Annotated in this window: 54 protein-coding genes (2 of these 54 cut by a window edge); 20 read left to right on the top strand and 34 right to left on the bottom strand. The window is 44.3% G+C overall.

What is annotated here, in order from left to right; genetic code table 11:
- From FTU87_RS06065 to FTU87_RS06035, 7 genes are all read right to left on the bottom strand, one after another.
- Nucleotides 1-322, bottom strand: partial view of a bacteriohemerythrin gene (locus FTU87_RS06065; protein WP_005096048.1) — the 5' portion only. 134 nt of this gene lie to the left of the window's left edge; the window shows 322 of its 456 coding nt (coding positions 1-322); its start codon is at nt 320-322; its stop codon lies off the left edge, out of view.
- Between the two features lie 281 nt (nt 323-603).
- Nucleotides 604-1,452, bottom strand: coding sequence for a class II glutamine amidotransferase (locus FTU87_RS06060; RefSeq protein WP_005096047.1), 849 nt, complete (start codon nt 1,450-1,452; stop codon nt 604-606).
- Between the two features lie 132 nt (nt 1,453-1,584).
- Nucleotides 1,585-2,493: an acetylglutamate kinase gene (argB, locus tag FTU87_RS06055; RefSeq protein ID WP_005096046.1), complete on the bottom strand. Its 909-nt coding sequence runs from the start codon at nt 2,491-2,493 to the stop codon at nt 1,585-1,587.
- 10 nt (nt 2,494-2,503) lie between these two features.
- Nucleotides 2,504-3,922, bottom strand: coding sequence for a phosphomannomutase/phosphoglucomutase (locus tag FTU87_RS06050; RefSeq protein ID WP_180096816.1), 1,419 nt, complete (start codon nt 3,920-3,922; stop codon nt 2,504-2,506).
- 380 nt (nt 3,923-4,302) lie between these two features.
- Nucleotides 4,303-4,755: a dUTP diphosphatase gene (dut, locus tag FTU87_RS06045; RefSeq protein WP_005172331.1), complete on the bottom strand. Its 453-nt coding sequence runs from the start codon at nt 4,753-4,755 to the stop codon at nt 4,303-4,305.
- Between the two features lie 47 nt (nt 4,756-4,802).
- Entirely contained in the window at nt 4,803-6,842 is a 2,040-nt protein-coding gene (locus FTU87_RS06040) for a UvrD-helicase domain-containing protein (protein WP_005096042.1), read from the bottom strand.
- Between the two features lie 137 nt (nt 6,843-6,979).
- Nucleotides 6,980-7,633 (bottom strand): OmpA family protein, encoded by a 654-nt coding sequence (locus tag FTU87_RS06035; RefSeq protein WP_074384135.1) that lies wholly within the window; start codon nt 7,631-7,633, stop codon nt 6,980-6,982.
- Nucleotides 7,634-7,886: 253 nt separating this feature from the next.
- Here FTU87_RS06035 and FTU87_RS06030 point away from each other — a divergent pair, with 253 nt between their 5' ends.
- From FTU87_RS06030 to FTU87_RS06005, 6 genes are all read left to right on the top strand, one after another.
- The gene (locus FTU87_RS06030; protein WP_005172334.1) at nt 7,887-8,813 is read left to right on the top strand and encodes an acyltransferase; all 927 of its coding nucleotides are present in this window, start codon (nt 7,887-7,889) and stop codon (nt 8,811-8,813) included.
- 18 nt (nt 8,814-8,831) lie between these two features.
- A complete protein-coding gene (locus tag FTU87_RS06025) occupies nt 8,832-9,896 on the top strand; it encodes a hypothetical protein (RefSeq protein WP_005172337.1) in 1,065 nt (354 codons plus the stop codon).
- A 159-nt stretch (nt 9,897-10,055) separates the two neighbouring features.
- Nucleotides 10,056-10,766, top strand: coding sequence for a septum site-determining protein MinC (gene minC / locus FTU87_RS06020; protein WP_005096035.1), 711 nt, complete (start codon nt 10,056-10,058; stop codon nt 10,764-10,766).
- A 66-nt stretch (nt 10,767-10,832) separates the two neighbouring features.
- Complete coding sequence (gene minD / locus FTU87_RS06015; RefSeq protein WP_005096033.1) at nt 10,833-11,645, top strand: septum site-determining protein MinD; 813 nt, start codon at nt 10,833-10,835, stop codon at nt 11,643-11,645.
- A gap of 2 nt (nt 11,646-11,647) precedes the next feature.
- Complete coding sequence (minE, locus tag FTU87_RS06010) at nt 11,648-11,920, top strand: cell division topological specificity factor MinE (RefSeq protein ID WP_005096032.1); 273 nt, start codon at nt 11,648-11,650, stop codon at nt 11,918-11,920.
- Nucleotides 11,921-12,363: 443 nt separating this feature from the next.
- Entirely contained in the window at nt 12,364-12,651 is a 288-nt protein-coding gene (locus FTU87_RS06005) for a PA4642 family protein (RefSeq protein WP_005096030.1), read from the top strand.
- 64 nt (nt 12,652-12,715) lie between these two features.
- Here FTU87_RS06005 and FTU87_RS06000 read toward each other — a convergent pair whose 3' ends face one another.
- Nucleotides 12,716-15,775, bottom strand: a complete 3,060-nt coding sequence (locus tag FTU87_RS06000; protein ID WP_180096815.1) for a DNA translocase FtsK — start codon at nt 15,773-15,775, stop codon at nt 12,716-12,718.
- Between the two features lie 250 nt (nt 15,776-16,025).
- Between FTU87_RS06000 and trxB the strand changes: the two genes are divergently transcribed.
- The 3 genes from trxB to FTU87_RS05985 all read left to right on the top strand — a co-directional run bounded on the left by trxB (nt 16,026) and on the right by FTU87_RS05985 (nt 18,649).
- A complete protein-coding gene (trxB, locus tag FTU87_RS05995; RefSeq protein WP_005172342.1) occupies nt 16,026-16,988 on the top strand; it encodes a thioredoxin-disulfide reductase in 963 nt (320 codons plus the stop codon).
- Between the two features lie 92 nt (nt 16,989-17,080).
- On the top strand, nt 17,081-17,812 hold the full coding sequence (aat, locus tag FTU87_RS05990; protein ID WP_180096814.1) for a leucyl/phenylalanyl-tRNA--protein transferase: 732 nt from the start codon (nt 17,081-17,083) through the stop codon (nt 17,810-17,812).
- Between the two features lie 21 nt (nt 17,813-17,833).
- A complete protein-coding gene (locus FTU87_RS05985; RefSeq protein ID WP_005096022.1) occupies nt 17,834-18,649 on the top strand; it encodes an arginyltransferase in 816 nt (271 codons plus the stop codon).
- Between the two features lie 12 nt (nt 18,650-18,661).
- Here the strand turns inward: FTU87_RS05985 and rimI are convergent, their stop codons facing one another.
- From rimI to FTU87_RS05950, 7 genes are all read right to left on the bottom strand, one after another.
- Nucleotides 18,662-19,120: a ribosomal protein S18-alanine N-acetyltransferase gene (gene rimI / locus FTU87_RS05980; protein ID WP_005096020.1), complete on the bottom strand. Its 459-nt coding sequence runs from the start codon at nt 19,118-19,120 to the stop codon at nt 18,662-18,664.
- Nucleotides 19,121-19,222: 102 nt separating this feature from the next.
- Nucleotides 19,223-20,107, bottom strand: coding sequence for a metal-dependent hydrolase (locus tag FTU87_RS05975; RefSeq protein ID WP_180096813.1), 885 nt, complete (start codon nt 20,105-20,107; stop codon nt 19,223-19,225).
- A gap of 196 nt (nt 20,108-20,303) precedes the next feature.
- Nucleotides 20,304-21,494 (bottom strand): elongation factor Tu, encoded by a 1,191-nt coding sequence (gene tuf / locus FTU87_RS05970; RefSeq protein ID WP_180040287.1) that lies wholly within the window; start codon nt 21,492-21,494, stop codon nt 20,304-20,306.
- 92 nt (nt 21,495-21,586) lie between these two features.
- The gene (fusA, locus tag FTU87_RS05965; RefSeq protein ID WP_180040288.1) at nt 21,587-23,722 is read right to left on the bottom strand and encodes an elongation factor G; all 2,136 of its coding nucleotides are present in this window, start codon (nt 23,720-23,722) and stop codon (nt 21,587-21,589) included.
- 128 nt (nt 23,723-23,850) lie between these two features.
- On the bottom strand, nt 23,851-24,321 hold the full coding sequence (gene rpsG, locus FTU87_RS05960; RefSeq protein ID WP_004279240.1) for a 30S ribosomal protein S7: 471 nt from the start codon (nt 24,319-24,321) through the stop codon (nt 23,851-23,853).
- Nucleotides 24,322-24,499: 178 nt separating this feature from the next.
- Nucleotides 24,500-24,874, bottom strand: coding sequence for a 30S ribosomal protein S12 (gene rpsL / locus FTU87_RS05955; RefSeq protein ID WP_002050319.1), 375 nt, complete (start codon nt 24,872-24,874; stop codon nt 24,500-24,502).
- A 154-nt stretch (nt 24,875-25,028) separates the two neighbouring features.
- Complete coding sequence (locus tag FTU87_RS05950) at nt 25,029-26,531, bottom strand: EcsC family protein (RefSeq protein ID WP_180096812.1); 1,503 nt, start codon at nt 26,529-26,531, stop codon at nt 25,029-25,031.
- 275 nt (nt 26,532-26,806) lie between these two features.
- On the opposite strand from FTU87_RS05950, the gene FTU87_RS05945 reads away from it, so the two are divergent.
- The 3 genes from FTU87_RS05945 (at nt 26,807) to FTU87_RS05935 (ending at nt 29,986) form a co-directional block, all read left to right on the top strand.
- Nucleotides 26,807-28,036, top strand: coding sequence for a beta-ketoacyl synthase N-terminal-like domain-containing protein (locus FTU87_RS05945; protein ID WP_005096011.1), 1,230 nt, complete (start codon nt 26,807-26,809; stop codon nt 28,034-28,036).
- Nucleotides 28,037-28,059: 23 nt separating this feature from the next.
- On the top strand, nt 28,060-28,512 hold the full coding sequence (locus FTU87_RS05940; protein ID WP_100357334.1) for a CopD family protein: 453 nt from the start codon (nt 28,060-28,062) through the stop codon (nt 28,510-28,512).
- A 349-nt stretch (nt 28,513-28,861) separates the two neighbouring features.
- Nucleotides 28,862-29,986, top strand: coding sequence for a hypothetical protein (locus FTU87_RS05935; RefSeq protein WP_074384130.1), 1,125 nt, complete (start codon nt 28,862-28,864; stop codon nt 29,984-29,986).
- A 111-nt stretch (nt 29,987-30,097) separates the two neighbouring features.
- Here the strand turns inward: FTU87_RS05935 and FTU87_RS05930 are convergent, their stop codons facing one another.
- The 4 genes from FTU87_RS05930 to FTU87_RS05915 all read right to left on the bottom strand — a co-directional run bounded on the left by FTU87_RS05930 (nt 30,098) and on the right by FTU87_RS05915 (nt 34,492).
- Nucleotides 30,098-31,537 (bottom strand): amino acid permease, encoded by a 1,440-nt coding sequence (locus FTU87_RS05930; RefSeq protein ID WP_074384173.1) that lies wholly within the window; start codon nt 31,535-31,537, stop codon nt 30,098-30,100.
- Nucleotides 31,538-31,688: 151 nt separating this feature from the next.
- On the bottom strand, nt 31,689-32,051 hold the full coding sequence (locus FTU87_RS05925) for a RidA family protein (protein WP_159138579.1): 363 nt from the start codon (nt 32,049-32,051) through the stop codon (nt 31,689-31,691).
- A gap of 45 nt (nt 32,052-32,096) precedes the next feature.
- Nucleotides 32,097-33,209, bottom strand: coding sequence for an alanine racemase (alr, locus tag FTU87_RS05920; protein WP_180096811.1), 1,113 nt, complete (start codon nt 33,207-33,209; stop codon nt 32,097-32,099).
- Between the two features lie 23 nt (nt 33,210-33,232).
- On the bottom strand, nt 33,233-34,492 hold the full coding sequence (locus FTU87_RS05915; protein WP_005172382.1) for a D-amino acid dehydrogenase: 1,260 nt from the start codon (nt 34,490-34,492) through the stop codon (nt 33,233-33,235).
- A 138-nt stretch (nt 34,493-34,630) separates the two neighbouring features.
- Here FTU87_RS05915 and FTU87_RS05910 point away from each other — a divergent pair, with 138 nt between their 5' ends.
- Nucleotides 34,631-35,098, top strand: a complete 468-nt coding sequence (locus tag FTU87_RS05910; protein ID WP_005095994.1) for an Lrp/AsnC ligand binding domain-containing protein — start codon at nt 34,631-34,633, stop codon at nt 35,096-35,098.
- A gap of 110 nt (nt 35,099-35,208) precedes the next feature.
- On the opposite strand, the gene lysM is transcribed toward FTU87_RS05910, so the two are convergent.
- The 6 genes from lysM to FTU87_RS05880 all read right to left on the bottom strand — a co-directional run bounded on the left by lysM (nt 35,209) and on the right by FTU87_RS05880 (nt 38,970).
- A complete protein-coding gene (gene lysM, locus FTU87_RS05905) occupies nt 35,209-35,706 on the bottom strand; it encodes a peptidoglycan-binding protein LysM (protein ID WP_005095992.1) in 498 nt (165 codons plus the stop codon).
- 186 nt (nt 35,707-35,892) lie between these two features.
- Nucleotides 35,893-36,129, bottom strand: coding sequence for an acyl carrier protein (gene acpP, locus FTU87_RS05900; RefSeq protein ID WP_004646101.1), 237 nt, complete (start codon nt 36,127-36,129; stop codon nt 35,893-35,895).
- Nucleotides 36,130-36,212: 83 nt separating this feature from the next.
- A complete protein-coding gene (gene fabG, locus FTU87_RS05895; protein WP_005095990.1) occupies nt 36,213-36,947 on the bottom strand; it encodes a 3-oxoacyl-ACP reductase FabG in 735 nt (244 codons plus the stop codon).
- Nucleotides 36,944-37,930 (bottom strand): ACP S-malonyltransferase, encoded by a 987-nt coding sequence (gene fabD / locus FTU87_RS05890; protein WP_005095987.1) that lies wholly within the window; start codon nt 37,928-37,930, stop codon nt 36,944-36,946. The genes fabG and fabD overlap by 4 nt, the downstream gene beginning before the upstream one ends.
- A gap of 222 nt (nt 37,931-38,152) precedes the next feature.
- On the bottom strand, nt 38,153-38,335 hold the full coding sequence (gene rpmF / locus FTU87_RS05885) for a 50S ribosomal protein L32 (RefSeq protein WP_004279227.1): 183 nt from the start codon (nt 38,333-38,335) through the stop codon (nt 38,153-38,155).
- A 77-nt stretch (nt 38,336-38,412) separates the two neighbouring features.
- Nucleotides 38,413-38,970, bottom strand: a complete 558-nt coding sequence (locus FTU87_RS05880) for a DUF177 domain-containing protein (protein WP_180096810.1) — start codon at nt 38,968-38,970, stop codon at nt 38,413-38,415.
- Between the two features lie 97 nt (nt 38,971-39,067).
- Here FTU87_RS05880 and FTU87_RS05875 point away from each other — a divergent pair, with 97 nt between their 5' ends.
- The 6 genes from FTU87_RS05875 (at nt 39,068) to rluB (ending at nt 43,599) form a co-directional block, all read left to right on the top strand.
- Nucleotides 39,068-39,730, top strand: a complete 663-nt coding sequence (locus FTU87_RS05875) for an elongation factor P hydroxylase (RefSeq protein WP_005095983.1) — start codon at nt 39,068-39,070, stop codon at nt 39,728-39,730.
- 87 nt (nt 39,731-39,817) lie between these two features.
- Nucleotides 39,818-40,435 carry an L-threonylcarbamoyladenylate synthase gene (locus FTU87_RS05870; RefSeq protein ID WP_005095982.1) on the top strand — a complete coding sequence of 206 codons (618 nt, stop codon included), beginning with the start codon at nt 39,818-39,820 and terminating at the stop codon, nt 40,433-40,435.
- Nucleotides 40,436-40,476: 41 nt separating this feature from the next.
- Nucleotides 40,477-40,761, top strand: a complete 285-nt coding sequence (locus tag FTU87_RS05865) for a hypothetical protein (RefSeq protein WP_005095980.1) — start codon at nt 40,477-40,479, stop codon at nt 40,759-40,761.
- A gap of 323 nt (nt 40,762-41,084) precedes the next feature.
- Entirely contained in the window at nt 41,085-41,879 is a 795-nt protein-coding gene (locus FTU87_RS05860) for a ScpA family protein (protein ID WP_159516623.1), read from the top strand.
- The gene (scpB, locus tag FTU87_RS05855; RefSeq protein WP_159516622.1) at nt 41,876-42,466 is read left to right on the top strand and encodes an SMC-Scp complex subunit ScpB; all 591 of its coding nucleotides are present in this window, start codon (nt 41,876-41,878) and stop codon (nt 42,464-42,466) included. The genes FTU87_RS05860 and scpB overlap by 4 nt, the downstream gene beginning before the upstream one ends.
- Nucleotides 42,467-42,507: 41 nt before the next feature.
- Nucleotides 42,508-43,599 (top strand): 23S rRNA pseudouridine(2605) synthase RluB, encoded by a 1,092-nt coding sequence (rluB, locus tag FTU87_RS05850; protein ID WP_074384125.1) that lies wholly within the window; start codon nt 42,508-42,510, stop codon nt 43,597-43,599.
- Between the two features lie 54 nt (nt 43,600-43,653).
- Here rluB and FTU87_RS05845 read toward each other — a convergent pair whose 3' ends face one another.
- The 7 genes from FTU87_RS05845 to bfr all read right to left on the bottom strand — a co-directional run bounded on the left by FTU87_RS05845 (nt 43,654) and on the right by bfr (nt 54,101).
- Nucleotides 43,654-45,390 carry an ABC transporter ATP-binding protein gene (locus FTU87_RS05845; RefSeq protein WP_180096809.1) on the bottom strand — a complete coding sequence of 579 codons (1,737 nt, stop codon included), beginning with the start codon at nt 45,388-45,390 and terminating at the stop codon, nt 43,654-43,656.
- A 10-nt stretch (nt 45,391-45,400) separates the two neighbouring features.
- Complete coding sequence (locus FTU87_RS05840; protein WP_180096808.1) at nt 45,401-46,552, bottom strand: ABC transporter permease; 1,152 nt, start codon at nt 46,550-46,552, stop codon at nt 45,401-45,403.
- A 7-nt stretch (nt 46,553-46,559) separates the two neighbouring features.
- Nucleotides 46,560-47,498 carry an ABC transporter permease gene (locus FTU87_RS05835; RefSeq protein WP_005172401.1) on the bottom strand — a complete coding sequence of 313 codons (939 nt, stop codon included), beginning with the start codon at nt 47,496-47,498 and terminating at the stop codon, nt 46,560-46,562.
- Between the two features lie 12 nt (nt 47,499-47,510).
- Nucleotides 47,511-49,517 (bottom strand): M3 family metallopeptidase, encoded by a 2,007-nt coding sequence (locus FTU87_RS05830; protein WP_180000224.1) that lies wholly within the window; start codon nt 49,515-49,517, stop codon nt 47,511-47,513.
- Between the two features lie 19 nt (nt 49,518-49,536).
- Nucleotides 49,537-51,339: an ABC transporter substrate-binding protein gene (locus FTU87_RS05825; RefSeq protein ID WP_180096807.1), complete on the bottom strand. Its 1,803-nt coding sequence runs from the start codon at nt 51,337-51,339 to the stop codon at nt 49,537-49,539.
- A 22-nt stretch (nt 51,340-51,361) separates the two neighbouring features.
- Nucleotides 51,362-53,119: an ABC transporter substrate-binding protein gene (locus FTU87_RS05820; RefSeq protein ID WP_180096806.1), complete on the bottom strand. Its 1,758-nt coding sequence runs from the start codon at nt 53,117-53,119 to the stop codon at nt 51,362-51,364.
- A gap of 517 nt (nt 53,120-53,636) precedes the next feature.
- Nucleotides 53,637-54,101 carry a bacterioferritin gene (gene bfr, locus FTU87_RS05815; RefSeq protein WP_005095949.1) on the bottom strand — a complete coding sequence of 155 codons (465 nt, stop codon included), beginning with the start codon at nt 54,099-54,101 and terminating at the stop codon, nt 53,637-53,639.
- Between the two features lie 341 nt (nt 54,102-54,442).
- On the opposite strand from bfr, the gene FTU87_RS05810 reads away from it, so the two are divergent.
- Complete coding sequence (locus tag FTU87_RS05810; RefSeq protein WP_180096805.1) at nt 54,443-55,510, top strand: aldehyde reductase; 1,068 nt, start codon at nt 54,443-54,445, stop codon at nt 55,508-55,510.
- 122 nt (nt 55,511-55,632) lie between these two features.
- On the opposite strand, the gene rlmF is transcribed toward FTU87_RS05810, so the two are convergent.
- On the bottom strand, nt 55,633-56,607 hold the full coding sequence (gene rlmF / locus FTU87_RS05805; RefSeq protein ID WP_100357348.1) for a 23S rRNA (adenine(1618)-N(6))-methyltransferase RlmF: 975 nt from the start codon (nt 56,605-56,607) through the stop codon (nt 55,633-55,635).
- A 226-nt stretch (nt 56,608-56,833) separates the two neighbouring features.
- Nucleotides 56,834-57,671, bottom strand: the 3' end of a protein-coding gene (gene ligA / locus FTU87_RS05800) for an NAD-dependent DNA ligase LigA (RefSeq protein ID WP_180096804.1). The gene runs 1,202 nt beyond the window's last position; only the last 838 of its 2,040 coding nucleotides appear in the window; its start codon lies beyond the right edge, outside the window; it ends in the stop codon at nt 56,834-56,836.

Below are 57,671 nucleotides of genomic sequence, written 5' to 3'. Positions count from 1 at the left end.
ATAATACTTCATGCAGTTCTGATTCAATCGACTGCCCCAGTTCAAAACGATCACGATAAGACTCGATTTTCTTGATAAACAGGTCATGTACACGTTTATGTGGAACTCGGTATTTATAACCCGCTTCCTCCTGAAGAGATTCTTCAAAAGTAAAATGCGACTGGGTATAATCGATAATATTTTCGAGGATCTGTTTAATACGGGCACGGTCGGTATTTACATTGATCTCATCAATTTCATTGATATAATCGAGAATTCGTTTGTGCTGATCGTCAATCACATCGATACCAGTATTATAGTCTGGAACCCATTTCATTTTCATTACGACCACCTATAAATATTAAGGACTTATCACATAAAAATCATCATATAACGTATTGATTTGAATAAAAATGAAGTAAATTAGTCGGCTTTCGGCTTAATTTAAGAGAAACCTTGCAATTAACTGTTTTCATTAGGAATATATTTTAAACCCGAGTATAAGAATCAGATATTTTTTAATCAATCTACTATTTCTAATAATATGGTTTCTCTTTAATTTAAATAAAAAAGATATTAAAAAATAGGAATTAAATCCCATCTTTAAAATAAAAAAATCTATTTTTAATATAAATCTGCTTTGGTCACACGTTTTAAGGACGGATCTAGACGTTCCCGTTCCAACCGATCTACCCGAGTCAGTTGCGAACGGAACTTGGCACCCTCTTTAAACAGAATCATTTCACCCGGCTGAAAAGCGGTCCATTCCTCATTTTGTGTCAATGGCTCGGTGGTAATAACCGCAACCCTGTCCTTCGGCGTAGTGACCTGACTAAAGTCCACCTCGACATCAATATCAATCAGCTGTGCCGGTCTAAATGGGTATTCACGCACCAGCCAGTGCAATTTGGTAATGGCATAGCTAAACAGCGCCTGCCCATTGGAAAGGCAGAAATTAAAAGTGCCGTGCTCTGCAATCGCAGGTGAAACCTCAGCAAGCAGTTCAAAGACCTGATCCAGACTCGGTTCATCATAACCAAAGCGTTTGACCAGCTGATCGAGCAAATAGCAAAAAGCGCGCTCACTATCAGTATTGCCGACTGGGGTAAAACGGCCACTCAGCACTGGAAAATACTCATGCAAATCGCCATTATGGGCAAAAATCCACTGCCGGCCCCACAGTTCGCGGCTAAATGGATGCGAATTTTCCAGATTGATTTTGCCTTGGGTGGCTTTACGGATATGCGCAATCACATTACGGGATTTGATCGGATAGTTACGCACCAGCTCGGCAATCGGAGATTCAACCGCAGACTGGTTATCGACAAATAGGCGACAGGCTTTATCCTCAAAAAAAGCAATCCCAAAACCGTCGGCATGATCCGAGGTAATTCCGGCCCGCTGGGAAAACCCACGAAATGAAAAAGTAATATCCGTCGGGGTGGCACAATTCATTCCAAGCAGTTGGCACATGGTCTGGTTTCAGCTTTCTATTTTCTTAGATGCTTATTGTGCATGACTACCCGAGTCATTTCAAATAGCTATCAGTTATAAATAGAGATAAAAAAGAGCCTCAATTGAGGCTCTTTTCCGCAAAAAAACAACTTATGGACGAGGTGGATGGGCACGGTTGGTAATCAGTGTACCAACGCCATGATCGGTAAAAATTTCCAATAAGCTGGCATGTGGCACACGACCATCTACAATATGCGCGCTCACTACGCCACCTTTGACCGCATCCAGTGCACAGCCGACTTTAGGAATCATGCCACCATAGATCACACCTGTTTCAATCAGACGGTCAACTTCCTGAGTGCTTAAACCCGTCAGCAGGTTTTTATTTTCATCCAGAACACCTGTAATATTGGTCAGCAGAATCAGCTTCTCTGCACCTAGGGCTTCTGCGACTTTACCTGCCACCAAGTCTGCATTGATGTTATAGGTATTGCCTTCTTCATCCACACCCAGCGGTGCAATCACGGGAATGAAATCGCTGTTGGTGAACATTTCCAGCACATCGGTTTTTACGCCAACGACTTCACCGACCAGACCCAAATCAATTTGCTGAACCGAACCATCTTCAGCCACTTTTTCCATCAGCAGTTTTTGTGCACGAATCAGGTTGCCGTCTTTACCGGTCAAGCCAATGGCACGACCACCATGCTGGTTGATCAGGTTCACAATCGATTTATTGACACTACCGCCAAGTACCATTTCCACGACTTCCATCGTGGCAGGATCAGTCACGCGCATCCCGTCGATACGGTCTGATTCACGGCCCAACTGTTTCAGCATGGAATCGACTTGTGGCCCCCCACCATGCACCACAATCGGATTAATACCAACCGTTTTTAATAATACGATATCACGTGCAAATGAACTTTCCAGCTCAGGATCGGTCATCGCATTACCGCCGTATTTTACTACCAGGGTTTTACCCGCAAAGCGTTGAATATACGGCAAAGCTTCTGTCAAAATCTGTGCTTTGTCGATGCCTGTTTGTTGATTTGGCATTCGCCTCTCCTTATTGAGCATCTAAAATATCTTGAGCGATCTGTGGATAACGTTCACGCAACATGGCTACAAACAGCTGACGAATTTCATTCAGGCCCTGAGCATCATTGGCATCAAAGCGCACTGTGAAATACTCACCTGTATTGGATGCTCGAATGATGCCAAAACCATCCTCAAAATCAAGACGTATCCCATCAATTTTACTGATTTGCGCAAGAATTCTTTCAGATTGCTGTTCAACAAAGTCTAAAAGTTCAACCGGATGCACATGATGCGTTGCAATATAAAGATCTTCGGTCCCATGCCGTTTCGGATAAGCCGCTAAAGCTTGTGCAAGACTTTGACCAGTTTGATCCAGATATTCCATGACTCTGAGCGCTGCATAGAGTCCATCATCATAGCCCCAGCCACGGCCATCATTAAAGACATAATGCCCGGCATATTCTCCACCAAAAATCGCCTGCTGCTGAGATTGTGCCAGATAAGTTCTCAGAAATGAGCTTCCGGTACGAATCATCACCGGCTCACCGCCCAAACGTTGCACGGTGTCTCGCACCAGGGTTGAACATTTGACATCATAAACAAACTTGCGTGGTGCTGAGTCAGTGAGGCAAATTTCGGCAAACAGGCACAGTAACTGATCCGCCGTGATAATCTGGCCCTGTGCATCAATCAAGACCACGCGATCGCCATCGCCATCCAGGGCAATGCCCAGATCAGCCTGCTGTTGCATGATGCTTTGGCGTAAAGTCTCCAGATGTTTGTCTTGCGAAGGATCTGGTGCATGGTCTGGAAAATGCCCATTGGCATCACAACGCAAAGCCATCACCGCACAACCCATTTTTTGAAGCACCAGATTGGCACAGCGCCCGGCTGAACCATTCAGACCATCCAGAACCACTTTAAATGAGCGCTTCAACTGGATATCTTTTAATATACCATGCTGATATTTTAGACAAAATTCTGGAATAACTTGATGAGTCTGTTCGTCTAGGCAAAGCTGCTGATTGCTATAATGTGGTTTGGCCAGATGAGCCACCTGCTGGATCATCTCTGGGCAAGGCGGCTCACCAGAGACAATCCATTTAATACCATTATCTTCTTTGGGATTGTGACTGGCCGTGACCATGATGCCATTGCCATCAAATTGCCGTGCGGTGAAATACAGCATCGGACTGGAACAACAACCGACAATGGTGGCTTCAATCGAATAAACTTGAAAAATACGGCGAATGGTTTCTGCAAAAGCCGGACTGCTAAGCCGTGCATCATAGCCAATTGCGACACGTGTCTGTCGCGCAGCCTGATATTGCTGTGCTAAACCGTGAGCAATTGCATCGATAATCCCAGCACCCAGTACACTGACTTTACCGCGTATGTCATAGGCTCGAAAAATGTGCATAGGGAATAGATGATTCATAGATCCCATAAAACTGTTCTTTTCACTAAATATAAGGAGGTATAAAATGACTTATTTCATCATCATGACTTTAAACATTTGTTTTTGTTTTAAGACCCGCTACTTTTAAACCATTTCAATGTAACAATCAATTATAAAAATATTACCGTTAACTGAATAATCAGAAAATTTCTGTGATGAAATAGTCCTTATTTAATTATATTTATTTTTAATTTCCCCGGCTAAAATTAAAATAAAGATATAAATTTCAATTTTGAATAACTCTATTTATATAGAAAATAAATTTTTATTTTTAACTCCATTTTAAGCGTCACATTATGTTTAGGATTTACTTTGTTGTATTTAAGAAATGACCTACATCCATTCATTGTTTGCAGGTCATCTTCTCTTTAGTTTTTACCGGTATGGCCAAAGCCACCAGCACCACGCTCAGTGGCTTCAAATTCACTGACCAGATCAAATTCAGCTTGTACTACCGGTACCAGCACATATTGCGCCAAACGTTCACCCGGCTCCAGACTGAAAGCAGTCTGACTCCGGTTCCAGACCGATACCATCAATTCACCCTGATAATCTGAATCGATAAGACCTACCAGATTACCCAGCACAATCCCGTGCTTATGACCTAAACCTGAACGTGGCAAGATCAGACCTGCAAAAGCAGGATCTTCGATATAAATCGCCAAGCCTGTTTTCACTAAAACGGTTTGACCCGGTTCAATCACTGTCGTTTCATGGACGCAGGCACGCAAGTCCAATCCTGCTGAACCTGTGGTGGCATAAGTCGGTAATGGCCATTCCTGACCGAGACGCGAGTCAAGGACTTTCACCTGAACTTTCATGTGTTCATTCCTGTTGTTGCATTTAAAATATGTATAAGCGTTGAAGTTTATCGTTTGATAAGATTGCGCAAATTATCCAGATAATGCTGCGCCTGTAATTTCGGATCGATATTACCCGCCAGCTTTTTCTTGCGACCTAACCATTCCAGTTCATCTTCCGGTAATTCATCCAGAAAACGGCTTGGAGTCATTTGCTTCATCTGTCCGCCGGCCTTGCGCTGTTCGGCCAAGGTAATGGTCAGCCCCTGACGTGCACGGGTAATCCCGACATACATCAGGCGACGTTCCTCTTCAACCGTCTCTGCAGCAATCGAGTTTTTATGCGGCAGAATTTCTTCTTCCAGCCCAATCAGATAGACATATGGGAACTCAAGCCCTTTAGAAGCATGTAAGGTTAACAAGTTGACTTTGTCAGTATCTTCTTCTTCCTGTTGCTGCTCCAGCATATCCAGCAGCACCATTTTACGAATCACGCTTTCAATATTTTTTTCATCGACATCTTCAGCGCGGTTAATCAGGCTTTGGATGCTGCTGTAAAGCACTTCAATATTGTCGAGCTTGGTTTTTTCCTGTGCCGGCGTGGCTGCAGTTTCCTTGATGTAATCGATATAACCTGCTTCAATCATCATCTGACGGATGATCGGTACCGGTTCATCATCATCAAGTAAATTGCGGGTAAAGCCCTCAATGAAGTCGGCAAACTCTGCCAACTGTGTGGTGGCCTTTTTCGGAATCGCCATGGTCAAACGCTGATCCGCTGCCGCAGCCAGCAGTGACAGGTTATTTTCCTGAGCAAAGAGACCCAGTTTTTCCAGTGTCACCGGCCCAATGGCACGTTTTGGCGTATTGATAATCCGTAGGAAAGCGCTGTCATCTTCAGGGTTAATGATCAGGCGTAAATAACTCATCATGTCCTTGATTTCGGCACGCGCGAAAAAAGATTGACCGCCAGACAATTTATACGGAATCTGCATCTGACGGAGATGGGTTTCTAAAATACGCGCCTGAAAATTGCCGCGATATAATACCGCATAATCTTTCCAGCTTTTCCCATTCATCAATTTATGCGTGATCAGGTCTTTGACCACGCGTTCTGCTTCATCATCATCATTACGGCAAGTAATCACCCGGATCACTTCACCATGGCCTTTGTCTGACCAGAGTTTTTTATCAAAAATATGCGGGTTATTGCCAATCACGGTGTTGGCTGCTTTAAGAATACGACTGGTCGAACGATAGTTCTGTTCCAGTTTAATCACTTTTAAATTCGGGAAATCTTGTTGCAGCAAGGCCATATTTTCCGGTTTGGCGCCACGCCAAGCATAGATGGACTGGTCATCGTCGCCTACGGCGGTGAACTGCCCCATTACGCCAACCAGCAATTTCACCAGAATATACTGTGCAGTGTTGGTGTCCTGATATTCATCGACCAGCAAATAACGCACCCGGTTTTGCCATTTATCCCGTACTTCGGCATTTTCCTGTAGCAGACGTGTCGGCATCACGATCAGGTCATCAAAATCTACGGCATTATAGGCACGCAGATTACGTTCATAAAGCTGATATAAATGCGCAAACTGGACATCTTCGGCAGTTTCACAAGTGGTATGCGCCTGCTCGGGTGGAATCAGATCATTTTTCCAGTCCGAGATCATTTTCATGGCTTTGGCAATCAGTTCTTTGCTTTCTGCACCGGATAAATTGTCACGATGCATCAAATCCATCAGAATACGTTTGCAGTCGTCAGCATCCAGAATCGAAAAATTATTTTTAAGGGGGGTATGTTTCAGCTCCAGACGCAGCATATTCAGGCCAAAGGTATGGAAAGTCGAAACTGAAACGCCTTTACTTTCTTCACGGGTTAACAATTTGCTGACACGCTCTTTCATCTCACGTGCCGCTTTGTTGGTAAAGGTCATTGCAGTAATACGATGCGCAGGAATCCCGCAATGCTTGACAAGATATGCGATTTTTCGCGTGATCACTGAAGTCTTGCCTGAACCCGCTCCTGCAAGTACTAACAAGGGTCCTTGAGTGTATTTCATGGCTTCAAGTTGCTTGTCATTTAACTGACTGGCGAGTGACATATGGCTTCCTCTTCTAGATTCGGCTCCGATTATAGTCATCTCTGCCTCAGTTGCCTAATTTAAAATACGATTAATCAGGTCAATGTCCAGATATAAAAAAACCACCCGAAGGTGGTTTTTTTATATGCGTTTAAAGATTATTGAACAGCATATACCGCGATTTCTACACGACGGTTTTGTTCTTTACCCGCCGCAGTTGTATTGTCTGCGATCGGGTTGGCTGAACCTAAACCTTGAGCATTAATACGTGTACGTGAAACACCTTGACCTGATAAATAAGTTGCTACAGAGTTAGCACGTGCTTGAGACAACGGGATGTTGATTGAGTCATTACCGGTACTGTCTGTATAGCCAGTGACCAAAATACCGCTCTGGTTATCTTCGGTTAATACTTGAGCCACTTTATTCAAAGTGCCATAGAAGTTTGGTTTGATGTTCGATTTGTTGGTATCAAATGTAATGCTACCTGGCATTACAAGGTTAATCGAACCATCTGCATTACGGTTAACATCTACGCCAGTTCCGGCTGTTGCTTGACGTAATTTTTTCTCTTTGTTATCAAGATAAACACCTGCTGCACCACCAACAACAGCACCAATCGCTGCTGCACGGTTGTTTTGACGGCTGGTATTCGCATTACTCTTAGAAACACCGTAACCTGCTGCAGCACCAATTAAAGTACCTAAAGCAGCTTTATCATATTCCACACCACCGAGGTTATTACCAGTTGATTGACAACCTGTAAGTGCTACGGCCCCTGCTACAGCTGCTGAAATTACTAGTGCACGCATCGCATGACTCCTTATTGTATGCTTTGTTGTATAAGCGAAATAATGATTTAAATTGAACGGGATAACCATTGAATTTTTGTTAATAATAAATCGTTTCGCAATATTTTGTAATGTTTATATGTAACTAAAACAATGGACTTCATCACAATATCTTCATAGTTAGGCCTTTAGGCTTTTTTATTTGCCTCACTCTCATTATATTATTCAAAATATGAAAAAATTTAAGCGACTAATCTCTGGGGACTGTTTTGATATGTCATCGAATAGCAATAAACAAGCAACTTTAAAAAAACTTACACGTGGCTTGGCTGTCACCTCAGTGATGACAGGCAGTACTTTTTTTCATGGCCCTCCGGTTCTGGCGCTGGGTTTTACCAAGTTTTTTAAAAAATCTGCAAAAGTTGATGAAACCAATATCAAGATTACCAACAGCTGGTTAGGCGTCAATAACTGGCTGATTGACAATGTGCTCAACAATACCGAATGGCAAATAACAGTAGATGAATCACTTGATTTAAATATGCAGGGCCGTTATTTAATGACCTGTAATCATCAAAGCTGGGTCGATACCACCGTCAATCAGTACTTCGGCTTGACCCGTATGCCGCTGACGCGTTTTTTTACAAAATGGGAACTTATTTTTATTCCTTTTGTCGGTCAAGCCTTTAAAATCTTAGGTTTTCCGATGATGAAACGGCATAGCAAGGAACAGATTGCTAAAAATCCTGCGCTAAAATACCGCGATATGGAAGAAGCACGTAAATCCTGTGAGCAGCTGATCAGTCAGCCCTTTACCCTGTTAAATTATCTGGAAGGCACCCGCTTCACCCAAGACAAACATGATCAGCAGCAGTCTCCTTACAAATACTTACTTAAACCTAAGGCCGGTGGTCTGGCCTTGGCGCTGAGTATTCTCGGCGATAAAATTGATGCGCTGGTCGATATGACCATCGTTTATCCGGACGGTATTCCGGGTTATGGTGAATTTTGGTTAGGTGAAGTGCCACGAATTGCGGTAAATTTAAGAAAAATTGAGATTCCTGACTGGGTACTCGGCGGCAATTATGAAGATGATGCTGAATACCGTGCACGTTTCCAGAAATGGATTGATCAAATCTGGACTGAAAAAGATCAACTAATAGCGCAAATGCAGCAGAACTTCGACCAAAGCGCTGTCTGATTTTTTGCCTGAGTAACTATGAAGAACGACAACCCCGACATCACCTCTAGCTCATTTAAGTTTATTCGTAAAGGCACCTGGGGCTGGAAAGTTGCGCTGATTTACGACATTTTTATGATGGTCTTAATCATCATTAATCTATTTTGTCTCAGTGCCAACGCCATTTTAATGAGCGATTTTGGTCAATGGTTGTTTGACTTCATTCGTTTGCCGGAAATTTTGCAGTTTTATAAAAGTGATTTACGCCCTTGGGTCGTTATTACTGAGGGCTGGTTTACCACCTTCCTGATCTGTGAATTACTGGCACGTTGGGGCATTGCCATTGTTCAGCGCCATCATCGGCGCTGGTGGTTTTTTCCATTTGTACATTGGTATGAAATTCTCTCCATTATTCCACAACTGCGCTTCCTGCGCCTGTTACGTGCGGTCGCGATTGGCTATAACTTGCATAGTCACGGTTATAAAGTCATTCCCGAGCGCTGGTATCGTCAAGGCAATTTTTATTACAACATGCTGATGGAAGAGCTTTCCAGCCGTGTGGTGCTGACTGTACTGGACGGTATTAAGCGTGAACTCAGCACCAGTACATCACATAAAAAATTGATTGATGATTTGGTAGAACATCATCGTAAATTACTGGCAGTTGCCTTGGCAGACATCTTGCAGGAATCTTTGGGTAAAGAGTTGCAGGCACAACGTTCCATGATTGCTAAAAATGTCGGGCAAGTGGTCAATCAAGCCATTGAAGACACCCCGGAACTGACCCAGTTATTGCGATTAATTCCACTTGTCGGTAGCCGGATTGAACAGCAAATTCAAAGTATTGGCCAACGTCTAGGGGAAAATATCACCCAAGGTCTGATTGATCCCTTTACTCATACCGGCCAAAAAGAAAATCCGACTTTTACCCTAATTTCAGATAAAATCAGCCAGATTCAGATTGAACATAATCCACATATTGATAAGTTGGTCGAATCGGCTGTTTTTGAAACACTTGAAGCGATCCAAAAACAGGTGAAAGTCAAACAGTGGCAACAGATTTTAGAAGAACATGAGCAAAATCAGCGCTCAATAGATAGATAACATTTAAAGTGCAGAACCAGATAAAATCATCCGGTTCTGTTGGCATAAAAAAATAACTGAGATCGCTAGAGAATTACGCCAATTTGTTCTAGGATTTGCACTATTTACAACATTGCTTCGACATAAAACCAGCAAGTCAGAAGTATTTAAGGAAGAATTATGGCTGATATACGGATAAAAGGCAGAATGGTCAATGCAATACGCATTAGCTTAGATACCAATGATCATGATGCCATCCGCCAGCAACTTAGCCCAAAATTACAAGCTGCATTCCCATCTGGCACTTTGGCCGTCATTGAAAGTTCAGTTGAACAGGAACTGATTGCCCTGATTCAGCTGTTAATCGACTTAGATGTACAGCCAATGGCCGTGACTGAGGGTTTACTGGGTGATCAGGCGCGTTCCATTCAGTTCCCGGTTCTGCCACCCGATCGCCAGTTAGAAGAAGTGAAAGCCACGAAAGAACAGGTGGTAGAAGTTAAGCCAGAAGCAGCGACAAGTGATGATCAGGCAGCTGCTGCCCCGATCGTTGCGCATGTGACCTCATATCATGATGAAATTCTGCGGACGGGCCAATGTATTGTGCAGCATAATGGCGACATTATTATCAATGCCGGCATCAACAGTGGTTCAGAACTGATTGCTTCAGGCAATATCCATGTGTATGGCAGCGCACGTGGTCGTGTCATTGCAGGTGTCGGGGGGAATACGGCAGCCCGTATTTTCTGTCACAGCCTTGAAGCAGAACTGATCTCGATTGCGGGAACCTATTGCGTAGCGGATGATATTCCCCCGCATGTCGTTAAGAAATCAGTGCATATTTACTTGAATGATCAACAAGAGCTTGTATTTGAAGCTCTACAATTTTAATGTATAAATAAATACCAAAAACCCCATTTTAAACAGGGGATTTGAACCATAACAGGAGTGGATTCGGTGGCGAAAATTGTTGTCGTAACGTCAGGCAAAGGTGGTGTAGGTAAAACTACAACAAGTGCATCTTTTGCAACAGGTTTAGCCCTACGCGGTCACAAAACTGTTGTGATCGATTTCGATGTAGGTTTACGTAACCTTGATTTGATTATGGGCTGTGAACGCCGTGTAGTTTATGATTTTGTGAATGTTTTAAATAACGAAGCACGATTACAGCAAGCACTGATTCGCGATAAAGATATTGAAAATTTATATATTTTGCCTGCATCACAAACACGTGATAAAGATGCCTTAACAGATGAAGGTGTTGCTCGTGTAATGGATGAACTTTCGCAGGAATTTGATTACATTATCTGTGATTCACCTGCCGGTATTGAACGTGGTGCTATTTTGGCCATGTACCATGCTGATGAAGCCATCATTGTCACCAATCCTGAGATTTCATCAGTACGTGACTCTGACCGTATCATTGGCATGCTTGACAGTAAAACTAAAAAAGTAGAACAAAACGAAGGTCGCATTCGTAAGCATCTGTGTATTACCCGTTTCAACCCGGAACGTGCCGATAAACAGGAAATGCTGACGATTGACGATATTTCTAAAGATATTTTACGTGTACCGACCTTGGGCGTTATTCCTGAGTGTCCAAGTGTTTTACAGGCATCGAACGAAGGTAAGCCGGTGATTCTTTTTACTGAGGCTGCAGCAGGTCAGGCTTATGATGACCTCGTGGCACGTTTCCTTGGCGAAGAACGTCCTTACCGTCATATCGAGGTAAAACCTAAGGGCTGGTTAGCACGACTATTTGGAGCGTAGACATGGCAGGATTCTGGAGTAAACTTTTTAGTGGCGAGGATAAACCATCAAGCGCACGGACTGCTAAAGACCGTTTGAAGGTTATCGTTGCTTCCGAACAAGGCTTGGGTCGTCGCTTGAGCCAGGACAAAATTGATCAGATGAAGACAGAAATCATGCAAGTGGTCAATCGCTATGTACGTGGTGTCGATGAGCAGCATATTCAAATGTCAGTACGTTCTGAAGCCAATATTGAAATGCTTGAGATGAATATCAATTTACCTGAAGAACGATAATCTGATTTTTGATTGGTCAAGCAAATTGATTCAAGGCAAAATATGAGGCCGGATTAGTAAAGCACGGCTTTACCCGGCCGCAAGACGAGAAGCTAGGCTTCGAGTGGGCTGGTCGTAAATACTGCTTTACCCAGCCGCAAGACGAGAAGCTAAGCTTCGAGTGGGCTGGTCGTAAATACTGCTTTACCCGGCCGCAAGACGAGAAGCTATGCTTCGAGTGGGCTGGTCGTAAATACTGCTTTACCCGGCCGCAAGTCGAGAAGCTAGGCTTTGAGTGGACTGGATCAGTAAATTAAAGCACGGCTTTTAAGGATTTACTCAATCCCAAGACTAGAAACAATGTTTCTAGTAGACAGAGTCAGCTCAAAAGACACTGTCTCTTGCTCATACAAATTTTGCCTTTTTTCATGCCGAAAAAACTACATTAGATTAAGGAAATTGCGATGGCATTATCTCAACCAGCGACCTTTAACGAAGAATGGTCAGATGAGCGTGTATTTGCCTACCTGAATCAGCTTCCTCCTGCAGGTGTAAATGCTGACTTTCACGTGCTTTATCATGCTTTCAAGCATATGCGTCCATTTGATTATGAACGCCTGTTGACGAAATTTGTCGCTGATGGCCGTGATGTCAATGCAACCAATCCTGAAGGGCAACGCATTCATGACGTGATTGCCACCTTCCCGCGTCAAAGTGCCGAGTTCTTGGCGGTATTGGCAAAGTTTGCCTGATTTTAGCTACCGTATTAAAAAAGCCTGCAATTGCAGGCTTTTTTATGGTTCAGTATAAAGAAACTTAAACTAGAATCTCGCGTTTACCATTGGCCCCCATGCCACTGACAATACCATTCTCTTCCATCTGGTCAATGATCCGCGCAGCACGGTTATACCCCAGACTAAATTTACGCTGTAGCGAAGACGTTGAAGCCTTACGGGTTTCGAGTACAAATGCTACGCACTGATCATACAGTGCATCTCGATCTGGGCCACCCTCTCCACCCTCTTCAAAACCGCGACTTGATGGTTCCTCATCATACGGCGTCAGGATTTCATCGACATAATTGGGCGCACCACGTTCACGCCATGCATCACAAATCCGGTTCACTTCATCATCGGCAATAAAGGCGCCATGCACACGCTCAGGCTCAATTTTACCAGGCCCCAGGAAGAGCATATCACCATGACCGAGCAAGTCTTCTGCACCGCCTGCATCCAGAATAGTACGTGAGTCAATTTTTGAGTTGACACGCAGTGCCACACGGGTCGGAATATTGGCTTTGATTAAACCGGTGATCACATCCACCGATGGACGCTGAGTGGCAAGCAGCAAGTGAATACCGGCCGCACGGGATTTTTGTGCCAGACGCGTAATCATTTCTTCAGCTTTTTTACCGACCTGCATGATCATGTCAGCAAATTCATCCGCGACAATCACAATCGAAGGCAACGGCGTTAAACGCGGTGCACGCTCACCCACCACTGAATCACTGGCCTTCCAGGTTGGATCGATCAGGTCTTCACCATTGGCAATCGCTTCTTCGACCTTGCGGTTATAGTCACTGAGTTTACGAATTTTCAGGAAAGACATCAGTTTATAGCGACGTTCCATTTCATTGACACACCAATTTAATGCGTTGACTGCATCTTTCATATCAGTGACGACAGGCGTCAATAAATGTGGAATATCATTATAGTTGGCCAGTTCCAGCTGCTTTGGATCGATCAGAATCAAACGCAACTGTTCAGGGCTGTATTTGAGCAACATCGATAGAATCATCGAGTTGACTGCCACCGATTTACCTGAACCCGTGGTACCCGCCACCAGCATATGCGGTGCCTTGCCCAAGTCAGCAATTACCGGATTACCGGAAATATCCTTACCCATTGCCATGGAAAGAATACTGTTCGGATCAGTGAAGGCTGGAATGGTCAGAAGCTCGATCAAACGTACCATTTCACGGCTGCTGTTCGGCACTTCAATCCCGATATACGGTTTACCGGGAATCACTTCAACCACACGTACCGATGCCATCGACATCGAGCGTGCCAAATCTCGGGAAATATTAGTGACTTTAGAGGCCTTCACACCCGGCGCCAGATCCAATTCAAAACGTGTCACCACTGGGCCCGGCTGTGCTTCAACCACCTTGGCTTTGACATTGAATTCCTGCAGTTTGATTTCAAGCAGTTCAGATAAACGCGACAATTGCTCTTCAGTGAAATTCACTTTTTTATTCGGATCGACTTCATCCAGCAGGTCCAGACCCGGAAGAGGCGATAGATCTTTACGGCGCTCAGCCACTTGCATCGCACGTGACATCGGACGGCCTGAAGCATCAGTTAAAGGTGCATCAAAATCAAACTCGTCTTCATCTTGTGGTTTGCCAGCCGTTTCTTGCCAGGCTTCTACAAATTCTTCTTTAGATAAAGCCTCGCGTACTGCGGCATGAGTTGCAGAAGAATCAGATACCGGTTGTGCTATAACTTGATGCTGAATCGGGGCCTGTACAAAAGCAGAAGATTGCGCATAGCTAGAGCTGCGTACCGGTTGGCTTGGTCTTGGCTCATCTTCTTCAATCAGCAAATCACCCAGGTCATCCAGATCGGCTTGCAATGCACTATTTTTGACTACATGTGCTGTTGCGACAGATGCCAGAACCGGCGCCGCGCTTGTAACTTCTTCGGAAAAGTTCTGGGGGTTTGCAGCAGGCGCAGCATTAAATGGACTATGCACATCTGTCGCCGTTTTCCCTTGTGGAACGGCAGCCAGAAGTTCATCAAAGATTTCATCATCATCCCAGTCCAGCCCAGTATGCGTAGCAGGCGCTGTTCTGGCTTGAACATGTTGAGACGGCGCAGCTTGAGAAACCGCCAAGTGTGAGGCTGGAGCACTATGCTGCTCTTCTTCGGCAGCTTTAAGTAATGCATCAATATCCTGTTTATGGCGCTGATCTTCACTGGAATGTAAGGCACGCCATACTTCGCCTGTTGCCACGACGCGGTCTGGCTGTTGCGGCACTTGCGGTGCTTGCTTCAATGTCTCGACTGGCTCAGGAGCCTGCTGTACAGCCTCAGGAATATCGTCATGTAACTGTGGCTGCTGCGATTCTTTATCAGCAAAATCATCAAATAAGCGTTCAGCAACCTGATCACGCACTACCGGATCGATGTCTACCAGTTCATGCTCAGGTGCAGGGGTTACTGCGACCATTTTCTTCGCAGCATTCACTGGCTCTTTTTTAACCACAGGCGCAGTCCGGTCAAAATCGGACATACCTTCAGGGATATTGCGATAGAACAGATCCTGTAAATAAGCCGGTGTTGCTTTGAGACTGCTCCAGGTCTTGTTCCACTTCACCCCAAAGGCCAGTGTAAATAACATCACCCAAAATACCAACAGGAAGAATGCAGCACCATATACCGTCAGCAACTGTTCTAAACTCTGGCCTAATTCATAGCCAATAATACCGCCGGAAGAGTTATCCAGCGTATCGGCAGGCACTTGCCAGAATAAAAACAGCAGTGCTGACGTGGTCAATAACAGGAAGAATTGCGCAGCATAGCGGAATGGCCGGTTCAGGAAGCTACGTGGCCACCAGACCTGAACCGCTTCCATAAACAGATAGACAGGAATCAGCAGGCTTGCCCAACCGAGAAAGCCAAACAAAAGGTCTGCAATCCAGGCACCCGCAACCCCACTGGCATTCGAAACGGTCTGCGTATCACTAGAGATATGCATCCATCCCGGATCAAATGGCGTATAGGTCACTGTTGCAAGAAACAGATAAATCCCAAATGAGACTAAAAATAATGTCATTACTAAGCGCTGTGCATAGGCACTCGACACCGCTGTCATATACTGTCCTGTAACCAATTCTTCATGAATATTCTTTTGCTTCAATGCTTGAAAAAAGCGACGCAATAAAAGGCATATTATGCACCTGTTCTGTGAAAAAAGATGCACTATTGTGCAAGCACACTGTGTACTTATTATATATAGCCCAAATCGATTTCAATGATCAATAATATCGACTTTAATCTCACCCCACTGTTATACAGTTTCACGTATAATTCAATAAATTTCTAAATAAAAAAGGATACAGCTGATGAGCGCACGTCACTCACGACTGATTATTTTAGGTTCTGGCCCCGCAGGCTACAGCGCAGCAGTCTATGCAGCGCGTGCAAACCTAAAACCAACCCTCATTGCCGGTTTGCAACTGGGCGGCCAATTGACCACGACCACGGACGTGGATAACTGGCCTGGTGATCCTGAAGGCTTAACCGGTCCAGCATTGATGGAGCGTATGCAGGCGCATGCAGAGCGCTTTGGCACTGAAATCGTGTATGACCATATCAATGAAGTAGATCTAAACCAGCGCCCTTTCGTATTGAAAGGTGATATGGACGAATTTACCTGTGATGCTTTAATCATCTGTACCGGTGCAACAGCTCAATATTTAGGTCTTGAATCTGAAGCTGCCTTTATGGGTCAAGGCGTCAGCGCTTGCGCCACTTGTGATGGTTTCTTCTACAAAAACCAGAAAGTCATGGTTGTGGGTGGTGGTAACACCGCTGTTGAAGAAGCCTTATACTTATCCAATATCGCTTCGCATGTGACTCTGGTTCATCGCCGTGATTCATTACGTTCTGAAAAAATCTTGCAAGATCATTTATTTGCCAAAGAAAAAGAAGGCAAGATCAGCATTATCTGGAACCATCAGGTCGATGAAGTTTTAGGGGATGCACAATCTGGTGTGACCTCAGTACGTATCAAGTCGACCCAGGATGACTCTACTCAAAACGTCGATGTAACGGGTATGTTTGTTGCCATTGGCCATAAGCCAAACAGTTCAATGTTTGACGGTCAGTTGCAGCTGCGCGACGGTTATATTCAGGTGCAAAGTGGTACTGCGGGTAATGCAACCCAAACTTCGGTACCGGGCGTATTTGCTGCGGGCGATATTGCTGACAGCATTTACCGTCAGGCCATTACTTCTGCGGGTTCAGGCTGTATGGCTGCACTCGATGCAGAAAAATATCTTGATGCGATGGGCAAACTAGACTAAGCAGCAAGAATAAAAATGCCGTCCATTATGGGCGGCTTTTTTATTGCTAGAATTAGCTTATGATTCATCTATAGTTTTATTTCAGGTTTGCCATGCATCTACTTTCTCCCTCACAATTTATCTTCCCTGACCCGATGCAGGTTGACCCTGAAGGCGAAGGACTGATTTGTATTGGTGCTGACCTCTCCCCTTCCACACTTTTTGAAGCCTATACCCATGGCTTATTTCCCTGGTTTTCAGAAGGGGAACCTATTTGCTGGTGGAGTCCGGAACCGCGCTGCATTATTCGGCCCCATGATTATCATCCAAGTAAATCCCTGATCCGCAATATGAAAAAATGGGATTATCAAATCACGGTCAATCATGCTTTTGAAAGGGTGATTCGTTCCTGCTCATTGCCGCGTGCTTATGCAGAAGATACCTGGATCAGTGAAGATATTATCGCAGGATACTGCGACATGTTCGATGCCGGATATGGCTATAGTATTGAGGTCTGGGATGAAAATCGCATTGTAGGTGGGCTTTATGGTGTAACGATTGGACAGGGTTGTTTTGGTGAGTCCATGTTTAGTACGCAGACCGATGTTTCTAAAATGGCTTTTTATACTTTAATGCTGATTGGGCAGGAAAATAAGCTGCCCTGGATTGACTGCCAGTTGGTCAATGACCATCTTTTAAGCCTCGGCGCCTGTACACTTTCTCGCCAAGACTATCTTAATTCGTTACAAGATGTTGTAAAACAGCCTGCTATCGATTGGAAAAAGTATCAAGAGGGTGTATTTTCAAGTAAAACAATAGCGCAAAACGCGCGACTCAGTGAATGAAAATAACAGAGGGTACTTGTTATGAACTCTTATCAGCCAAAGTCCCTACTGAACGATTTACAGTATTATATTACGCCGCCGCACGATTGCAGCTACTTGCCCAATAAGTCGGCACGTATGGTTTTTCTGGATCCTGCGCATCGCATTGATGTACTGACCCTGTCAGAACTGTCGCGCACCGGTTTCCGGCGCAGTGGCGATTTTGTTTATCGTCCGGAATGTCATCTGTGTCGTCAATGCTTATCTTCACGCGTGCCAGTGGCTGAATTTTCCATGAACAGTTCACAAAAAAAAGCCTGGAAACGCAATCAGGATCTTCGGGTGAAAATTACCAGTCCAGAGCAGGCCGGTGATACGCATTATGCGCTGTATGAACGCTATATCAATGAACGCCACGCAGATGGGGACATGTTCCCCCCGAGTCGCGATCAGTTCGAAAAGTTTTTATTGCAAAGCTGTACGGATAGCTTCTTTTTAGAATTATGGCTGGATGATCGCTTGATCAGTGTTTCCACCTGCGACTTGCTAGATGATGGCATCTCGGCTGTATATACCTTCTTCGATCCGGATGAAAATCGCCGCTCTCTCGGTGCATTTGCAATCTTGAAGCAGATTGAACATGCGCAAAAACTTGGCTTGCAATTCATCTACCTCGGTTATTGGGTGCCACATTCCAACAAGATGAATTATAAATCTCAGTATCTGCCGCTAGAACTCTTGATTGATGGTCAATGGCGACGTTTAAACCGTGCGCTGAGTGAGCTGGAGATTCAGCACCTGGGAAACTCATTGATGACGACCTTACCCAGCGGATGGAATCACCAGATTATTAAATAAGGTCGTCAGTTTCTATTTGAACAGGCTAGCAAAGTCATCCGTACATGCCTTGACCATAATGATGGCATGTTCGCGTGTTCCGTTTGAACCCGGATAATAATTTTTGCGTAAATCAATCTGATGAAAGCCTGACTTTTCATAAAGCTTGATGGCAGCAATATTAGTTTCGCGCACTTCCAGGAAAATCTGCACCGGATTATTTTTCAGCATGGCGACTGAGGCATCCAATAATTGATAACCCAAGCCCTGACCTTGCTGAGCCGGATCAATTGCCATAAGCAGTAAATTGGCTTCATCCAGCACCGGTTGTAAAATACAAAATCCCAGCACCTGCCCTTGCTGCTCGATCACGGTACTTTGATAAGCAGTCACTGCATCTTCAAACTGTTTTAAAGTCCAGGGATGTGATTGAACAGATTTTTCAATCTTTGCAACGGCTGCTACATCCGCTGCTTGCATTAAACGAATCATCTTCGTTCATCTTATATAGAATTAACTTCCGCATTATAGAAACTTCATCCAAAAAATCGAGTAAAAAAAAGAGCAATTTCAATCGCTCTTTAATTTTCAATCCTATTCAAGTCCGAGTTTGGCTTTCCAGACTGTTAACAGGCCATGTGTATCATGATCATTTGGATGAAAGCCAGGTTTAAAGTACATTAACATTTCACGACCCATGCCCGTAATTACCCCTTTTGATGGGCTATACGCGTAGGTATATATCGATTTCAGCGATTCCAAATTCAATTGATTGTCCTGCTTGAGTAAACGGGCCAGAAAATAGCTTTGTACAACAGCTAAGGTTGCCATCGAAATGACCAAAGATGAGGTCCGTAGCGCATAGGCTTTTAAACCGTTACCAAAGACAGCTTCAAACACATCATAGGCCACCGCTTTATGTTCATTTTCTTCAATCGCATGCCACATCCACATATTTTTCATGGTTTCATCAGTCATCAGTTCCTGGATATGAGCGTTACTTAACAACTGCGTTGCGATGGTCGCGGTAAAATGTTCCAGTGCTGTGGTTGCAGTCAAATCCACCATTTCTTGGCTAATGTCAACTGGCTTCAGCAGTTTGGCCATGACTTTACGCGTGGTCTGAATCACCTGATCGGTATAATGATCCAGTGTCTCGACATCATGTCCATAGCGCTGTGCGGAGGCATTAAAACCGACATGTTCATGCGTGTGCATAGCTTCTTGACCAATAAAGGCAGAAATTTCTTTTTGCAATTCTGCATTATCTTTGATCGCTGGATGCTGACGCACGGCCCGAACGCTATCGATAAAGAACTTTTCACCTGCCGGAAACAGTGCAGATAAGGCGGTCATAAAATGCGTTAAACCGGCTGATCCATGCATCCAGTATTCCGGGACATGATCAAAATCAAAATTCATACGACGAACAGGAAAGCTTGCACCAGCACGCTCTGAAATTTTTACTTTTACGTTCATTGTAGGCTCCTTTCAAGCACAGCTGCCTGAATCTATTATTTGTTTTATTGAGCCTAGTTTTATTGATTTTTATCGTATAAATAAGTGCAGTTTAGGTCATCACACTATCAGTTAAGGACACTCATGAGTGATTGTCTGACAAAAATCCAGACAAAAAAAACGCCTCAAAGAGGCGCTTTTTTTACACAATCAGCGATTATGCAGTTACTTTAGCAACTACACCAGCACCCACTGTACGACCACCTTCACGGATCGCAAAACGTAGACCTGGGTCCATTGCGATTGGGTGGATTAGCTCTACTGACATCTCAACGTTGTCACCAGGCATAACCATTTCCACGCCTTCTTTAAGCGCGATCGCACCAGTTACGTCCGTAGTACGGAAGTAGAACTGTGGACGGTAACCGTTAAGGAATGGAGTGTGACGACCACCTTCTTCTTTAGAAAGTACGTATACTTCCGCATCGAATTTAGTGTGTGGCTTGATCGCACCTGGTTTAGTCAATACTTGACCACGTTGTACGTCTTCACGCTTAGTACCACGTAGAAGAACACCACAGTTCTCGCCTGCACGACCTTCGTCAAGCAATTTACGGAACATTTCAACACCAGTAACTGTAGTTACTTGAGTATCACGGATACCAACGATTTCAACTGATTCGCCTACTTTAACAATACCAGTCTCTACACGGCCAGTTACTACTGTACCACGACCAGAGATTGAGAATACGTCTTCAATTGGCATAAGGAATGGAAGGTCGATTGCACGTTCTGGCTCTGGAATGTAAGAGTCAAGCGCTTCAACAAGAGCAACAACTGCATCTTCACCATACTGACCAGATTCACCGTTCAGTGCAGCAAGTGCTGAACCACGGATTACTGGAGTGTCGTCGCCTGGGAAGTCATAAGTAGAAAGAAGTTCACGAACTTCCATTTCTACTAATTCGATCAGCTCTTCGTCATCAACGATGTCGCATTTGTTCAGGAACACAACGATGTAAGGTACACCTACCTGACGAGAAAGCAGGATGTGTTCACGAGTTTGTGGCATAGGACCATCAGTCGCTGAACAAACTAGGATCGCACCATCCATCTGAGCCGCACCAGTGATCATGTTTTTAACATAGTCGGCGTGGCCTGGGCAGTCTACGTGCGCGTAGTGACGAGTTGGAGAATCGTATTCTACGTGAGAAGTGTTAATTGTAATACCACGTGCTTTTTCTTCTGGTGCAGAGTCGATTGCAGCGTAATCACGCGCTTCGCCACCGAATTTTTTCGCACATACAGTTGCAATCGCAGCTGTTAAAGTTGTTTTACCATGGTCGACGTGACCAATTGTGCCCACGTTAACGTGTGGCTTATTACGTTCAAACTTAGCCTTAGCCATGAGATCTTCCTTTTTAAACTACTCATGCAGGATCACTGCATGAGCACTTGGGTTTAACTATGAATTAGTTTGGGCTTATAGTAATCGAAAGATTACTCGTCGTCACCTTTTTTACCGCCAGACTGGAACTTAGAAATGATGCCTTCAGCCACGTTACGTGGAGTTTCAGCATATTTAGCAAATTCCATAGAGTAAGTCGCACGACCTTGAGACATAGAACGCATATGAGTTGCGTAACCAAACATCTCAGCCAATGGAACTTCAGCACGAATGGCTTTAGTACCACCAGGAAGATCGTCCATACCTTGAACCATACCACGACGACGGTTTAAGTCACCCATGATATCGCCCATGTAGTCTTCTGGAGTTTCTACTTCAACTTTCATGATTGGTTCAAGCAAGATTGGATCTGCTTTCATGAAACCATCACGGAATGCGTAAGAACCTGCCATTTTGAACGATAATTCGTCAGAATCGACATCATGGTAAGAACCGTCGAACAATGTCGCTTTGATGCCCACTACTGGATAACCAGCAAGTACACCATTCTTCATACGTTCTTGGATACCCTTGTCAACCGCGCCGAAGAATTCTTTAGGTACTACACCACCTACAACTTCTTCAACGAATTCGTAGTCTTTACCAGCATCTTCAGCAAGCGGTTCTAGACGTACGTATACGTGACCGAACTTACCTTTACCACCAGTTTGACGTACGAATTTACCTTCTTGCTCAACCGATTTTTTGATCGTTTCGCGGTAAGATACCATTGGTTTACCAATGTTCGCTTCAACACCGAATTCACGCTTCATACGGTCAACAATGATGTCAAGGTGAAGTTCACCCATACCAGCAATAATTGTTTGACCTGATTCTTCATCAGTACGTACACGGAATGATGGATCTTCTTTTGCCAAACGACCTAAAGCTACTGACATTTTTTCTTGGTCAGCTTTAGTCTTAGGTTCAACTGCAAGTGCAATTACTGGCTCAGGGAATTCCATACGCTCTAGTGTAATTACGTGGTTTTCATCACATAATGTATCACCAGTCGTTGTGTCTTTCAGACCTACACACGCCGCGATGTCGCCCGCACGAATCTCTTCGATATCTTTACGGTCATTCGCATGCATCTGTACGATACGGCCTACACGCTCACGCTTCATTTTCACTGGGTTATAACACGGGCTACCCGCTTTAAGAACACCAGAGTAAACACGTACGAAGGTTAAGTTACCTACGAATTTGTCGTTCATGATTTTGAACGCAAGTGCAGAGAACGGAGCTTCGTCAGACGCTTCACGAGAACCTTCAGATTCGTCTTTGTCGTCAAGGATACCCTTGATCGCTTCAACGTCAGTCGGTGCTGGCAAGAATTCAATTACAGCATCCAACATACGTTGAACACCTTTGTTTTTGAATGCCGAACCACAAAGCATCGGTTGAATTTCGTTTGCCAATGTACGCTTACGGATACCAGCAACGATTTCTTCTTTAGTCAGCTCTTCGCCTTCTAGGTACTTGTCCATGAGTTCTTCTGATGCTTCCGCAGCAGCTTCAACCATATTAGTACGCCATTCTTCAGCAGTAGCAACTATGTCAGCAGGGATGTCGCCATATTCGAATTGCATACCTTGAGATGCTTCATCCCAAATGATTGCTTTCATTTCGATCAGGTCAACAACACCCTGGAAGTTTTCTTCTGCGCCGATTGGAACAACGATTGGCACTGGATTACCGCCAAGACGTGTTTTAACTTGTTCAACTGCACGGAAGAAGTTCGCGCCAGTACGGTCCATTTTATTAACGAACGCAATACGTGGAACTTTATATTTATTTGCTTGACGCCATACCGTTTCTGACTGAGGCTGAACACCACCTACAGCACAGTAAACCATGCACGCACCGTCAAGAACACGCATAGAACGCTCAACTTCAATCGTGAAGTCAACGTGTCCCGGGGTGTCAATTACGTTAATACGGTGTTGTTCGAACTGGTTCGCCATACCTTTCCAGAAGCATGTTACAGCTGCTGAGGTAATGGTAATACCGCGTTCTTGCTCTTGTTCCATCCAGTCCGTAGTTGCCGAACCTTCGTGAGTTTCACCAAGTTTATGGCTCTCACCTGTGTAGAACAAAATACGTTCAGAAGTGGTTGTCTTACCTGCGTCAATGTGCGCAGAAATACCAATGTTACGGTAACGAGAAATTGGGGTTTGACGTGCCATGATTTCTAGCATTCCTAAATTTTGTTGTTTAAAACAGGACGCTTTAAGCTGCATAGCAACTTAAAGCGCTTTGGTGACAAAACCATGACGGTTTTAGCACTTTCCTGAATAGGGCCTGTTTTATCTGCTTAGAAACGGTAGTGAGAGAATGCTTTGTTGGCTTCAGCCATACGGTGCACATCTTCACGTTTCTTAACCGCAGCGCCTTTGCCTTCAGATGCATCAAGCAACTCGCCAGCAAGACGTAAAGCCATAGTTTTTTCAGAACGCTTAGCAGCAGCATCTACTAACCAACGCATAGCTAGGGCAGTACGACGGGATGGGCGTACTTCCATAGGTACTTGGTATGTAGCACCACCAACACGGCGTGCTTTTACTTCGACCATAGGACGAACTTTTTCAAGAGTAGTCTCGAAAAATTCAACTGGGTCTACTTTAGATTTTTCTTGAACGCGGTCTAAAGCACCGTAAACGATACTTTCAGCAATAGATTTTTTACCATCTTGCATTACGTGGTTCATGAATTTAGCGATTGTTTGGCTGCTGAACTTAGGATCCGGAAGGATTTCACGAGCAGCGACTACGCGACGTCTTGGCATTTTAAACTACCTATAAAGATGACACTTCAGGTTTATCCAGCATGAGCACAAAGTGTCATGTGCATTCGCTGGCCTTACTACACGTCGCTTGAATTTCACAAAATTAAATGCAGAAATCAGACAAGCGAGACGATAAAGGATTGCGGTTCTACGTTCTTAAAATTTAATTCTTGACGAATTATTTCTTAGGACGTTTAGTACCGTATTTAGAACGAGACTGGTTACGATCTTTAACACCAGCACAGTCTAAAGAACCACGAACGGTATGGTAACGTACACCTGGTAAGTCTTTAACACGACCACCACGGATAAGAACAACACTGTGCTCTTGCAGGTTATGGCCTTCACCACCGATGTAGCTAGAAACTTCAAAACCTGAAGTTAAGCGAACACGGCAAACTTTACGCATTGCTGAGTTAGGTTTTTTAGGTGTAGTTGTGTAAACACGTGTACAAACACCACGGCGCTGTGGACAAGCCTTCAACGCAGGAACTTTAGATTTTTCAACTAAAGTCGTACGACCCTTACGGATCAACTGATTTGTTGTTGCCATTTGGCAATTCTCCCGTTAATAAAAAGCCCCAAAAACATACTGCTTTTTGAGGGCATGCAATTGTAATTCAAGATGTAAAATTGGTCAACCTGCTCAGGTCGACCAAATATAATAACAACTATACGCTATGCTGCTATTTTCTCTCAGAATTCATTTACTTTTTCGCATTCTTCGCAGTTTTTTTTGTAACATCTTGAGCTTTAGATGTTGTTGAGGCTGTTTCAGATGCAGAATCTGGATCCTCCTGCCCCTCTAGCCCCTCATTTTCCACGGTCTCCGATTCATTTTCAGCAGTATTATCTGCTTGTATCTCTGCTTCCACGTCAGGATCAAAAGAAGTTTTGGTTAAAGCAGGCTGTTGCGATTGTTTATCTGCCACAGGTTCAACCAATTCATCACTGAGGGCATCTAGACCTTCACTGACTTTTTCATCTTTTTTCACTTCAGCTTCTTCAGAACTGAGATCATTCTTTTCTTTCTTAACCAGTTTGACCTGAGTAATTGTATCATTGCCTTCAATTGCAATATCCTGATCCAGAATTGGCTCGTCTTTTGGCGCCTCGATCGACTGAGATGAACTGTCTAATAATTTAGGTGCAGCCTGTTGCAATAAATTGACTGCTTTTTCATAGGCCGCATAGGGAGACAATTGCGAATCTTGATGCTGAATCAGATATTGTCGAGCATGTGAGAAAGCTTCTTGAGCTTTCTGATTTACATCATCAACAAAACGGTGACTATAAACTGCTCCGATTCCAGCACTTGCCAATGGTGTCAATTTCGTTAATTTTTCTAAAATAGAAATTTTTGGCAGATTGTTCACCCATTCCCATTTCGCCTCGCCTTCATGGTTGTTTAACCATTGCTTGATGGCACTCATATCATTATCAGAACCCAGCATGGCCTGAAGCTGGGAGATATCGTGGCTTTTAATTGTATTACTCAGCGCTTTTAAACCCAATAATAAGGTTTGCTTTTCAGCAATCAGGCCAAGGTCCAGCTGTCTAAAGATATGTTGTACGATTTCCTGATCATCATCTTTGCTCAGGTCAAAACCATAAGAACGACCGACCTGATAAATGGTACGTAGCGCCATTAACAAAGAAGCCGGAATATCAATCGCTGTACCAAGCACCCCAGAAGCACCGCTGATTGCACCCTGTACCGTTGCAATCCATTTGTTTTGCTCACCCAAAGCCTGTGAAATTCGCTTGGAACGATCGACATCCTGAGTCAATTCTTCCAAGTCTTTTGCCCCTGCTTCATTCAGAATGGTATCGACCGAACTGCTCTGGTTACTAAACTGGTTAAGGCGGTCATAAAAATAGTCTGATACTTTCTCCGTCAGTTCAGGAGAAACAAAATGCGCCACGTTATTGACGGTATTAAAACGGTGTCCTAGAAGTTGGCGAGATACATTTGGCAGATGTTCACGAAGCATTTGCTGTGGATTATCATATTTTTTAGCCGAAAAAACGCTTTTTGTCTTCGCCGAACCGTCAATCACCTGACCGGAATTTGACGGCTTAAGTGCTTTCGTCACCGAGTCTGGTGCAACATGATTCAATAAATCCAATCCGGTTGAACTGAACTTTTTCGCCACTCCAAAGGCATTCGAAATCAGACCATTAGATTGTTTATTATTAGCATTTACCATTTTTTACCTCAGCATTCACGTGCTTGTATTTGATATAAATACTAGGTGTAGTCAGCATTTATCTCAACTTTATTCTGTGTCATTTAGTAAAATCCCTACATGCCGACTCACAAACCCAACCGACTGTCACACGGCATAACATTTGCCATAAGATTTCAAAAGTCTTTCTGCTATCATGTTCTCCATCATGAAATAAGGCTAGAGGCCGGATTTGGCGATTTTATATAGCCCACTTTCTGCCACTGGACGTAGAGCTAAACTATAAGGATCTGTAGATGAAACGTGTTGTCATCACTGGCATGGGTATTAACTCGTGTATTGGTAATACATTAGAGGATGTAAACCATTCTTTACAAAATGGGATTTCAGGAACACGTTTTAATCCGACTTATGCTGAACTCAATTTCAAAAGCCATGTGAGTGCTGCGGCCGAACAGGATTTCGACGGTATTGACCGTAAACTCAAACGCTTTATGGGCGTATGCGCAATGTATGCCTACAATTCGGCACTTGCTGCAGTTGAACATGCCGGTTTAAAACAAGAAGATCTGGCAAATAATCCACGCTATGGTATTGCCGGTGGTTCAGGTGGTGGTTCAACTGCCTCAGTGGTTGAAATGAAAGAACTTCTAGATACCAAAGGTGCGCGTAAAATTGGTCCTTTCTTTGTACCACGCAATATGACCAACACCATTACTGCAAACGTCGGTGTCGCTTTTAAACTACAAGGCGTAGCACATACCATTACCAGTGCATGTGCAACCTCTGCCGATGCCATTGGTTATGCTTATAACCTGATCCAACTGGGCAAACAAGATTTGATGCTGGCTGGTGGCGGTGAAGAGGATCACTGGTCACAAAGCTTATTGTTTGATGCGATGGGTGCGCTTTGCTCTAAATACAACGACACGCCTGAAACTGCATCTCGTCCGTACTCTGCTGACCGTGACGGCTTCGTGATTGCCGGTGGTGGCGGTTTTGTGGTGCTTGAGTCACTTGAGCATGCACAAGCACGTGGTGCAAACATCTTGGCTGAAGTGGTGGGCTATGCGGCCAACTCGGATGGTGCAGATATGGTTGCACCAAGTGGCGAAGGGGCTACACGTTGTATCCTGATGGCACTTGAAGAAGCCAAACAACATGGTGTTGAATCGATTGATTATGTGAATACTCATGGTACATCTACACCTGCTGGTGACGTGACCGAGCTTCAAGCAATGGCACGTGCATTTGGTGAAGATAAAGTTCCACCACTGAGCTCAACCAAGTCTATGACTGGTCACAGCCTGGGTGCTGCTGGCGTTCAGGAAGCAATTTACTCGATCCTGATGATGCAAAATGACTTTATTGCTCCAAACATTAACGTGACCGAGCTGGATGAAGGCGCGAAACCGTTTGATATCGTGCTTGAAAAACGTGACGCAAAATTGAATACTGTGATGAGTAACAGTTTCGGTTTCGGCGGCGTAAATGCCTGTCTCATTTTCAAGAAATGGGAAGGCTAAGCTGCCCAATTTAGGGTGACTTGATGGATGCTCCTTCTGATGCTTTCTTGTGGGTAAAAGCATTACATATTATTGCAGTGGTTTGCTGGTTCGCGGCTTTGTTCTACTTGCCACGTTTATATGTTTATCATGCCATGAGCGAAGATGCCGTCAGTCATCAACGCTTTGAAGTCATGGAACGTAAGCTGTACCGTGGCATCATGTGGCCAGCCATGTTGGCCACCTTGATTACGGCACACTTTCTGGTCGACTGGGGTGATGCAACGCGTCACTACCATGAAGCCTTATGGTTTTACCTTAAAGTTGGCCTGGTCGGCTTATTGGTGATTTACCATCTGATATGTGGTTATTACCGCAAGAAGTTGATTGATAATGCACATTACAAGTCTCACAAGTTTTGGCGTTATTTTAATGAGATGCCAACCCTGATCTTATTTGCAGTGGTGATTTTAGTCGTAGTTAAACCTACTTTCTAATTCACCCACGCAATCAAAAAAATCCCCGATCAGTCGGGGATTTTTTATGTCTGAATATTTAAATCTGCACACAGCTGTCCATTTTAAGATTCAATTCAGAAAGTTTGTGTCTTGGAAATGACTGCACTATACATAACTCTTCCTCTTTTTGAGAAAATTACCTGTATTTTGAAAACTTGATTACTTTATTTTTATTCAATTTTTAATATAATATCTTAAAAATCAAAATACTATAAAAATGAAATCAGACTCATGTACACAATAAAAAAAGAGTAATCTGGATATTTCTGAACGGATTCTTTCCTTTAGCTAACACAAAAACAAGATCATGAAAAATAAAAGGTCAATTATGCAGAACTTTCCATCCGCAGAAATTAAAACAGCCTCAACACCTGAAGCTCAAAAATTATATTCAGATGCTGTGAAAAACTTTAAAAAATTGCATGGCCCAAAGCTTAAGCTTCATCAAAAAATAAAAGCTCGCTTTCATTGGATTTTTGCTATTGGCGCGATTTATCTTGTATGGAATTCTAATAATCCACAACTGACTATTTCTGTACTTTTTCTTGGGCTGTTTACATTAAATGAAATAGAGGGTTTGTATCTATGGCTATATGCTCGAAAAACACGAAAACAATATTCCGACCAATACCTCAAGACATTTGGCAAGATCACCAAAGTTTCAAAATATGATCCCAAATTAAAGCAGCTTAATATTGAACTTAAATTTTATGATTTAAAAAATGAAACCCATAAAAAGACTTTTAATATTCGCTATCCCGATTTCTTAATTTTACAACCCATAGAAGTTAAACCTGAACAACTTGTAGGTCAATCAGTTGAAGTGTGCCTTACACCTGATTTAGCTCTTATTTTACAAATACGTGCTTATCATCCCAACCCTGACGAATTGCCAATTTTCACCCATAATTTCCACAAACACCTACTGTGGCAACGGCATGAAAATTATCTACTGCACCCAAGTTATTTTTATCCAGAATCCATGTTATCGATTCATTTTATCCGCAATGAATACGCTGGAAATTTTCAGCTTGTCTTTCAAGATTTGAATCAGGATTTTAGTGTTAGCACAGCATCACCAAGTTTAGAGCAGATCGAAAATTATATTTTTGCCTCATATTCGGATTTTTTTATGAAGCATGATGCCTTACAGCCCGCTTATAGTGAATACCGACAACTTAAGTTTAGCAATGAGCCAATAAAAATCGAATTGTGGAAAAATCAGACTAAACCAATGTCAAATCAGGAAATTCAAGTCGTTGTAAAACAAAAAAAGAAACGTGTATTGGTATGGATAATCCCGTGTTTGCTCATCATCCTTTTATCATCTTTGTTTGTTTCGCCAGTAGCAAGGGTTGCATTATTTATTCTATGTATTTATACCTGTTTAATTTATTTCGAATATACATCCAATCAAAGTAAATTTTATCAGCGCTGTGTTCCTCAACTTTAATTATCTGAATGATGATTTGGCTTTTTTAGAAAATAGAGGAAGGATGATTCACAAATTATTCTGCTTACAATAAAAAAATCCCCGATCAGGCGGGGATTTTTTTGAGCTATTTCATTGTGTTTCTAATGCCGCTTTTCTCGCGGCTGCGACACGCGGCCGATACAGTACATAATAAGTTACTGCCAAAATAATCAACCATAATGGACTGATTTTTAATGCATTGAATGTATCTGGCTCCAAACTTAAAATGACCAGAGCGAAAGCCAGAAAAGTTAGTACGATATAGCTCATCCATACCCCGCCCGGCATTTTAAAGGTGGAGTTGGCATGCTGTTCAGGGCGTAATTTACGGTAGCGTAAATAACACACCATAATTAAGCTCCAAATACTAATAAACAAAATCACGCACAGTGACGTCGCTAAAGTAAAAGCTTCCAAGGTATTGGGCACGAAGTACTGCAAAGCTGCACCAGCCATAATAAAGGCACATGAGAACATTAAACCCTTGGCTGGTACAGAACGTTTCGATAGATGCGCCAAAGCGGCAGGTGCCTGTTGACCACGCGCCAATCCGAAAAGCATACGACTGGTGGAGAATACACCACTATTCATGGAAGACATGACGGATGACAAGACCACCAGATTCATGATGATCGCCGCCGCACCAATACCGGCATGCATGAATAAGCTGACAAAAGGACTTTGATCCGCAGGAATTTTAGCCCATGGAGTCACTGACATCACTACAAACAATGACAACACATAGAACAAGATAATACGCGTTGGAATTGCATTGACGGCTTTGGGTAAATTTTTCTCAGGATCTTTGGTTTCAGCTGCCATCGTACCGAGCAATTCCACACCCACAAAGGCGAATAAGGCAATCTGGAAGCCTGCCAGGAAGCCATCCGCACCTTTGGGGAACATACCACCCGACCAGACATGGCTAAAGCTTGCAGTACTGCCATCTGGTGCCTGAAACTGGTTCAACACCATAAAGCCGCCAATAAAGATCAGGCCTAAAATGGCTAAAATCTTAATCAGGGCAAACCAGAATTCAATTTCACCAAACAGTTTGACCGTCAGCAAGTTCAAACCCAGAACCAGCAATACACAGCCGACACTGATCAATGCCTGCCCGATGGGGGTAAAGGCCACACCCTCAGGCAACCAGAAACTTAGATAATTAATAATCGCTGCTAAATCGGCAATCCCGACCAGAACCCAACCGAGCCAATAAGACCAGCCAATATAATAGGCCGCGCCCGGACCTATGAGGTCGCGCGCCATATCAATAAATGATTTGTAATGTAAATTAGCCAACAATATCTCACCCAATGCGCGCATCAGGAAAAAAAACATAAAGCCAATAATCATATAAATAAATAAAATTGAAGGGCCGGCCAAAGAGATAGTTTTACCCGATCCCATAAATAAACCGGTACCAATTGCACCACCAATGGCAATTAACTGCAGATGCCGATTGGAGAGCTTGCGTTGTAGCTCATGTTGCGACGGCGCTGCGTCATCTTTAGCGGATGTTGTATTCATGTTTAGTTCCTTTTTTGCATCAGACCCTTGCCCATCTGATCGGATTTCTTCCTGAAATCCTGAATGCAGATGAAGTTCCATTTAAAAAGCTAAATGACCGGATCTAATGTCCTTACAAAATTAAGTTGGGAGATATAAAAATCAAAACAACTCAAGCCTGTGCTGCAATCACTGCAATTTCAATCAGCCAGTCAGGATTGACCAGATCTGCCTGAATGGTGGCACGTGCCGGAGTTCCCTGTCCTTGCAACCAGTGAATCCAGATCTGGTTCACGGTTTGAAAATCTTCCAGATTTTTCACAAATAGTTGTGCCGACAGCAGTCGGCTTTTGTCTGTTCCTGCCAGCTTGAGCAGCTGATCAATTTTCGTCAGCACTTCCTGCGTTTGACCGCTAATATCCTGACGGGTGCTATCCGGCACCTGCCCTGATAAATACACGGTCTGGTTGTGAATGGTGACAGCACTCATGACCTGATTGCTGTTAATACGCTGGATATCGGTGTGTTCCATCATCATATGTCCTCTCAATTTCTTCCGTTATTTGGTCAATATTTAGTTTTAGCTTTCGATCCGAACCGGTACACGAGCCGTAATCGCACACATCAATTCATAGCCTACGGTTCCTGAACCGGCCGCGACCTCATCAATTGATAAAATTTCACCTTGCGAAGATTTCCCCCAAAGCACCACTTCACTCCCCACAGTCGCCTGAGGGACAGCGGTCAGATCGACGGTAAGCATATCCATACTGACCCGACCAAGAACTTGAGTTCGCACTGAATCCACCAGAACTGGTGTACCTGTGGCTGAAATGCGCTGATACCCATCGGCATATCCACACGCCACTACACCAATGCGCATCGCCTGCTCCGCAACGAAGTTAGAACCATAACCCACACTTTCATCAGCCTGAATATACTGAATCGCAATGATTTCACTGCGCAGGCTCATGCCGGGCTGCAAATTCCAGTCATCAATAGTATGGTCAGGATAGTCAGGCGAACTGCCATACAGCATGATGCCACTACGCACAATGTCGGATTGAATATGGTGATGATGGCGCAGGATGGCTGCACTATTACTGACAGAAGTTTTCCCTGCTAAGGGTTCAATGATTTGCGTGAACATTGAATATTGATAATCAATGCCGTTCTGGCCAAAGCGCTGACCATCTGCATCGGAAAAATGCGTCATATGGCTAATTGAGCGCACATTGCCCAGTGCCTGGACTTGCTTAAAAATATCCGTATATTCGTGGGCCTGAAAACCCAAACGGTTCATACCGCTGTTAAGTTTTAAGTACACATCAAATTTTGCGTCTGGATTGATCTGCTGAAACTGCGTTAACCAGGTGATTTGATGCTGGCTATGTAGACTAAAACTTAAATCTAATGCAGCACAGACGTCTAAATCGTCTACAGCAAAAATTCCTTCGAGCAGTAAAATTTTGCCCTGCCAACCGAGCGCACGCAGACGCTGCGCTTCAGCCAAATCCAGCAAGGCAAAACCATCGGCTGATTGAAATACTGAATAGACTCGCTCAATACCATGACCATAGGCATTGGCTTTAACCACAGCATAGACTTCGGCACTGGGCGCTGCGGCTTTGGCGATCTTCAGGTTATGCTGCAATGCATCTAAGTGCACTACAGCTTGAATTGGGCGTGGCATAGCTTCTTCCTTGAAACAGCAATTTAGGCCGCGTGTGAATAACGTCCGAGTGAAAGTCCTTCAGTGCTGATTTCGGTTTTATGATTCAACACCATGTCACTGATTAACTTGCCCGAACCACAGGCCATGGTCCAACCCAGGGTGCCATGTCCAGTATTCAGGAACAGATTTTTAAAACGCGTTACACCAATAATCGGGGTACTGTCTGGGGTCATTGGACGTAAACCGGTCCAGAAACTCGCTTCTGCCAGATCCCCGCCTGGGAACAATTCCTGAGTAACCATTTCCAGAGTGGCACGGCGATTGTCTTTCAAATTGTGGTTAAATCCACTTAGTTCGGCCATGCCGCCAACACGGATCCGCTGGTCAAAACGCGTAATGGCAATTTTATAGGTTTCATCCAGCACCGTAGATTGTGGTGCAAAGTTGGCATCAACAATTGGAATGGTCAGTGAATAGCCTTTGACTGGATAAACCGGCAAATCCAGATTCAAAGGTTTTAAGAAATCACGCGAATAACTACCGAATGCCAATACATATTTATCAGCCGTCAGCACTTCACCATTGACCACCACCCCCTTAATTTCATCGCCTTCAATCACCAAACGCTCAACATTTTGGTTAAATTTAAACTGCACGCCCAATTCTTTGGCAACATTGGCTAAGGCATTGGTAAATAAATAACAGTCGCCTGTCTCATCATTGGGTAAATGCAAGCCGCCCACCAGTTTATCCTGGGCATGCGCCAGGGCTGGCTCAACTTTGGCCAGATCAGCGCCCAACAACAATTCATGCGGTACGCCGCATTCTCGCAATACCGCAATATCACGTTGCACCATCTCTAATTGCGCTTCGTTACGAAAGACTTGCAAAGTACCTTTAGAACGGTGTTCATAACTGATCCCGGTTTCTTTACGCAATTCACGTAAACAGTCACGGCTATATTCAGCCACACGGGTCATACGTTCTTTGTTAATCGCATAGCTGGCTGGATTACAGTTTTTCAGCATTTGTGCCATCCAGTTCAACTGCCACATACTGCCATCTAAATTAATGGCTAAAGGTGCATGATGCTGGAACATCCATTTCACTGCTTTAAATGGAATGCCTGGTGCTGCCCATGGCGTCGAATAGCCCGGAGAAATTTGTCCGGCATTGCCAAAACTGGTTTCTTCAGCCGGCCCGGTTTGACGGTCGAGCACTGTAACTTCCGCACCCTGCTGCGCCAGATAGTAGGCACTCGCCACACCGATTACACCACTGCCTAAGACCAAAACGCGCATCTTACTACCCTCAAATTTTTCTAGTTGATTTAACTAGTATATTTTTGGATCAATAGTGAATTTAACTATATTGAGACGATATATTTAGTGAAATAAACATTTTTTTCGGGCAGAATTAAAAAAAAGAGGGAAATATTGATGCGTAAATTAGACCGCATTGATCGCATGATTCTGGATATCTTGCAACGCGATGGCCGGATTGCCATTAGTGAGCTGGCAGCACGTGTGAACCTGTCAACCACACCCTGTTCAGAACGGGTAAAACGGCTGGAGCGCGAAGGCATTATCATGGGTTATTACGCGCGCTTAAATCCGGAACTGCTAGAACGCAATTTGCTGGTCTTTCTGGAGATTAAGCTTTCTGCCAAATCGGGTGATGTATTTGATCAGGTGGCGCGGAATCTGACCGAAATTCCAGAAGTACTGGAATGTCATTTGATTTCCGGTGACTTTGATTATCTGGTCAAGGCACGTCTCAAAGAGATGAGTGCCTATCGGCGTCTGTTAGGCGATTTGCTAAAAAAATTACCTGCTTCTGCTTCCTCACATAGTTATGTGGTCATGGAGGAAGTAAAAGAAAGTCTCTATCTGGATCTTGGCGGGTAATTATTTTTATCTTTCAACATTCAGCGCTCAAGCTGTTTCCAAAAAAATAATGCCCCAAATGGGGCATTATGGTGAACAAGATATTTAGATATTTATTTTCGACTTAAAAATCAGGCCGGAATACGCAATACCTGTCCCGGGAAAATATCATCAGCATCTTTGAGCAATGGGCGATTGGCCTCAAAGATCTTATTGTACTGATTGGCATCACCATAAAATTCTTTCGAGATTTTTGACAAGCTATCCCCCGATTTTACCGTATAGAATTTGCTTTCCGGTTCAGGGCTGCTGACCGTAAGCTGATCATCCACTTTGGCCACATGATCAATATTCCCCACCGCCAGAATAATTTTTTCACGATCGGCCTGACTTTGCACCTGACCTCTGACCGTGGCCAGATCCGAGGTTGAATTATAACTGATGGATAAACCAGTGATCGGAAGACCCAGACCTTTTACATGACCAAGTAATTTATTTGCGACTTCTTGGGCAGAAGGCTCTGCGGGCTGTGCTGCTGCGGCTGGAGTAGTATTTGCTGGTGCGGCCTGCGGCTCTGCGGCAGCTGTATTTTTCTTACCGATACCTTTTACAAAATCAAAAAGACCCATATGGAACTCCATTCTTGTCGTTAATGTCATATCACTCTTATTTTTTATAATGAAAATAGCCAAGGCATAGTTAGTCATTGGTGACAGAAAGGTAATCGATTGTAAAATTTCCATTTAGGTGAAAAGCAGACACAAAAAAACCACCGAGAGGGTGGTCTTTATGCTCAGCAAAGCTGAAATCGGCGATTAACCCAGTTTCTTAGAAACATAGTCAATTGCAGATTGAACAGTTGTGATTTCGTTAGAATCTTCATCAGGAATCGTGATGTCGAAATCATTTTCGAAAGACATAACCAGTTCAACTAGATCTAGAGAATCTGCACCTAAGTCATCCATGAAAGACGCTTCGTTTTTAATCTCTTCGATTTTGATACCAAGTTGTTCTGCAACTGCTTGCTTAACACGTTGTTCGATATCGCTCACAGGAATTCTCCTCATTGCTTGTGGCGTTTTTAATGCCGTTAGTTTAATTGAATCTAAAAAATTTGGAAAGTTTATACTTGAGCTTAGCTCATGTATAAGCCCCCATTTACATGCATAACTGTACCAGTAATGTAACTGGCTTTGTCTGAAGCCAGGAAACTTACAGCATTTGCGATATCTTGTGGGTTACCCAAACGGTTTAACGCCACTTGCTCAGTCATTTTTTTACGAATTTCTTCGCTTAACTGTTCCGTCATTTCAGTTGCAATAAAGCCTGGTGCGACCGAGTTAACCGTAATCTGACGGCTACCCATCTCTTTGGCTAAACTACGACTAAAGGCTTCAATTCCGGCTTTGGCAGCAGAATAGTTGGCCTGCCCCGGGTTGGCAAAGTGTGCCACCACAGAGCTGATGTTGATGATGCGTCCGAAACGTGCCTTGGTCATGCCTTTCAGCACACGTTTAGACAGACGGTAAACGGCTTTCAGGTGAATATTTAAAATATCATCCCAGTCATCTTCAGACATGCGAAGCAATAAGTTGTCTTTGGTAATACCGGCATTATTAACCAACGCCAGCACTGGACCATAGTTCTGTTCGATCTCCGTCACCAGTGCATCAATCGCAGCACCATCACGTACATCTAAAACTTTGCCCGCACCATTTTCAGCAAACTGTGCTGATAATTTTTCAGCGCCCGCTTCAGAGGTCGCAGTACCCACGACAAAATAACCATCCTGAATCAACTGTTGTGCGATCGCAGCACCAATACCACGACTTGCACCTGTTACTAAGGCAACTTTCGGTTCCTGTGTCATGCAATTTTCCCTTCTGCCGTCAATACGGTGTTCAATGCATCTTCCAGACGAGATTTGCTATCCAGTGGAAGTGCTTTTTCGATATTCGGTAGGCGTTTCGCCAAGTTACTCAATACATTGCCCGGACCACATTCAACGATGTACTGAATGCCTTCATCTTGAAGGAATTGCAGGGTTTTGGTCCATTGTACTGATTCATAAAGTTGCGCTGTTAAAGCCTGACGCAATGCAGGGACATCAGCCGCAGCTTCAGCGCCTACATTTTGTAATACAGGAATGCATGGCAGCTCAATGGCGGTTTGTTCCAATGCAGGCGCAAACTGTTCTGCCGCAGGTTTCATCAGTGAACAATGCGATGGAACCGATACCGGCAATGCAATCGCCTTAGCGCTATTTTCTTTGGCCAGTGCCATCACTGCTTCAACGCGATCTTTATTGCCTGCAACCACAACCTGCCCTTGGGCATTGTAGTTTGCCGCTTCAACAGAACCTTCACCTGCTGCAGTTGCCTGTGCACACAGCTCAATCACTTTGGCATCATCCAGACCTAAAATAGCAGCCATTGCACCGACACCCTGAGGTACAGCCGTCTGCATCAGTTTACCGCGCAGGTTGACCAGTTTGACTGCATCACCCAGGCTTAGGCTACCCGCTGCCACCAGCGCGCTGTACTCACCCAGTGAATGGCCTGCCAGATATTTCGGTGCCACACCGCCAGATTCCAGCCACACACGCCATAAGGCAATACTTGCAGTCAGCAATACCGGCTGGGTAAATTCAGTTTGATTTAAGTTTTCGCCAGTTTGCGCAATCTGCCACAGATCGAAGCCGACAGCTTCAGAGGCTTCTGCAAATGTCTCACGAATAGCAGAAAACTGCTCTGCAAGTTCAGCCAGCATGCCGGCTTTTTGTGAGCCTTGACCCGGAAATACAAATGCAGTTTTCGTCGCTTGTGCTGCTTGTTCGAGTTGTGTCGCAGACATAATAAAATCCTTTCATTCAAGAGGTGTCATCTTCAGTTGTAGCAAGAAGACTGGCCAATAAAGCCACCTAAATCATTGTGGAGCGCAATTTAGCATGTAATTTTGCTGGCGGTAATTGCCAAATACAACAAAAAACCGATGCAAGCAAAAATCAAGGACAAAAAAAAGGGAGCTAAATGCTCCCATTTTTTCTACTAAGCTTGACGCTTAATACATCATCAATTATTCAGCAGATGCTTTAGCGAATAATTGACGACCACGGTAGATACCATCTTTAGATACGTGGTGACGACGGTGAGTCTCGCCAGTAGCTTGGTCTACAGTTAATGCATTCTCGGTTAAAGCGTCATGTGAACGGCGCATGTCACGGCGAGAGCGACTTTTACGGTTTTGCTGAACGGCCATGATGGCTCCTTACAAAGATCGAAAAAATGGATCAGAACAAATTCGATTGTCTTATACACAAGAGTATAACACAAAAATTAGTTAAGTTTACCCTTCAGAGCTGCCAAAACATCAAACGGATTATCTCGTTTTTCTTCGACAACTTCTTCTATGGCAGGCTGATGCTTATGTTCGCAAAACTCATGTTTAGGCGACAACGGCACCAACAATAACAGTTCATCTTCTATCAGCGCGAGCAAATCAGCGGTCGCAGGTGCATCATAGTCACCTTTGGTCGTTGCTTCACTTTCACCTAGGACGATGAAATCAGCATCCTCATCCAAGCGCTCTATCAGTGACTCATCATCCACAAGTGCCAAATGGAACGATGAAACCAGTTCAATCTCTACAGCTTCCAGACAACGCTGGCATTCCATAGGAACTTTTGTTTCAACGTGACCATCTAGCCATGCAATACGATGATAGGCATCCATTGATAGCTTACAGTCTATGTTAATCAATTGATCATCAATTGATCCAACAGCTTCACGAGCGATACGAACAAAGCGGGATAAAGGCAGTTGACCTGACCATTTAAAGCCCTGTTCAGCCCATTTAAACGGCTCAATCTGTGCCGGAAAGGTATTTGCTGACATAATTAAGGCGGCAATTCTACAAATTCATCAGTACTCTGTCAAAGATTAAGATACAATTTTGTACTTATTTCGACAGACCATTTGGGTAACTCAAGTCATGCATCTGTTGCAGCCGCAAACAGAAGTGAATGTTTCATCACTCGTTAGCACAATTCCAAGCCTTGATTCTGACAGTTCAACACAACAAGTGCAACTCTCGCCATGGACGAATTTATCGTCAGAAGCGCAGCAGGTGGACTGGCTCATCTTACACTTTAATCACTGGTTTTCCCATTTAAATGTGACTTTAGTCCGTGGCGAATTTGAACCTGAATATTTTCCTGCCGATGCCGATACTCCTGCCCGGATTCAGTTTGCACATGGATTCTTTAATAGTGCCTTGCATGAAATCAGCCATTGGACAATTGCCGGGGATAAACGCCGGGAACTTCCGGATCTTGGTTACTGGTATGCCCCGGATGGGCGTACAGCCGAACAACAAGCCTTATTCGAACAGGTAGAAATTAAACCGCAGGCAATCGAGTGGATGTTTGCCCAGGCCTTTGGGCGTAAATTTCGGGTGTCGCTGGATAACCTGACTGGTGACGGCGGTGACGGAACCCGCTTTAAAGATCATGTCTATGCACAAGTGCAGGCTTATTTTCGTGGTGAGGCAAAATTGCCACGGGATGCACAACGCTTTATTCAATGTATCTGTGCCTGTAGCAGAGGTGGCAAAAGTTTACAATCTGATGAATTTATACGTGAAATGCTTGATTAAATTACACAAATCTACCTTTTTGGTGATTGCCAGACGCTGCCTGAGCGCCACATAATAAGCCATCAGCCCAAGCTTGGAGTAGCCTCTATGCTGCATTTACGCGTACACCCCGATAACCCGCAACCGCGCTTAATCAGTCAGGCGGTAGAACGAATCCGTGCTGGCGATGTGGTGGTCTATCCCACGGATGCTGCCTATGCGATTGGTTGCCAGATTGGGAATAAAAGTGCCATGGAACGCATTGCGCAGATTCGCGGACTTGGCCCAAAACATCAATATGCAATTTTGTGCTGTGATTTATCCGATATTGCCACCTATGCCAAAGTGGACAATGCCATGTATCGCTTACTCAAAAACAATACACCAGCAGTCACCACTTTTATTTTACCGGCCACCAGTGAAGTGCCGAAACGCTTGATGCATCCCAAAAAGAAAACCATTGGCCTGCGCATTCCGAGCAATCCGGTGTGTCAGATGCTGCTCAAAGAACTGGGTGAGCCTCTCTTGACCTCTACCCTGATTTTGCCGGACCAGACCGATCCGCTGGATGATCCTTTTGAGATTGAAATGCAATTGGGCAAACGCATTGATGTGTTTATCGATAGCGGTTTAGGTACATTAAGCACCACCTCGATTATTGATTTATCTGGTGATCATCCAGAAATTATTCGTCGTGGCGTGGGTGATGTCAGCGCATTTGAATAAAGAATGCCATCTTATTTCCAGCCGACTGCAGGAGTCAGTCTATGGATTTATTTTATATCCTGCTGAATCAGCATGAATTCTCTGCCCAATATTGTATCTATGCAGAACTGCCTTGGACACTTCAATCCAGGGCCATCATGATCGAAGCATATCCTTCGCCCAGTCCCACTCTAAACATTGATGCTACTGAATATCAGTTTTTCATGAATTTGGCTTTGCTTCGACAGCTATTACAGATCTATTCAAGCCAGAACCTATGCCTGGCAGAGACTTGCCAACGTATGATTGAGTTTGCACTGAGTGAATATCCTTCCTCACCGCGCTGAAGTTCTTAGCACTCAGATAGGTATTAATCATATCGCAGGATACTAAAACAGATACTAAAACATGGATATGGTCATAGCTTCCACCCGTAACACATTGACTCTTTGCCCCCGCTTATCTGGCTGTTTTTTTGGGGCCTTCTTTTAAATTGCAAATAAATTCCATTATTTTTTCAAGTTTTTATGCCTTTGACTCCTTATTTAATTTATTTAGAGTTACTTTTCCAGTACAATGACGGCACTTAATTCTATGCTTTTTCTTTCGATGAGATACCGAAGATCAAGCCTTTGCATGCCTTTGAAAATTCGCGTGGCCTATAATTGTAATGACTCAAATTATCCATAACACAATGGAATCTGCTCCGCACATTCGGGTTCTGGATGAATGGCAGGATACTATTCCAGAGGATCTGTATATTCCTCCCGCCGCATTTGAAATCTTGTTAGAACATTTTGAAGGCCCACTCGACTTTTTAATTTACCTGATTCAAAAAAATGGTTTTGACCTGTTGCAAGTCGATATCGCGCCGATTGCAGCGCAATATTTATCCTATATGGATGCAATGAAATCCCTGAATATTGAGCTGACCGCAGATTATATGGTGATGGCTGCTTTATTGGCAGATCTCAAATCGCGTCTGTTATTGCCTAAACCGAAAAGCCTGTCTGCGATTGAGCAAGATCCAAAACAAGAACTGATCGACCGTTTAGAAAATTATTTAAGAATTAAACAGGCAGCAGAACGTCTGGGGCAAATGCCTATTCTGGAACGTGATACATTCCTGACCCATGTCAGTCTGGGCGACGTTCAGCAGAATAATGAAGGCTATTCAATCGATTTACTGCGTGATGCCTTGTTGTGTGTTTTTAACCGTCCTGAACCGGTGATTCATCAGGTGCAACAGGAACCGGTACTGCTCGAAGAACGGATTGCCTATATTGAAAGCTGTCTGGAATCTGGCGAAGTCTTATCTTTTGCCGATTTACTCAAACCGAGTCAGGGACGCATGGGCATGGTGGTGACCTTTATGGCAGTGCTGGAGCTGACCCGGCAACAAAGAATTCAGATTATTGCTACAGGTATTGAAGCCCCGCTCGCAGTTCAAGGAGCCAGTCAATGACACTAGAGCCAAATACACTGTTTTCTGCAGAAGATAATCTGCATGAGGTGTTGATGCAGCTTGAGGCGATTATTTTCGCCAGCGACTCTGCGGTTTCACTGGCGCGTCTGAAAGAGGCTTTTCAGGATCGCTATAGCAAACAGGAATTACGTCAGTATTTACAACAACTTTCCATGTTAATGCATGGCCGTTCGATTGAACTGATTGAAACAGCACAAGGTTATCGTTTTCAAGTGCGTGCAAAATATCGTAATATTATTGCACAGACCTGGCCTGAGCGACCAACTCGCTTGTCGCCGGCCTTACTTGAAACACTTGCAGTGATTGCTTATCACCAGCCGGTGACCCGAGCCGATATTGAACAAATTCGTGGTGTGACGAATAACAGTCAGATTTTGCGTACGCTGTTTGACTGGAACTGGATTAAAGAATCCGGATTTCGTGAACTCCCTGGAAGACCTGCGTTGTTAATGACAACGCCACAATTTTTAAATGCGTTTGGCTTGAATTCTTTAGGCCAATTGCCTCCCCTGCAGGATGCCAAGGAAGCTTTTATGGCCCTCGATGCAAATGCACCGAAGTCATAAATAGGTGAACTGTTGATAATTATTTCTAAGGTTATGCTGTCATGAGTGAAAAATTGCAAAAGGTGCTTGCACGCGTTGGTTTGGGTTCTCGCCGTTATATGGAAGAAGTCATTGCCGCAGGTCGTGTAAGCGTCAATGGGCAAATTGCCCAAGTGGGTGAACGAATCGAACCAGGTGATGAGCTTCGCATCGATGGTCGTAAAGTTGCATTTCAGATTGAAGACGAAATTCGTCGTCGTGTGATTATCTATTATAAGCCTGAAGGCGAGATCTGCTCACGTAGCGATCCTGAAAACCGCCCGACCGTGTTTGAACAGTTACCTGCGATTCCGGGCGATCGCTGGGTGATGGTCGGCCGTCTGGATATTAACTCGACCGGTCTGTTACTGTTCACCAATGATGGCGAACTTGCCAACCGCTTGATGCATCCATCCAATGAAATCGAACGTGAATACGCAGTTCGTGTCATGGGTGAAGTGACACCACAAATCAAAAACACCATGCTTAAAGGCGTGGTATTAGATGACGGCCCAGCAAAATTCGAATCGTTCTCTGAACTCGGCGGTGATGGTATTAACCGTTGGTTCCAGGTCGTAGTAAAAGAAGGGCGTAACCGTGAAGTACGTCGTATCTTCGAATCACAAGGTCTGAAAGTGAGCCGTCTGCTGCGTACCCGCTACGGTACTGTGATTCTGCCACGCGAACTGCGTACCGGTCGCTGGATTGAACTGGATAAAAACGATATCGACAACCTGACCAAAGCTGTGGAACTGAAACCACGTCAAGGTACAGGCCTGTTTGGTATGGCGAAACGTCGTAACGAGCGTATGCAGGATAAACCGATGGCTGCACGCCGTGGCGGTTTCTTGCGTCAGCAACGTCGTGACAGTGATGAACAACAACCACAGAATAACCCTGGCCGCGAGCGTCGTGATGACAATGCCTATGGTCGTCGTGACAGAAATGAAAACCAAAATGGTACGCAGTTCGTTCGTCGTGACAACCGTGATGGCAATACTCAATTTCCTCGCCGCGAAACTCGTCCAGATCAAGCTTTTGGTCGCCGTGAAGAGCGTGATGAAAATGCGCCACGTCGTCCATACGGTGTCAATAAAGGCTTTAAAAAGTTTTAATTGATATAAACAAAAAAAGTCAGGCAATTGCCTGACTTTTTTATGCATTATGTATCAGGCACTTTGTGGAATCCCTTGTGGAATGGCACTGAGTAAACGCTTGGTATATTCATGCTGTGGTGACTGATACAATTCATCTGAATTGGCAATTTCCACCAGTTCCCCATGATTCATCACCATGATCTGATCTGAAATATACTTCACCACCGATAAATCATGTGAAATGAAAATATAACTGAGTCCAAATTCATCCTGCAAATCTTGCAGTAAATTCAAGACCTGCGCCTGTACTGAAACATCCAGTGCCGAGACCGATTCATCACAGATTAAAATTTCAGGTTTTAAAGTCAGGCAACGCGCGATCGCAATTCGCTGACGCTGACCACCGGAAAATTCATGCGGATAGCGATAAAAAGCCTGAACAGGCAAGCTGACCCGCTCCAACAGGTCCAAAGCCATTTGCTTGCGTTCTGTATCATCCTGACCAATTTTATGAATCTGCATTGGTTCCATCAGGATTTGCCCCACGGTAAAACGCGGATTTAAAGAGGCATAAGGATTCTGGAAAATGATCTGGATTTTACGTTGATACTGGTTAAATTCCTTTTCAGACATGGCCAAAATGTCCCGCCCCTGAAATAGCGCTTTACCGCCTGTTGCCTGTTGCAAACGCATCAATAGCAAGCCAATGGTGGTTTTGCCCGAACCGGATTCTCCGACCAGCCCCAAGGTTTTACCTTTGGCCAGCTGAAAAGAAACCCCTTTCACCGCCTGAAATTCATCTTTGCCAAACAGACCTTTGCGGCTATAAAAAGATTTTTTCAGATCACGTACATCCAGAATAATTTCTTCTCCGCCCTTGAGTCCGCGTGAGCGTTGCGGAAGTTGAGTATTCAGGTGGATATCGTCCAGCCAGGTTGAACCATCCTGTTTCATAAAATCACTGATCATCGGCAAACGTAACGGACGTTGCGACAATTGTGGACGGCAATGCAATAAAGCCCGGGTATACATATCCTGAGGTCGATCCAGTACGTCCTGAACCAAACCCTGTTCACGAATTTCACCATGTCGCATCACAATCACCTGATCGGCAATTTCCCCCACCAAAGCCAGATCATGAGTAATGAACAGCATCGACATCTGACGGCGCTGACGCAGAGATTCCAGCAAGTCCAGAATCTGCTTTTGAATGGTGACATCCAGGGCAGTGGTCGGTTCATCCGCAATTAACAGCTTGGGTTCACAGGCAATCGCCATGGCAATCATGACCCGCTGCTGCTGCCCCCCCGAAAGCTGTCCCGGATAGGCATCGATTTTAGTTTCAGGTGCAGGAATACCCACTTCTTTGAGCAGTTCTAAAGTACGTTGCCGCGCCTGTTTTTTATTCATACCCAAATGGAGTTGCAGGATTTCTGCAATCTGCATGCCTACCGTAAATACCGGATTGAGCGAGGACATCGGCTCCTGAAAAATCATGGCAATGTCTTTACCACACATCTGGCGCATGTCACGGGTTTTGAGCTTAAGCAGATTTTTCCCTTCAAAGATAATCCGGCTGTCTTCGGAAATACGCGCGCTTTCCGTCGGGAGCAAGCCCATGGTCGCCAGTGAAGTAACCGACTTGCCACTGCCAGATTCTCCCACAAGCGCCACAGTTGTATTGGCAGGAATGTCAAAAGAAACCCCTTTCACGGTTTCGATATATTGTTTATTTTCACCTTTAAAACTGACACGCAAATTTTCCACGCGAAGTAACGCAGGTGCTGTACTTGGATTGATTTCAGACATGGTTGCGCTCCTATTTCAGTTTCGGATCTAATGCATCACGGAGTGCATCGGTAAACATCGAGAAAGCCGTCACCAGTATTGCCATGGCAATCGAGGCTGCGGCCAGTTGCCACCATTTCCCTAAAATCAGCTCGCTTTGCGCTTCATTCAGCATGCTTCCCCAAGACACTACTCCGATTGGCACGCCAAAACCGAGGAAGCTGAGAATCACTTCAGATTTGATAAAAGCCACCACCAGAATGGACATTTGTACCAAGGCAATATGACTGACATTCGGAAAAATATGTACAAATATACGCCGTAAATTACTCACCCCAATCGCCTTGGCAGCCAGTACATATTCACGCGCCGTATGTTTCATGTACTCGGCACGAACCAGACGAAAAACCCCAGTCCAGCCGGTCAGACCTAAAATCAGGATGATTGATAAAATCCCTTTCTGTTGTAACACCGCAGCAATTGCCAGAACCAGCAGTAAATAAGGAATTGAAGTAAAGACATTATAAAACCAGTTAAGGAGATCATCGACCCAGCCACCAAAATAACCGGCAAGTGCACCAAGTACGGTGCCAATGATCACAGCGACCAAAGCCGCAACCAGTCCGACCAGAATCGAGGTTTCCGCACCTTTAATGGTTTTCTGTAAAACATCCTGTCCCCATTTATCCGCACCAAAGATCAGACTCTGTTTTAATTCGCTGTCCTGATCCATCAGCTGACCACCGAGCTGCTGGTTAATGACGTGCATGTCTTCTGCCAGCGGATCTGTTACACCATAATAATCGATGCTGCCCCCCATACTTTGCTCTGCAGCAATTTCAGCATTGAGTTCTGCAATCACCTCTTTTAAAGGATCGACTGGATTGACCGGTAAAACGACCGATTCTGCTTCCTGTTCTTCACCGGAAACAGCCGGCACCGGCGCTGCATTGATAAAACTTGGCGGTGCATAACTGACCGCCACTTCTTTATTCCAGTCCTTGGCAATAAAACCGCTAATGGAAAGTACAAGCAGCAGCAGATAAAACAGCACCACCAACAAGGAAAACATGGCTATCCGGTCACGCTTCAAACGGCGCATGGCCAGTTGCCACAATCCGGTTGAAGTAGACTCAGGCATCGCTTGAGCATCTTGCTCTTTTTTAAATATCGCACTCAGCATAATTCACCTACTTCAACTGTACGCGTGGATCAACCCATTTATAGATTAGATCGGCTATCAGGTTGAATATCATGGTCGCAGCGGCAACATAGACCGTAATCGCTTTAATTACCGGAAAATCGGAACGCTCTACGGCAATAATCACTTCACGGCCAATCCCCGGAATACCAAAAAAACGTTCAATCAGGAAGGCGCCAATTAGTAGAGCCGGAAGTCCCGCCATCACATCGGTAATAATTGGAATCGAGGCATTTCGTAGTACATGCACGCCCAGAATCCGGCTTTCACCCAGACCTTTGGCCCGCGCGGTACGTACATAATCCTGATTGACTTCGTCCAGCACAAAACTGCGGTACAGGCGTAGCGTCGGGGCAATACTCACCACCAGCATAATCAGCACAGGCAGCAAGGCGTATTTGAAAAGATTGTCGGCGAAATTATCACTCCAGCCCTGCACCGGAAACCAGCTCAGCTCATAAGCGAGGAAGTACTGAAACACAATGATATAGACCAGAATACTGATCGACATACCGATGGTACACAGCATCATGATCATGCGATCGGTCAGACTGCCGCGAACTGACGCCACACCCAAGGCTAAAATGATGGAAATAATGGTTTGCAAAATGGTCAGTGGAATCAGAATGGTCAGTGAGGGTCCCAGACGCGTACTAATAATTTGCGCCACTGACTCGCCGGTACTCCAGCTCACCCCATAATCGAAGGTTAAAATCTGCTTGATGAAAATCCACAGTTGCACATAATACGGTTGATCCACGCCAAGCTGTTGCCGGATGTTTTCAATCTGTTCTGCATTGGCCATTTTACCGGCGAGGATATAGGCAGGATCGCCCCCCACCCAGTTAAACAGCAGGAAGATCAGCAAAATCACCCCGAGCATGGTGGGGATCATTTGCCAGAGCCGTCGAATAATATATGCCAGCATCGCTTGCCTTCCTTAATTTTTTCCAGAGATTTCATTAAAGAAAGCTTTGCTGTCCGGATCACGACCCAGAAAGTCTTTCACCATCTGCTCGCCATGTTTTTGTCCGCCTTGTGCCAAGACCGTATTGCGATAATGCGCACCGACTTTTTTATCCATCAACTGATCGCCAAAGGCAGAGAGCATATCCAGCGCAATCACCTCGGACCACATATAGCTGTAATAACCTGCCTGATAGCCGCCCATCACATGCCCGAACTGTCCCGGGAACTGCTGACCGGGTACATAACCCAAGGCAGTTTTGCTTTCCATCTCTTGCCATAATTTTAATGGGTCGGTCTTGAGGGCATCTTTACTGTGTAAGGCCATATCGTACTGCGCATATAAAGTCTGACGCGCATAATGCAGACCGCGACCATAGTTTTTTACGTCTTTGAGACGCTCAGTCATGGCAGCATCGACACGTGGACAAGCCGGTTCACAATAATCGGCCACTTTTGATAAGGTTTCCAGACGGCGTGCCCACTCTTCATACATCTGTGAAGGTGCTTCCACCAAGTCACGCTCTACCGATGTACCAGACTGTTCGGAATAGCGGGTTTTCGATAAAATCCCGTGTAAGGCATGCCCCATTTCATGCACAAAGGTTTCCAGCTCCTTGCTGTTCAAACCTTTGCGGTTGAAGTTGGTGACCAGTACCGACACCGGACGACGCTGATTCAGGGTACTGCCACCATAGGCGCCCCAGACGGCCGCATGTCCATATTTCCCTTCACGGGGGTATTTATCGACATATAATCCGCCCAAGAATTCACCTGAGGCAGTGTCATGTACCGCATAATATTCCACTTCATTGTGCCAGGCCTTGACTTTCATCGGCCTGAAATCAATCCCGTACAGTTCTGATGACACAGCAAATAACCATTTTTGTGCTGCTTCGGTCGGGAAGTAATCGCGCAGTTTTTCCTGATCGACCTTATATTTGGCCTGACGCAGTTTTTCACTCCAATAGCCCTGATTCCAGCGAGTAATATCTGCTTTCTCTCGTGGAACTTTTAAAGTCTCGGCTTTGAACTGGCGTAACTCCTCTACATCTTGCTTCTCTAAAGGTGCAACTTTGCTATATACATCCTCTAGAAAAGAATTCACCGCTTCAGGGGTTTTTGCCATACGAAATTCAAGGGCTGAATGTGCATAGCTTTCTTTATCAAAAAGTTGAGCCATCTCATAACGCAGATCAATGGCTTTTTTCATAAATTGCAGGTTTTGCTCTGTCCCACGGCGGGTATAAGCTGTCTGGTAGCGTTTGCGTGCTTCATCACTTTCTGCCAGCTCCATAAATGGCTGGTATTCCGGATAGTCAAAGCCAAGCAGATAATTGCCTTTTTCATTTTTCTTTAACCCCGCCATATAGCTGTCTGGCAGACCTTTCATTTCTGCTGGGGTAAATTCGACTTTATGCGGATTATCACGTACATTTTTGGCGAAATCCTGAGACAGCTTGGTCGATTCTTCGATGATGTCTTTCAGGCGCTTTTGTTTTTCTGTACTGAGTTGTACCCCGGTTTTTTCAAACTGCTCCAGAATATCTTGCAAGAATTTTTGATCAATCGGATCGCTGGCCTTCAGTTTCTTGAACTGGGCATACAGTTTCGGATTCTGGTACAGCGTGGTCTGGTACTTGCTGATTTTCAGCTCACAGTCATCTGCTGCCTGACGCAATGCAGGGTCTGGATCGACATTACTATACAATCCGACTGCTGCACCAAAATCCCGGGCTTTGGCATGCAATTCATCCCATTCAGCCAGATAAGGCCCTGCCTTGGCCTTATTTTTAATTTTCTGATTTTCAAATATCTGAATATCTTTTTGCATGCTGGCCAGATTGGCATCACATAAAGATGGAATCTCTGCTGCCTTAAATAATGGCAGCAGCTGCGCTTGAGTCTGTGCCGCTACCCCCTGATACCCCCCCATTATGACTAAACATAAGCTACTTAATTTTAAAGACTTCGATTTCATATTTATCTCCAGATTTTTCTTACTTTTTGCTATCAATATCGATGTACATCCACTCTGAAGACAGAATCGGATGGTTTTTATAACCAATGACCCGGGGTTGCGACAAGACATTACGATAGGTGCTATATAGCATCAGTACCGGCATATTCACTTCCAGAATCCGGGACATTTTGCGATAGATTGCATCACGTTCAGGACTGGCTGGCATACTTTGGGTTTGCTCATACAGGCGGTCAAATTCAGGATGTTTGAAGCAGGCATTGTTGGTGACATTGACATTTTTGCCATAAAAAAGCTGCATAAAATTGTCGGCATCCGGATAGTCTGCAATCCATGCCGAGCTTTTAAACATGGTCTTACACTGTTTTTCCAGCTTGATCGCCTCGGCAAATGGCATGGCTTTACTGACCATCTTGATCTGAATATTGTCCAGGGCTTTTTTCCAGAATTCTGCCTGTTGCTGACCACGACTGGTATTACCGACAATCAGTTCAATCTCTAAAGGCTTACCATCGGGTTGTCTGCGCCAGTCATCGGCCCCGACTTTGTATTGATAACGGTCAAGCAGCATATTGGCCGCCTTGACCGAATAGGGAATACTGCTTTTATAATCCGGTGAATAACCAACCACCCCGGGTGGTACCGGCATCTGTAACTTATTGGCATCGCCCTTGAGCAAGACACTGATCATATTGTCGGTAGAGTAAGCCATGGCCATGGCACGACGTAGCGCAATTTTTTCCTTGCTGAACCCACCAACCACAGGATTCTGCATATTCCAGTAATGGTAGCCAATCAGCGGATCGGTAATCCTAGATAACTGAACCCCTTTTTGTTTTAAGGAAGGTTTGAGTAGCCCATTTTCAAGCGCCTGAACCACCATGTCGCCGTCGATTTCAGTCATGTCCAGTTCATTTTTATTAAAGGCCAACCAGCGTGACTGGGCTTCTTCAATGACCCGGATATCAATCGTACCAATTTGCGGCATTTTTTTGCCTTGCAATGCATCCACAATAGGCTGGTCTTCGCTGCTACTGGCTTTAAAATTCCAGACAAAACTCCGGTAGTTCGGACTGGCTTTTAAAATAATGCGTGAACCCGGAGTCCAGCGTGACAATAAATAAGGGCCTGTACCGACTGGTTTGTCCATCGCAAAGCCTGCTTTATTACGGTACTTTTCAATAACTTCACGGGCAACTGCAGCTGCTGGGCCATGTGCCAGTAACATCGGAAAGTTTTGATCCGGTTGGGTCAGTTTCAGAATCAGGGTATAACGGTCTGGCGTTTGAATGCCTTCAAAGGGGTTTTCATAGACTTTGCCATTCTTTTTGCCTAAGGCGACCCATGCTTCCAGCCCTTTAATCCGGCCATCCAGCAACCAGCTATTTGGTGAATGCAAGTTGGGATCGATCAGACGTTTTAATGAATAGGCATAATCATAAGCCGTCAGTTCACGTTTCTGACCTTTAAAAACGGGATCATCGGCGAAGTAAATGCCTTTTTTGATTTTGATGGTATAAGTGAGACCATCTGCACTGACTTCTGGCATGGCAACCGCGGTATTAGGAATCAGCTTGGCTGGGGTTGCCAGATAGTCATAGCTAAACAGGTTTTCAAAAATCGCGCTATTAACCCGGGCTGAATAGGCATCGTGCGTTGCGGCGGGATCAAATCCGGTTTCTGCCACCGGAAAAACATCCCGAATCACCTTGTTAGGATCTGCAGGATTAACGGCCCATGTGGGTGCAACCCCTGCCATCATCAAACTGGCAACTAAAACCCCACTTGCCAGTTTTTTTAAAGTATTTGAATTTACGTTCATACTGGTTCTTAATCTTCTCAAGTTATTTTTTAACAGGTTCAATATCCAGATATTGCCAAACAGAATTCATGATTGGGTGTGCTTTAAAGCCTTTGACCTGAGGATGGATCAGCCAGTTACGCACCCGGGTATTGTGTAAAATCCAGGGATTATCGGCTTCGATTTGCCGGTTCATTTTTTCATAATAGGGCGTACGCTGATCTGGTGGCAGTTTCATAGCAGCCTGATACAGGGCATCATAGGCTTTTGAGGTATAGCAGCTCAGGTTGCCCTGCTGTGCATTTGGGCCATATAAGAGTTGAGCAAAATTTTCACCCTCCGGATAATCTGCAATCCAGGCACCGCCCCACAGCATATGTTTACATTGCGTGGCTTCTTTCAGGTTGTCGGCGAAATTGCTGATTTTAAATTCAATACGTAGACCAACTGCATCCAGATTTTTTTTCCATAATTCCGCTGCAATCACTGAAGAGCTGGAACTGGTCGAGTTCATTTTCAGTGTCAAAGGTGTGCCATCAGGCAAAGTCCGATAGCCATCTGCACCTTTTTTATAACCGAAACGGTCGAGCAGCTTGTTGGCCAAGAGCGGATTATAGGCAATACTATTTTTATAAGCTGGATTATGCCCATTCACGCCTTCGGGAATGGTCATTTCAGCTTTATCTGCATGTCCCTTATACAGCTGTTTAATGGCTTCATTCTGGTTATAAGACAAGGCGATTGCCCGACGCAGAGCGATTTTTTCTAGTGAATTTCCACCGACCACAGGATCGCGCATATTCATGATGGTATAAGTGATTTCTGCGTCTTTATTTGGATAATGTAAAATGCCTTTTTGCTTGTATTCGTTTTTGAGCTGTTTATTGACCAGGGCCTGTTCGGCACCGCTTGCAGTGAGCCGGTCATAATCCAGTTGACCCGATTTCAGCGCCAGCCAGCGCGATTGTTCTTCTTCAATAATACTGACCTTGACCATCCCAATTTGCGGCATTTTTTTGCCGCTCATTTCTTTCACCAGACGTTGATCCCAGGCCGTATTTTCACCCTTAAAATTCCAGCTAAATCCCCGGTAATCTGGATTGGCCTTTAACTCAATCCGGCTACGCGGCACATATTTATGCAATTGATAGGGCCCTGTCCCGACTGGATGCTGACCTGCACGCGCGCCATAATGCTCAATGACTTCTCTAGCGGTACCGCTAAAAGTGACATAGGCCATGATATAAGGGAAATTAAAGTCGGAACGCGTGAGCGTGATTTGCAAGGTATATTGATCAAGTGCCTTTAGTCCTGCAATTGGCGCATCGTAATTAAATTGACCAGAACTTTTGGCTTGCTGAATGGCAGCATCTGCACCGAGAATTTTGCCCTCAATAAACGAAAAGGTCGGCGAATGATTTTTAGGATCCATCACCCGCTTCATGGAGTAAATATAGTCCTCGACAACCAGTTCACGTTTTTTGCCCTTAAATGCCGGATCAGCACTAAAGTAAATTCCAGGCTTAATCTTGAAGGTATAGACTTTGCCCTCCTGCTCGATCTTGGGTAAGGCTTCCGCAGTGTTCGGGGTTAAAGTGGCGGGTCGTGCCAGATAGTCGTAGCGTAATAAGGGTTCAAAAATCGCTTCGGCAATACTGCCACTATAAAAATTATAGGTCTTGACCATATCAAAACCGTCATCAGGCGCTTCAAATGCAATATTTAAAACTTTATCTGACTGCGCAGGCGATTTTGCCAAGACCGCCTCCCCCGATCCGATGGTCAGTGCTAAAACGGTCATCTTTAACATTGCTGATTTCAAAGTCATACCTATTTTTATCTTAATGTTTTATTGATCTAGGAAGTTCTTAACCTAACGCCCTATATTTGTTGCAATTTATGAATCAAAGCTGAATAGAGAAATTAAATTGGACAAAGCAAATCTCATATCTTCAAAAACAACTATTTTTTCAACTTCTACCGAGAAAATTTATTTTTATGCACTTGCCCTTATTCTGCCTAACCAAATATTTTTAATGAACCTTTTATGTCATTTTTATCTTTAAAACGCCGATTCGTCTTCTCTTCACACAAAGATAAATAAGCTTTTTTTTAGAGAATTCACATGGCCTTGATCTTAGAACCCAGAAATTCATAATAACCAACTGCTCACTAAATGTCTCTTTATGCAATCATCCTATTCTTTGTGCAATGTTTATCAACCCCACATTGTCCCAACTGAAACCAGAATAGTATTGCCCTCAATTTTTATCCCATAAAAAAACCCAGCATATGCTGGGTTTTTTCTCAATCCGATTTTACATCTGTGATTGAATATAATTTTGCAAGCCAATCAGTTCAATTAAACGCAACTGTTTTTCTAACCAGTAGGTATGGTCTTCTTCAGTATCTGACATTTGCTGGCGCAGCATATCACGGGTGATATAGTCACCTTTTTCTTCGCACAGCTTGATGCCTTGTGCCAGTTTTTCCCGCACATGGTATTCAAGTTTCAGATCGGCTTTCAGGCAGCTCACGACATCTTCACCAATCTCAACGTCATCGCGTTGCATGTTCGGTGTACCTTCAAGGAACAATACACGGCGGATAATCGCATCCGCATGCTGGGCTTCTTCCTGCATTTCGTGGTCGATACGTTCAAAGATTTTGGTTAAACCCCAATCTTCATACATCCGAGAGTGAATCAAGTATTGGTCACGAGCAGCCAGTTCGCCACCGATCAACATATTTAAATAATCTACGACTTCTGGATTACCGCGCATTTGAATTACTCCCTACCTTTATGCTGCTATTATGGAGAAAAGCATTCAGATTTGCAAAGCTTAACTATGTTAAATATTTGATTTTTATATAATTAAAATGAGAAGTACTTGCATTTACACTTCGTTCTGAATCAAATCCCATTTATAAAACAATACTTTGCATTTTTACGGCGCTCGGCTCTACAGCTAAATACACCAAAGAATGTTCAGGTTAAAATTTGTAAATATTCATGAAGATCAGTCAGATTAATAGTTTTTGTATAAACATCACCGTATTGGCGTACTTAATGCATAAATTTCGCTTATGATGCAGACAAATTTAAAACAACAATGGTTTAACTATGACACATCTATACACTACAGCGCCGGTTCTAGTTACCGGTGCATCGGGTTATATTGCCAGCTGGGTCATCCAGAAATTACTCACGCAAGGCTATAGCGTACATGCCACGGTACGCGATCTGAATAAAATTCAAAGCTTTACTCACCTAGAAAAAATTGCGGAAAATAGCCCAGGTACCCTCAAATTATTTCAGGCCAATCTATTAAGTCCAGGCTCTTTTGATACAGCCATGCAAGGTTGTGAAATTGTGTTTCATATGGCCTCGCCTTTTGTAGTGACCAATTATAAAGATGCGGTCAAAGACATTATTGAACCTGCGGTTTTAGGCACTGAAAATGTATTGAATAGTGTCAATCAGACAGAATCCGTAAAACGCGTGATCGTCACGTCGAGTATTGCTTCCACTTATGGCGATGCGGTTGATATTCTGCAAACTGAAAATAACAGTTTTGATGAATCACACTGGAATAGCACCAGTTCGGCCACACATCAGCCTTATCCTTATTCCAAAGTCATGGCAGAGCGCAAAGCCTGGGAGATGGCAGAAGCACAGGATCGCTGGAAGCTGGTCTGTATTAATCCAGCGCTGGTCTTTGGTCAATCCTTAACCCCCAACACCCAGTCTGGCAGTGTCGAGGTCTTGCAGCAATTCGCCAATGGCATGACGCTACTCGGTGTTCCACCCATGTGGAATGGTGTGGTCGATGTGCAGGATGTCGCTGAAGCACATCTCCGTGCTGCATTTAAACCGGAAGCACATGGGCGTTATATTATTTGTAGTGAAAGCCTGAGCCTGCTGGAAATGGGTCAGATTTTACGAGAAAATTTTGGCAATAAGTTCCCCTTCCCGCGCAATCAGTTGCCAAAAGCGGCCTTTAAACTGTTTGGGCCATTGGCAGGCTTTAGCTCTAAGTTTGTGGAACTGAATATGGGTTATCCAATTTTCTTTAATGCCCAGAAAAGTAAAGATGAGCTCGGCATTGAGTATCGTCCGGTACAAGAAAGTCTGGTCGAACATTTCCAGCAATTACTCGATGATGGCGTAGTCAAAAAATATATTCCTTAATCGTACTAGCTCAAACCTGATCTGACAGTTACCGATTTTTTTTATTGTATCTGTCAGATTAAATTTGAGCGACTACACCGACTTATGCGCCCACAAGCTCACTATTCCTGCCTAAAAACAAGCTAAGCAGAAGTCCAACGCGCATTTTTCCACGCTTGCTGTTGCTTTGCATCTAGGAAAGTCCAAGCCACAAAACGACTCTCTTTTTGCCCCTGCGTCATTTTAATGGTTTTTAAATCCACTGCACCGCACTTACGCAAGGTATTTAACAGCATAGGCAATGTGGTTTTCTTAGAAACCAGTGTACTAAACCAAAGACATTGCTCAGCAAACTGTGTGCTCTCTTGTACCATCTGGCAAACAAAGCGTTCTTCTCCACCGTCACACCACAGCTCGTTCTTTTGTCCGCCAAAGTTTAACACCACTTTAGACCGATCAACCGGTTTGCCAAGTTTGCGTAATTTTTGCGTTGCTGTGGCATTTGCTTCATCTTGCGAAGCATGAAATGGTGGGTTACACAGGGTCAAATCAAAACGATCTGAAGGTTTAATCACGCCTTTGAAAATATTGCTCGGTGTCTTTTGCAATCGAATCTGAATCCCCTTTTTGAGATTTGGATTTGCCTCCACAATAAATTGAGCACTTTTAACCGATGCAGGATGAATGTCTGAGCCAACAAATTTCCAACCATAACTACGATGACCAATAATCGGATAAATACAGTTCGCGCCCACCCCAATATCTAATACGTGAACGGCGTGTCCTATTGGAATCTGACCTTTATTGCTATCACTCAACAAGTCCGCCAAATAGTGAATATAGTCGGCTCTACCCGGAATAGGTGGACAAAGATAATCTTGAGGAATATCCCAATATTGAATACTATAAAAATGCTTGAGCAATGCTTTATTGAGCATTTTCACAGCTTGAGGATCAGAAAAGTTGACTGAAAGATCGTTATATTGATTCGGGCTGACAAAAGGCGCAAGTTCCGGACAACTCTTGATTAACTGAGGAAAATCGTAACGACTGCGATGCAGATTTCGTGCATGTAATTGCGATTTTTGTTGCAGAAAAGATTTCTTTGCTTGAGCCATGTGTATGTCAATCATCAACGGGAGAACAGAATCAATAAGGCAGGATCTATACCTGCGAATGAATCGATATTGTACGTGAATTCAACTCACATTGCCGAACCCGTCCTTGTATTTGTCTATCCTCCCCCCTCTCATTCACCTATAGTTTTGAACTAGCAATAAAAAAGACACCTCAAGACTCATCATCCTTAGTGTCTTTTTTATTTAAGTCATTGTTTAGAACTGATTAGTCTTCGATTTGCCCATGCTCTTTCATCAGGGCAATGAACTGTTCCTCATTGATGACCGTTACACCCAGCTTTTCTGCCTTGTCCAGTTTGGAACCGGCTTTTTCACCCGCCACCACACATTTGGTTTTGCTCGATACACTGCCGCTGACTCGCGCGCCTAATGCTTGAAGCAACTGAGTCGCTTCATCACGCCCCATACTGCTTAAGGTTCCGGTCACGACCCAACTTTCGCCATTGAGTGGCTGACGGGTCGGTGCAACTGGCGCATCCCAGTGAATGCCTGCTGCCAGTAAACGATCCAGAACTTCCAGATTATGCGGCGCCTGAAAGAAATCAATAATCCATTCTGCGGTAATATCCCCTACATCTGGCGTTTTTTTGAGTGCTTCGATATCCGCGATACGTAATGCATCCAAGGTCTGGAAATTATTGGCCAGCATGCGCGCTGTAGTTTCACCCACGCCACGAATACCGAGTGCATAAATAAAAGCGGCCAGTGTGGTTTTCTTACTGTTCTCAATAGAATCTATTAAATTCTGAACAGATTTTTCACCCATTTTTTCAATCTGTAGCAGCTGCTCACGATGTTCATGCAGGTGATAAATATCCGAGACATCTTTCAGCAGATTTAGATGCAGCAAAGATTCTGCCCAGCGATCCCCCAGACCCTCAATATCCATGGCTTTACGTGAAACAAAGTGACGAATCGCCTCAATACGCTGCGCTGCACAATACAGCCCACCCGAACAACGCGCCAAGGCTTCACCTTCCGGCATCACCACCGGTGAATCACAGACTGGACATTGCTCAGGTAAATGCACTTCAACGGCATCC

It is taken from the genome of Acinetobacter sp. YH12156 (assembly GCF_013418235.1).
Classification (GTDB): Bacteria; Pseudomonadota; Gammaproteobacteria; order Pseudomonadales; family Moraxellaceae; genus Acinetobacter; species Acinetobacter pseudolwoffii.
This window is presented reverse-complemented; position numbering and strand designations above follow the sequence as displayed.

Excerpts from the sequence above, each read along its gene's own strand:
- FTU87_RS06060 (WP_005096047.1), bottom strand. The coding sequence starts at position 1,452 with ATGTGCCAACTGCTTGGAATGAATTGTGCCACCCCGACGGATATTACT.
- argB (WP_005096046.1), bottom strand. The coding sequence starts at position 2,493 with ATGCCAAATCAACAAACAGGCATCGACAAAGCACAGATTTTGACAGAA.
- FTU87_RS06050 (WP_180096816.1), bottom strand. The coding sequence starts at position 3,922 with ATGGGATCTATGAATCATCTATTCCCTATGCACATTTTTCGAGCCTAT.
- dut (WP_005172331.1), bottom strand. The coding sequence starts at position 4,755 with ATGAAAGTTCAGGTGAAAGTCCTTGACTCGCGTCTCGGTCAGGAATGG.
- FTU87_RS06040 (WP_005096042.1), bottom strand. The coding sequence starts at position 6,842 with ATGTCACTCGCCAGTCAGTTAAATGACAAGCAACTTGAAGCCATGAAA.
- FTU87_RS06035 (WP_074384135.1), bottom strand. The coding sequence starts at position 7,633 with ATGCGTGCACTAGTAATTTCAGCAGCTGTAGCAGGGGCCGTAGCACTT.
- FTU87_RS06030 (WP_005172334.1), top strand. The coding sequence starts at position 7,887 with ATGTCATCGAATAGCAATAAACAAGCAACTTTAAAAAAACTTACACGT.
- FTU87_RS06025 (WP_005172337.1), top strand. The coding sequence starts at position 8,832 with ATGAAGAACGACAACCCCGACATCACCTCTAGCTCATTTAAGTTTATT.
- minC (WP_005096035.1), top strand. The coding sequence starts at position 10,056 with ATGGCTGATATACGGATAAAAGGCAGAATGGTCAATGCAATACGCATT.
- minE (WP_005096032.1), top strand. The coding sequence starts at position 11,648 with ATGGCAGGATTCTGGAGTAAACTTTTTAGTGGCGAGGATAAACCATCA.
- FTU87_RS06005 (WP_005096030.1), top strand. The coding sequence starts at position 12,364 with ATGGCATTATCTCAACCAGCGACCTTTAACGAAGAATGGTCAGATGAG.
- FTU87_RS06000 (WP_180096815.1), bottom strand. The coding sequence starts at position 15,775 with ATGACAGCGGTGTCGAGTGCCTATGCACAGCGCTTAGTAATGACATTA.
- trxB (WP_005172342.1), top strand. The coding sequence starts at position 16,026 with ATGAGCGCACGTCACTCACGACTGATTATTTTAGGTTCTGGCCCCGCA.
- aat (WP_180096814.1), top strand. The coding sequence starts at position 17,081 with ATGCATCTACTTTCTCCCTCACAATTTATCTTCCCTGACCCGATGCAG.
- FTU87_RS05985 (WP_005096022.1), top strand. The coding sequence starts at position 17,834 with ATGAACTCTTATCAGCCAAAGTCCCTACTGAACGATTTACAGTATTAT.
- rimI (WP_005096020.1), bottom strand. The coding sequence starts at position 19,120 with ATGATTCGTTTAATGCAAGCAGCGGATGTAGCAGCCGTTGCAAAGATT.
- FTU87_RS05975 (WP_180096813.1), bottom strand. The coding sequence starts at position 20,107 with ATGAACGTAAAAGTAAAAATTTCAGAGCGTGCTGGTGCAAGCTTTCCT.
- tuf (WP_180040287.1), bottom strand. The coding sequence starts at position 21,494 with ATGGCTAAGGCTAAGTTTGAACGTAATAAGCCACACGTTAACGTGGGC.
- fusA (WP_180040288.1), bottom strand. The coding sequence starts at position 23,722 with ATGGCACGTCAAACCCCAATTTCTCGTTACCGTAACATTGGTATTTCT.
- rpsG (WP_004279240.1), bottom strand. The coding sequence starts at position 24,321 with ATGCCAAGACGTCGCGTAGTCGCTGCTCGTGAAATCCTTCCGGATCCT.
- rpsL (WP_002050319.1), bottom strand. The coding sequence starts at position 24,874 with ATGGCAACAACAAATCAGTTGATCCGTAAGGGTCGTACGACTTTAGTT.
- FTU87_RS05950 (WP_180096812.1), bottom strand. The coding sequence starts at position 26,531 with ATGGTAAATGCTAATAATAAACAATCTAATGGTCTGATTTCGAATGCC.
- FTU87_RS05945 (WP_005096011.1), top strand. The coding sequence starts at position 26,807 with ATGAAACGTGTTGTCATCACTGGCATGGGTATTAACTCGTGTATTGGT.
- FTU87_RS05940 (WP_100357334.1), top strand. The coding sequence starts at position 28,060 with ATGGATGCTCCTTCTGATGCTTTCTTGTGGGTAAAAGCATTACATATT.
- FTU87_RS05935 (WP_074384130.1), top strand. The coding sequence starts at position 28,862 with ATGCAGAACTTTCCATCCGCAGAAATTAAAACAGCCTCAACACCTGAA.
- FTU87_RS05930 (WP_074384173.1), bottom strand. The coding sequence starts at position 31,537 with ATGAATACAACATCCGCTAAAGATGACGCAGCGCCGTCGCAACATGAG.
- FTU87_RS05925 (WP_159138579.1), bottom strand. The coding sequence starts at position 32,051 with ATGATGGAACACACCGATATCCAGCGTATTAACAGCAATCAGGTCATG.
- alr (WP_180096811.1), bottom strand. The coding sequence starts at position 33,209 with ATGCCACGCCCAATTCAAGCTGTAGTGCACTTAGATGCATTGCAGCAT.
- FTU87_RS05915 (WP_005172382.1), bottom strand. The coding sequence starts at position 34,492 with ATGCGCGTTTTGGTCTTAGGCAGTGGTGTAATCGGTGTGGCGAGTGCC.
- FTU87_RS05910 (WP_005095994.1), top strand. The coding sequence starts at position 34,631 with ATGCGTAAATTAGACCGCATTGATCGCATGATTCTGGATATCTTGCAA.
- lysM (WP_005095992.1), bottom strand. The coding sequence starts at position 35,706 with ATGGGTCTTTTTGATTTTGTAAAAGGTATCGGTAAGAAAAATACAGCT.
- fabG (WP_005095990.1), bottom strand. The coding sequence starts at position 36,947 with ATGACACAGGAACCGAAAGTTGCCTTAGTAACAGGTGCAAGTCGTGGT.
- fabD (WP_005095987.1), bottom strand. The coding sequence starts at position 37,930 with ATGTCTGCGACACAACTCGAACAAGCAGCACAAGCGACGAAAACTGCA.
- rpmF (WP_004279227.1), bottom strand. The coding sequence starts at position 38,335 with ATGGCCGTTCAGCAAAACCGTAAAAGTCGCTCTCGCCGTGACATGCGC.
- FTU87_RS05880 (WP_180096810.1), bottom strand. The coding sequence starts at position 38,970 with ATGTCAGCAAATACCTTTCCGGCACAGATTGAGCCGTTTAAATGGGCT.
- FTU87_RS05875 (WP_005095983.1), top strand. The coding sequence starts at position 39,068 with ATGCATCTGTTGCAGCCGCAAACAGAAGTGAATGTTTCATCACTCGTT.
- FTU87_RS05870 (WP_005095982.1), top strand. The coding sequence starts at position 39,818 with ATGCTGCATTTACGCGTACACCCCGATAACCCGCAACCGCGCTTAATC.
- FTU87_RS05865 (WP_005095980.1), top strand. The coding sequence starts at position 40,477 with ATGGATTTATTTTATATCCTGCTGAATCAGCATGAATTCTCTGCCCAA.
- FTU87_RS05860 (WP_159516623.1), top strand. The coding sequence starts at position 41,085 with ATGACTCAAATTATCCATAACACAATGGAATCTGCTCCGCACATTCGG.
- scpB (WP_159516622.1), top strand. The coding sequence starts at position 41,876 with ATGACACTAGAGCCAAATACACTGTTTTCTGCAGAAGATAATCTGCAT.
- rluB (WP_074384125.1), top strand. The coding sequence starts at position 42,508 with ATGAGTGAAAAATTGCAAAAGGTGCTTGCACGCGTTGGTTTGGGTTCT.
- FTU87_RS05845 (WP_180096809.1), bottom strand. The coding sequence starts at position 45,390 with ATGTCTGAAATCAATCCAAGTACAGCACCTGCGTTACTTCGCGTGGAA.
- FTU87_RS05840 (WP_180096808.1), bottom strand. The coding sequence starts at position 46,552 with ATGCTGAGTGCGATATTTAAAAAAGAGCAAGATGCTCAAGCGATGCCT.
- FTU87_RS05835 (WP_005172401.1), bottom strand. The coding sequence starts at position 47,498 with ATGCTGGCATATATTATTCGACGGCTCTGGCAAATGATCCCCACCATG.
- FTU87_RS05830 (WP_180000224.1), bottom strand. The coding sequence starts at position 49,517 with ATGAAATCGAAGTCTTTAAAATTAAGTAGCTTATGTTTAGTCATAATG.
- FTU87_RS05825 (WP_180096807.1), bottom strand. The coding sequence starts at position 51,339 with ATGAACGTAAATTCAAATACTTTAAAAAAACTGGCAAGTGGGGTTTTA.
- FTU87_RS05820 (WP_180096806.1), bottom strand. The coding sequence starts at position 53,119 with ATGACCGTTTTAGCACTGACCATCGGATCGGGGGAGGCGGTCTTGGCA.
- bfr (WP_005095949.1), bottom strand. The coding sequence starts at position 54,101 with ATGCGCGGTAATCCAGAAGTCGTAGATTATTTAAATATGTTGATCGGT.
- FTU87_RS05810 (WP_180096805.1), top strand. The coding sequence starts at position 54,443 with ATGACACATCTATACACTACAGCGCCGGTTCTAGTTACCGGTGCATCG.
- rlmF (WP_100357348.1), bottom strand. The coding sequence starts at position 56,607 with ATGGCTCAAGCAAAGAAATCTTTTCTGCAACAAAAATCGCAATTACAT.